General features: G+C 42.1%; 53 protein-coding genes, 1 tRNA gene and 2 pseudogenes (1 of these 56 running past the window's edge). 24 read left to right on the top strand and 32 right to left on the bottom strand.

All coding sequences use genetic code 11. From position 1 onward, the window contains the following. Positions 1-273, bottom strand: partial view of a dienelactone hydrolase family protein gene (locus tag F7734_RS18420; protein WP_155746042.1) — the start only. 489 nt of this gene lie to the left of the window's left edge; the window shows 273 of its 762 coding nt (coding positions 1-273); the start codon lies at positions 271-273; the stop codon falls past the left edge of the window. A 239-nt stretch (positions 274-512) separates the two neighbouring features. Between F7734_RS18420 and F7734_RS18415 the strand changes: the two genes are divergently transcribed. After that, positions 513-1,865, top strand: a complete 1,353-nt coding sequence (locus F7734_RS18415; protein ID WP_155746041.1) for a selenium-binding family protein — start codon at positions 513-515, stop codon at positions 1,863-1,865. Between the two features lie 49 nt (positions 1,866-1,914). After that, on the top strand, positions 1,915-2,325 hold the full coding sequence (locus F7734_RS18410; RefSeq protein WP_155746040.1) for a cupin domain-containing protein: 411 nt from the start codon (positions 1,915-1,917) through the stop codon (positions 2,323-2,325). Between the two features lie 95 nt (positions 2,326-2,420). On the opposite strand, the gene F7734_RS18405 is transcribed toward F7734_RS18410, so the two are convergent. From F7734_RS18405 to F7734_RS18395, 3 genes are read right to left on the bottom strand one after another with little or no spacing between them, the layout of a single operon-like run. Next, positions 2,421-3,776 (bottom strand): LLM class flavin-dependent oxidoreductase, encoded by a 1,356-nt coding sequence (locus F7734_RS18405; RefSeq protein ID WP_155746039.1) that lies wholly within the window; start codon positions 3,774-3,776, stop codon positions 2,421-2,423. A 42-nt stretch (positions 3,777-3,818) separates the two neighbouring features. Beyond that, a complete protein-coding gene (locus F7734_RS18400; protein ID WP_155746038.1) occupies positions 3,819-4,160 on the bottom strand; it encodes a 4Fe-4S binding protein in 342 nt (113 codons plus the stop codon). Then, positions 4,157-5,800: an FAD-binding protein gene (locus tag F7734_RS18395; protein WP_243146952.1), complete on the bottom strand. Its 1,644-nt coding sequence runs from the start codon at positions 5,798-5,800 to the stop codon at positions 4,157-4,159. Before F7734_RS18395 ends, F7734_RS18400 begins: the two co-directional genes overlap by 4 nt. 409 nt (positions 5,801-6,209) lie before the next feature. Here F7734_RS18395 and F7734_RS18390 point away from each other — a divergent pair. Beyond that, positions 6,210-6,407, top strand: a pseudogene (locus F7734_RS18390) (sulfatase-like hydrolase/transferase); the annotation flags it as partial. Positions 6,408-6,415: 8 nt separating this feature from the next. Further along, a complete protein-coding gene (locus F7734_RS18385) occupies positions 6,416-6,727 on the top strand; it encodes a hypothetical protein (protein WP_243146951.1) in 312 nt (103 codons plus the stop codon). 943 nt (positions 6,728-7,670) lie between these two features. Here F7734_RS18385 and F7734_RS65370 read toward each other — a convergent pair. The 3 genes from F7734_RS65370 to F7734_RS65365 form a co-directional block, all read right to left on the bottom strand. Then, positions 7,671-7,805, bottom strand: a complete 135-nt coding sequence (locus tag F7734_RS65370) for a hypothetical protein (RefSeq protein ID WP_279239734.1) — start codon at positions 7,803-7,805, stop codon at positions 7,671-7,673. A 102-nt stretch (positions 7,806-7,907) separates the two neighbouring features. Further along, positions 7,908-9,203, bottom strand: a complete 1,296-nt coding sequence (locus F7734_RS18375) for an MFS transporter (protein WP_155746035.1) — start codon at positions 9,201-9,203, stop codon at positions 7,908-7,910. A 137-nt stretch (positions 9,204-9,340) separates the two neighbouring features. Next, positions 9,341-9,469: a hypothetical protein gene (locus F7734_RS65365; RefSeq protein WP_279239733.1), complete on the bottom strand. Its 129-nt coding sequence runs from the start codon at positions 9,467-9,469 to the stop codon at positions 9,341-9,343. A gap of 233 nt (positions 9,470-9,702) precedes the next feature. Between F7734_RS65365 and F7734_RS18370 the strand changes: the two genes are divergently transcribed. From F7734_RS18370 to F7734_RS60770, 5 genes are all read left to right on the top strand, one after another. Then, positions 9,703-12,087 carry an arylsulfatase gene (locus F7734_RS18370; protein WP_155746034.1) on the top strand — a complete coding sequence of 795 codons (2,385 nt, stop codon included), beginning with the start codon at positions 9,703-9,705 and terminating at the stop codon, positions 12,085-12,087. Between the two features lie 239 nt (positions 12,088-12,326). Then, positions 12,327-13,202, top strand: coding sequence for a bile acid:sodium symporter (locus F7734_RS18365; protein ID WP_155746033.1), 876 nt, complete (start codon positions 12,327-12,329; stop codon positions 13,200-13,202). A gap of 202 nt (positions 13,203-13,404) precedes the next feature. Further along, complete coding sequence (locus F7734_RS18360) at positions 13,405-14,139, top strand: GNAT family N-acetyltransferase (RefSeq protein ID WP_155746032.1); 735 nt, start codon at positions 13,405-13,407, stop codon at positions 14,137-14,139. 243 nt (positions 14,140-14,382) lie between these two features. Next, the gene (locus tag F7734_RS18355) at positions 14,383-14,838 is read left to right on the top strand and encodes a hypothetical protein (protein ID WP_243146950.1); all 456 of its coding nucleotides are present in this window, start codon (positions 14,383-14,385) and stop codon (positions 14,836-14,838) included. 173 nt (positions 14,839-15,011) lie between these two features. Continuing rightward, complete coding sequence (locus tag F7734_RS60770) at positions 15,012-15,185, top strand: hypothetical protein (protein WP_166481984.1); 174 nt, start codon at positions 15,012-15,014, stop codon at positions 15,183-15,185. Between the two features lie 22 nt (positions 15,186-15,207). Here the strand turns inward: F7734_RS60770 and F7734_RS18350 are convergent, their stop codons facing one another. Then, positions 15,208-15,918: a class I SAM-dependent methyltransferase gene (locus F7734_RS18350; RefSeq protein WP_243146949.1), complete on the bottom strand. Its 711-nt coding sequence runs from the start codon at positions 15,916-15,918 to the stop codon at positions 15,208-15,210. A 247-nt stretch (positions 15,919-16,165) separates the two neighbouring features. Continuing rightward, positions 16,166-17,494 carry a tetratricopeptide repeat protein gene (locus F7734_RS18345; protein WP_155746030.1) on the bottom strand — a complete coding sequence of 443 codons (1,329 nt, stop codon included), beginning with the start codon at positions 17,492-17,494 and terminating at the stop codon, positions 16,166-16,168. Between the two features lie 254 nt (positions 17,495-17,748). Between F7734_RS18345 and F7734_RS18340 the strand changes: the two genes are divergently transcribed. Both F7734_RS18340 and F7734_RS18335 read left to right on the top strand, forming a co-directional pair. Further along, positions 17,749-19,224 carry an MFS transporter gene (locus F7734_RS18340; RefSeq protein WP_155746029.1) on the top strand — a complete coding sequence of 492 codons (1,476 nt, stop codon included), beginning with the start codon at positions 17,749-17,751 and terminating at the stop codon, positions 19,222-19,224. Positions 19,225-19,331: 107 nt separating this feature from the next. Further along, positions 19,332-19,724, top strand: coding sequence for a carboxymuconolactone decarboxylase family protein (locus F7734_RS18335; protein WP_155746028.1), 393 nt, complete (start codon positions 19,332-19,334; stop codon positions 19,722-19,724). 50 nt (positions 19,725-19,774) lie between these two features. Here F7734_RS18335 and F7734_RS18330 read toward each other — a convergent pair whose 3' ends face one another. From F7734_RS18330 to F7734_RS18300, 5 genes are all read right to left on the bottom strand, one after another. Next, positions 19,775-20,101, bottom strand: a complete 327-nt coding sequence (locus F7734_RS18330) for a hypothetical protein (protein ID WP_243146948.1) — start codon at positions 20,099-20,101, stop codon at positions 19,775-19,777. Positions 20,102-20,580: 479 nt separating this feature from the next. After that, the gene (locus F7734_RS18315) at positions 20,581-21,648 is read right to left on the bottom strand and encodes an NADH:flavin oxidoreductase/NADH oxidase (protein ID WP_155746027.1); all 1,068 of its coding nucleotides are present in this window, start codon (positions 21,646-21,648) and stop codon (positions 20,581-20,583) included. A gap of 678 nt (positions 21,649-22,326) precedes the next feature. Continuing rightward, positions 22,327-23,892 (bottom strand): flavin monoamine oxidase family protein, encoded by a 1,566-nt coding sequence (locus tag F7734_RS18310; RefSeq protein WP_155746026.1) that lies wholly within the window; start codon positions 23,890-23,892, stop codon positions 22,327-22,329. Positions 23,893-24,020: 128 nt separating this feature from the next. Next, a complete protein-coding gene (locus F7734_RS18305) occupies positions 24,021-24,587 on the bottom strand; it encodes a RidA family protein (protein WP_155746025.1) in 567 nt (188 codons plus the stop codon). 199 nt (positions 24,588-24,786) lie between these two features. Then, positions 24,787-25,830 carry a BMP family protein gene (locus F7734_RS18300; RefSeq protein ID WP_155746024.1) on the bottom strand — a complete coding sequence of 348 codons (1,044 nt, stop codon included), beginning with the start codon at positions 25,828-25,830 and terminating at the stop codon, positions 24,787-24,789. A 74-nt stretch (positions 25,831-25,904) separates the two neighbouring features. Here F7734_RS18300 and F7734_RS18295 point away from each other — a divergent pair, with 74 nt between their 5' ends. Both F7734_RS18295 and F7734_RS65360 read left to right on the top strand, forming a co-directional pair. Further along, positions 25,905-26,399 (top strand): ureidoglycolate lyase, encoded by a 495-nt coding sequence (locus F7734_RS18295; RefSeq protein WP_155746023.1) that lies wholly within the window; start codon positions 25,905-25,907, stop codon positions 26,397-26,399. A 98-nt stretch (positions 26,400-26,497) separates the two neighbouring features. Beyond that, positions 26,498-26,746 (top strand): PIN domain-containing protein, encoded by a 249-nt coding sequence (locus F7734_RS65360; protein WP_347566226.1) that lies wholly within the window; start codon positions 26,498-26,500, stop codon positions 26,744-26,746. Here the strand turns inward: F7734_RS65360 and F7734_RS18285 are convergent. Continuing rightward, the gene (locus F7734_RS18285) at positions 26,653-27,624 is read right to left on the bottom strand and encodes a CHAD domain-containing protein (protein WP_155746022.1); all 972 of its coding nucleotides are present in this window, start codon (positions 27,622-27,624) and stop codon (positions 26,653-26,655) included. The genes F7734_RS65360 and F7734_RS18285 overlap by 94 nt on opposite strands. A 525-nt stretch (positions 27,625-28,149) precedes the next feature. Between F7734_RS18285 and F7734_RS18280 the strand changes: the two genes are divergently transcribed. Further along, positions 28,150-29,229 (top strand): DUF3616 domain-containing protein, encoded by a 1,080-nt coding sequence (locus F7734_RS18280; protein ID WP_155746021.1) that lies wholly within the window; start codon positions 28,150-28,152, stop codon positions 29,227-29,229. On the opposite strand, the gene F7734_RS18275 is transcribed toward F7734_RS18280, so the two are convergent. Next, positions 29,219-29,623: an NIL domain-containing protein gene (locus tag F7734_RS18275; RefSeq protein ID WP_166481982.1), complete on the bottom strand. Its 405-nt coding sequence runs from the start codon at positions 29,621-29,623 to the stop codon at positions 29,219-29,221. The genes F7734_RS18280 and F7734_RS18275 overlap by 11 nt on opposite strands. Before the next feature lie 235 nt (positions 29,624-29,858). On the opposite strand from F7734_RS18275, the gene F7734_RS18270 reads away from it, so the two are divergent. Continuing rightward, the gene (locus F7734_RS18270; protein WP_155746020.1) at positions 29,859-30,449 is read left to right on the top strand and encodes a thioredoxin family protein; all 591 of its coding nucleotides are present in this window, start codon (positions 29,859-29,861) and stop codon (positions 30,447-30,449) included. 166 nt (positions 30,450-30,615) lie between these two features. After that, positions 30,616-31,248 carry a Uma2 family endonuclease gene (locus tag F7734_RS18265; protein WP_155746019.1) on the top strand — a complete coding sequence of 211 codons (633 nt, stop codon included), beginning with the start codon at positions 30,616-30,618 and terminating at the stop codon, positions 31,246-31,248. A 28-nt stretch (positions 31,249-31,276) separates the two neighbouring features. On the opposite strand, the gene F7734_RS18260 is transcribed toward F7734_RS18265, so the two are convergent. After that, positions 31,277-31,516 (bottom strand): DUF6737 family protein, encoded by a 240-nt coding sequence (locus tag F7734_RS18260; protein ID WP_155746018.1) that lies wholly within the window; start codon positions 31,514-31,516, stop codon positions 31,277-31,279. A gap of 216 nt (positions 31,517-31,732) precedes the next feature. Between F7734_RS18260 and F7734_RS18255 the strand changes: the two genes are divergently transcribed. Then, a complete protein-coding gene (locus F7734_RS18255; protein ID WP_347566225.1) occupies positions 31,733-32,074 on the top strand; it encodes a hypothetical protein in 342 nt (113 codons plus the stop codon). Between the two features lie 12 nt (positions 32,075-32,086). On the opposite strand, the gene murG is transcribed toward F7734_RS18255, so the two are convergent. Then, positions 32,087-33,163 (bottom strand): undecaprenyldiphospho-muramoylpentapeptide beta-N-acetylglucosaminyltransferase, encoded by a 1,077-nt coding sequence (gene murG / locus F7734_RS18250; protein ID WP_155746017.1) that lies wholly within the window; start codon positions 33,161-33,163, stop codon positions 32,087-32,089. Between the two features lie 91 nt (positions 33,164-33,254). Between murG and F7734_RS18245 the strand changes: the two genes are divergently transcribed. The 3 genes from F7734_RS18245 (at position 33,255) to F7734_RS18235 (ending at position 35,886) form a co-directional block, all read left to right on the top strand. Then, the gene (locus F7734_RS18245; protein WP_155746016.1) at positions 33,255-34,055 is read left to right on the top strand and encodes a nuclear transport factor 2 family protein; all 801 of its coding nucleotides are present in this window, start codon (positions 33,255-33,257) and stop codon (positions 34,053-34,055) included. A gap of 76 nt (positions 34,056-34,131) precedes the next feature. Then, a complete protein-coding gene (locus F7734_RS18240; RefSeq protein WP_155746015.1) occupies positions 34,132-34,905 on the top strand; it encodes an SDR family oxidoreductase in 774 nt (257 codons plus the stop codon). Positions 34,906-35,001: 96 nt separating this feature from the next. Further along, the gene (locus F7734_RS18235; protein WP_155746014.1) at positions 35,002-35,886 is read left to right on the top strand and encodes an alpha/beta fold hydrolase; all 885 of its coding nucleotides are present in this window, start codon (positions 35,002-35,004) and stop codon (positions 35,884-35,886) included. Positions 35,887-36,156: 270 nt separating this feature from the next. Here F7734_RS18235 and F7734_RS18230 read toward each other — a convergent pair. Further along, a tRNA-Val gene (locus tag F7734_RS18230) sits at positions 36,157-36,230 on the bottom strand. Positions 36,231-36,322: 92 nt separating this feature from the next. Further along, complete coding sequence (locus F7734_RS18225) at positions 36,323-37,642, bottom strand: hypothetical protein (protein ID WP_155746013.1); 1,320 nt, start codon at positions 37,640-37,642, stop codon at positions 36,323-36,325. A 261-nt stretch (positions 37,643-37,903) separates the two neighbouring features. Between F7734_RS18225 and F7734_RS18220 the strand changes: the two genes are divergently transcribed. Beyond that, complete coding sequence (locus F7734_RS18220) at positions 37,904-38,686, top strand: SDR family oxidoreductase (protein WP_155746012.1); 783 nt, start codon at positions 37,904-37,906, stop codon at positions 38,684-38,686. A 141-nt stretch (positions 38,687-38,827) separates the two neighbouring features. Here the strand turns inward: F7734_RS18220 and F7734_RS18215 are convergent, their stop codons facing one another. The 7 genes from F7734_RS18215 to F7734_RS18185 all read right to left on the bottom strand — a co-directional run bounded on the left by F7734_RS18215 (position 38,828) and on the right by F7734_RS18185 (position 45,980). Beyond that, on the bottom strand, positions 38,828-39,607 hold the full coding sequence (locus F7734_RS18215) for a photosystem II S4 domain protein (protein WP_155746011.1): 780 nt from the start codon (positions 39,605-39,607) through the stop codon (positions 38,828-38,830). 142 nt (positions 39,608-39,749) lie between these two features. Next, entirely contained in the window at positions 39,750-40,256 is a 507-nt protein-coding gene (locus F7734_RS18210; RefSeq protein WP_155746010.1) for a hypothetical protein, read from the bottom strand. Between the two features lie 83 nt (positions 40,257-40,339). Next, entirely contained in the window at positions 40,340-40,747 is a 408-nt protein-coding gene (locus F7734_RS18205) for a hypothetical protein (RefSeq protein WP_155746009.1), read from the bottom strand. Positions 40,748-41,021: 274 nt separating this feature from the next. Continuing rightward, entirely contained in the window at positions 41,022-43,232 is a 2,211-nt protein-coding gene (locus F7734_RS18200; protein WP_166481981.1) for a TolC family protein, read from the bottom strand. A gap of 106 nt (positions 43,233-43,338) precedes the next feature. Next, a complete protein-coding gene (kaiC, locus tag F7734_RS18195) occupies positions 43,339-44,901 on the bottom strand; it encodes a circadian clock protein KaiC (protein ID WP_155746008.1) in 1,563 nt (520 codons plus the stop codon). A gap of 247 nt (positions 44,902-45,148) precedes the next feature. Then, positions 45,149-45,466 (bottom strand): circadian clock protein KaiB, encoded by a 318-nt coding sequence (kaiB, locus tag F7734_RS18190; protein ID WP_155746007.1) that lies wholly within the window; start codon positions 45,464-45,466, stop codon positions 45,149-45,151. A gap of 109 nt (positions 45,467-45,575) precedes the next feature. Continuing rightward, complete coding sequence (locus F7734_RS18185) at positions 45,576-45,980, bottom strand: phosphatase RsbU N-terminal domain-containing protein (RefSeq protein ID WP_166481985.1); 405 nt, start codon at positions 45,978-45,980, stop codon at positions 45,576-45,578. Between the two features lie 715 nt (positions 45,981-46,695). Here F7734_RS18185 and F7734_RS18180 point away from each other — a divergent pair. Next, complete coding sequence (locus tag F7734_RS18180) at positions 46,696-50,100, top strand: ATP-binding protein (protein ID WP_155746005.1); 3,405 nt, start codon at positions 46,696-46,698, stop codon at positions 50,098-50,100. A 61-nt stretch (positions 50,101-50,161) separates the two neighbouring features. Here F7734_RS18180 and F7734_RS63580 read toward each other — a convergent pair. Then, positions 50,162-52,025 (bottom strand): annotated as a pseudogene (locus F7734_RS63580) (glycosyltransferase family 39 protein). A 255-nt stretch (positions 52,026-52,280) separates the two neighbouring features. After that, positions 52,281-52,883: a hypothetical protein gene (locus F7734_RS18160; protein ID WP_155746003.1), complete on the bottom strand. Its 603-nt coding sequence runs from the start codon at positions 52,881-52,883 to the stop codon at positions 52,281-52,283. Positions 52,884-53,164: 281 nt separating this feature from the next. Here F7734_RS18160 and F7734_RS18155 point away from each other — a divergent pair, with 281 nt between their 5' ends. Continuing rightward, the gene (locus F7734_RS18155; protein ID WP_155746002.1) at positions 53,165-53,497 is read left to right on the top strand and encodes a DUF565 domain-containing protein; all 333 of its coding nucleotides are present in this window, start codon (positions 53,165-53,167) and stop codon (positions 53,495-53,497) included. Between the two features lie 86 nt (positions 53,498-53,583). Here F7734_RS18155 and F7734_RS18150 read toward each other — a convergent pair whose 3' ends face one another. The 3 genes from F7734_RS18150 to F7734_RS18140 all read right to left on the bottom strand — a co-directional run bounded on the left by F7734_RS18150 (position 53,584) and on the right by F7734_RS18140 (position 56,245). Next, entirely contained in the window at positions 53,584-55,041 is a 1,458-nt protein-coding gene (locus F7734_RS18150; RefSeq protein WP_155746001.1) for a YdiU family protein, read from the bottom strand. 163 nt (positions 55,042-55,204) lie between these two features. Further along, positions 55,205-55,639 carry a hypothetical protein gene (locus F7734_RS18145; protein WP_155746000.1) on the bottom strand — a complete coding sequence of 145 codons (435 nt, stop codon included), beginning with the start codon at positions 55,637-55,639 and terminating at the stop codon, positions 55,205-55,207. A gap of 39 nt (positions 55,640-55,678) precedes the next feature. Continuing rightward, positions 55,679-56,245: a GNAT family N-acetyltransferase gene (locus F7734_RS18140; protein ID WP_155745999.1), complete on the bottom strand. Its 567-nt coding sequence runs from the start codon at positions 56,243-56,245 to the stop codon at positions 55,679-55,681. A 257-nt stretch (positions 56,246-56,502) separates the two neighbouring features. Between F7734_RS18140 and bioB the strand changes: the two genes are divergently transcribed. Continuing rightward, the gene (gene bioB, locus F7734_RS18135; RefSeq protein ID WP_155745998.1) at positions 56,503-57,498 is read left to right on the top strand and encodes a biotin synthase BioB; all 996 of its coding nucleotides are present in this window, start codon (positions 56,503-56,505) and stop codon (positions 57,496-57,498) included. Positions 57,499-57,671: the final 173 nt, after the last annotated feature.

The following is a 57,671-nucleotide window of genomic DNA, read 5'->3' as shown; positions in this document are numbered from 1 at the left end:
AAGCTGGATGTCTTCGGGAGTGTAACCAGTTTCAAAGCCAGGAGCAGTCCGTTGAAAGATTGCAGGTGCGATCGCTACATATCCCTCCTTAGCCAACCTTTCTGTCACTTCTCGGATGTGAATGTTTACGCCAAAAATTTCTTGAACTACGATTATTGCTGGGAAGCGTCCTTCACCTGAAGGTTCCGCCAAGTAAGCATCTATTTGCAAACCGCCGTTAGGAATTTTAACATAAGAAGTGCGAATTGCTGCGTCTGTTGCTGTGTTTGTCATCTTTGTGGTGGTTTGGGATTTTTTTACATTTTCCTTACATAATACTGTAAATCTATCTAATTACAGTACTTTTAATTAACTAGGCTTATTTAAAGATTTAGTTACTTGCTGTATTTGTCATCTTTAGTGGTGGTTTGGAATTTTTGACATTTTCTCTTGTATAATACTTTATATCTATCATATTACCGTGCTTTTAATTAAGTAGGCTTGTTTACTAACGTACTTCGAGATCTAAAGATATGGCTCATGCTTGTTGTGGTCCGGGTTACGCTTCTCCAGAAGCAGCGATAAAAGCAGATCGCGAACAAATACTCTATACAATTGCACTTTATACAGGTACAAATATTCAAGAGCCAGATTATTTAGCAACTATAGACGTTGACCCTAATTCCCCAACTTACTCCCAAATTATCCATCGCCTACCAATGCCTTACATTGGTGATGAACTGCACCATTTTGGGTGGAATGCATGTAGCTCTTGTCACGACGACACTAGTAAATCCCGACGATTTTTAGTGATTCCTGGTTTACGCTCTAGCAGAATTTACATTGTTGATACAGCAGATGCCAAAGCGCCCAAACTTCATAAAGTCATTGAACCCGAACAAATCAAAGAAAAAACTAACCTCACCGCCCCCCATACCGTACACTGTCTGGCTGATAGTCACGTCATGATTTCAATGTTGGGTAACAGCGAGGGGAATGGTCCTGGTGGTTTTCTGTTGTTGGATGAAAATTTTGACATTGCTGGACGCTGGGAACACAAAGCTGATGGTATGCGCTTCAATTATGACTTTTGGTATCAGCCCCGTCATAATGTTATGGTGAGCAGTGAGTGGGGCGCACCCAAAACGTTTTATCCCGGCTTCGATCTTAACGATGTGACGGCTGGAAATTACGGTCAGCAGTTGCATTTTTGGGATTGGTCTAAACACGAAATTATTCAAAGTGTTAACTTGGGCGAGGAGGGATTAATTCCTTTAGAAGTCCGGTTTCACCATAACCCTGATAGCACTCACGGATTTGTTGGTGCAGCACTGAGTAGCAACGTTTGGCACTGGCACAAGTCTAACGGTCATTGGGATGTGAAAAAAGTCATTGACATTCCATCACAAGAAGTGGAAGGGTGGCCTATTCCCGTACCATCGTTAATTACCGATATCTTACTTTCGATGGACGATCGCTATGTCTACTTCTCCAACTGGCTACATGGAGACATTCGTCAATATGACATCACCGATCCTTTCGCACCCAAACTCACAGGTCAAGTTTGGTGCGGTGGCTTAGTCGGTAAAAGTAGTGAGGTTCGGGGCAAAAAGCTAGCTGGTGGACCGCAGATGCTCCAACTCAGTCTTGATGGCAAACGGCTGTATGTCACCAACTCCCTATTTAGTACCTGGGACAATCAGTTTTATCCTGACTTATCCAAAGATGGTTCATACTTATTGCAGGTTGACTGTGACACCGAAAACGGAGGATTAAAAATCAACGAGAACTTTTACGTTGACTTTAGCAAAGAACCGCAAGGTCCATCCCGCGCTCATGAGATGCGTTATCCTGGTGGCGATTGTACTTCCGATATTTGGGTTTGAAAAAGAGTTTCATAAGTCTACAAATACTTAAAGCGATAAAAGAGGAAATATGACATCTGAAAATCAGGCTGTAACCACAACAAAAACGTCAGCAAAAACAAATAAGAGATTAAACCAAGGACATATCAAAACACTTGAAGAAGTCATTCAATTTAATCCCGAAGCATATGTGAAACGACCAATTTTCAACACAGAAACGCTGCAATTTGGTATGTATTGTCTTGAGCCAGGACAAATCAATCCTTTACACCAGCATCCTCAAACTAGTGAGATTTGCTACTTCGTTCAAGGTACAGGAGAAGTTGTTATCGGAGATGAAGTAGCCTCCGTACAACCTGGAGTCTCGGTTCACGTTCCTGAAGCCGTGCGTCACGAAATCAGAAATACAGGAACCGAGCAAATGCTTGTAGTAGTGGTTCAATCCCCGCTTCCGTGCAAAACCGAACGGATTACCCCTTAAATGCTTCAATTTGAGTCATCATTGTTCCCTCAGAAATTGTTGGAATCTAGCGGTTCTCTATCTGCGTTCGTCAGCGTTCATCTGCGGTTCCTGAATTATTTGATATAACTTACAGACTCAGTTGAAATCTCGAAAAAGCGGTTAGCAGGACGGGTAAGTCCCAAATTTTCCCGTAACGTCTTACCCTCATATTCCTGACGAAAGATCCCACGTCGTTGCAGTTCTGGCACAACCTTGTCCACAAAATCATCCAACCCTTCAGGAAGAAAAGGAAACATGACGTTGAAGCCATCAGATCCTTCCTCAATCAGCCATTGCTCCATTTCATCAGCAATAGTTTGGGGAGTACCAACAAACGCCAGCCCACCATAACTGCCGATGCGTTGAGCTAGCTGTCGAATAGTCAGATTCTCGCGTTGCGCTAGTGCGATCGTTCGTTCTCGCCCGCTATGACTGCCGTTAGTGTGCGGGATTTCAGGCAAAGGTCCGTCTGGATCGAAGCCAGAAACGTCATAGCCAAGTGCGATATTCAGGCTAGCTATTCCACTGTCATAGTGTATTAAGCTGTCCAAATGTGTACGCTTGGCACGCGCCTCTGCAACGGTTTCACCCACGACGACTAAGACACCTGGAAGAATTTTAATGCCATCAGGGTCGCGTCCGATCGCCCGCGCTCGCCCCTTAATATCTGCAAATAAAGCTTTACCAGCCTCCAGATTACCAGCAGGTGCAAATACAGCCTCAGCGGTTTCGGCAGCTAATTGCCGTCCTGCTTCCGATGCCCCTGCTTGAACGATTACTGGCCAACCTTGGACAGGTCTAGCGATGTTCAACGGTCCCCGCACCGACAGATATTTTCCTTTATGATTTAGAACATGAAGTTTTGCGGGATCGAAATAAATCCCAGATTCCACGTCCCGGATAAAAGCATCGTCAGCGAAGGAATCCCAAAGACCCGTTACAACATCATAGAATTCCCTCGCCCTGAGATAGCGTTCGTCATGCTCGACTTCCTCTGTCAAGCCGAAGTTAAGCGCGGCATCTGGATTGGATGTAGTGACAATGTTCCAACCAGCGCGACCGCCACTGATATGGTCTAGAGAGGCGAAGCGACGAGCAATGTGGAAAGGTTGGTCATAGGTCGTGGAAGCAGTAGCGACTAACCCAATATGTTCGGTAACGCTTGCGAGGGCAGAAAGTAAGGTGAAAGGCTCGAAGGAAGTGACGGTGTGACTGCGCTTGAGCGCATTAATCGGCATATTGAGAACCGCCAAATGATCGGCCATAAAGAATGCGTCGAACTTGCCCTGCTCTAGTTTTTGGATAAATCGTTTCAATGCTGGAAAGTTAAAATTAGCATCAGGCAAAGCTCCAGGATAGCGCCAAGCGCCTGTATGTATGCTGACAGGACGCATGAAAGCGCCCAGTTTCAATTGCTTCTTACCGCTCATTAGCCCTCCGTAGGCATGGTCTTAAACAATTCAACACTCAAATCAACTTTGATAGGGGCGTGGCAAATGGCGAAGTTTATGAGCTGTATCCAATTCACTATTATTTTTTCTGCCATATCCCCAGCCTAATATGCGACGATATTCTCCCATTATGCCACTTTCAATTAAATCATCCTCATTGACCGTAACATCGGTATGAGATTCAGGGGCAACATAGAGTGCATCAGCAGGACAATATGCCTCACATACGAAACAAGTTTGGCAATCTTCTTTTCGAGCGATCGCAGGTGGTTGATTGGGTACAGAATCAAAAACATTGGTAGGACAAACTTGGACGCACAGATTGCAATTGATACAGAGTTTATGGCTGACAAGCTCAATCATGATATTGCTCCTGCTACAACTTTGACATTTTGCGGCTTGTCGCCTGACATCGCATCCTTTATCCAATCGCGTCTTACCCAAAGCTTATCTAAACCACCAGTCGCTTGATAATAAAGTTGATTTGGATCGGTTTTGGGATAGTCCACCCGAATATGTTCGCTGCGAGTTTCCGTGCGATGTAAAGCGCTAAAATATGCCCATCGCGCTACAGCCGTGAGTGCAGCTGCTCGACGAGAAAATTCCACATCGCGTACAGTATCTTGTTTCGGATTTGCTTGTACCTGCTGCCACAGCGTTTCCAAGGAGGCGAGGGAATCCAAAAGCCCTTGCTCGCAACGCCAATAATTCTTTTCCAACGGGAACATTTGGGCTTGTACGCCGCGCACAATTTCTTCGCTATCGAATGTTTCAAAAGTACTTGACTGAGAACGCAATCCAGCTTGACCAACAGGATGCACAACCCGTTCGTGGGCATGAGCACCCAGGCTTTTCGCAAAAGCAGCTGCTCCAACTCCTGCCCATTGTCCTGTGGAAATTGCCCAAGCAGCATTGGGACCACCACCTCCAGAAGCTAAACCGGATAAAAACTCCCGCGATGCAGCATCACCTGCGGCGTAAAGTCCAGGAACTTTTGTGGCACAACTATCATTCACAATCCGAATTCCACCCGTACCACGAACTGTACCCTCTAAAACCAATGTTACAGGCACTCGTTCCGTGTAAGGATCGATCCCAGCTTTTTTATACGGTAGAAAAGCAATGAAATGAGACCTTTCAATGACTGCTTTAACTTCAGGTGTCGCTCGATCCAAACGAGCATAAACGGAGCCTTTTAGAAGGGCATTGGGCAGGAAAGAGGGATCGCGACGACCATTGATATAACCACCAAGATCGTTGCCTGCTTCATCAGTGTAACTAGCCCAGCCAAAAGGAACTCCCCTTGTCACCGTGGCATTGAAAGCAGTCGAGATGGCATAGTGATTGGAAGCTTCCATACTAGAAAGTTCGCCACCAGCTTCCACTGCCATCAGCAGCCCATCACCTGTGTTGGTATTGCACCCTAATGCTTTACTTAAGAATGCACAGCCACCATTCGCCATCACTACTGCACCAGCGCGAACGGTATAGGTACAATGTTTTTGCCGTTGCACGCCTCTTGCTCCAGCCACTGAGCCGTCGTCAGCCAATAAAAGCTCCAGAGCGGGGCTTTGGTCGAGAATCTGAACGCCCATTCGCAACAGGGTTTTGCGAAGTACCCGCATATATTCGAGACCGTAATAACTCTGGCGCACGGATTCTCCATTTTCTTTGGGGAAACGATAGCCCCAATCTTCCACAAGTGGCAAACTGAGCCAAGTTTTTTCGATAACGCGCTCGATCCAACGTAAGTTAGCTAGGTTTTTGCCTAAGCGATAGCGTTCTGATAAAACTTTGTCCCAATTCTCAGGAGTTGGAGCCATGATACCATTGCCACTAGCAGCAGCAGCACCGCTCGTACCTAGAAAACCTTTATCAACAATAATAACTTTGGCTCCTTGGGATGCTGCTGCCCATGCCGCCCAGGCTGCAGCAGGACCACCACCAATGACTAGCACGTCAGCATTTAGTTGTAGTTCATTTTCGCTATAGACTCTTAGCAATTCCTTGTCCTCCTTATTTGGCAGTCAACACTGGCGTGTTTAGCTCCAAAAGCTTTTTTGTCTATCAAATTGCGAATCGCTGGTTTGTTTGTGATTGTTAGCTGTAACAGATATGATACTCTAATTATTAGCTTTTCAAACAATTAAAGCTCTGTTTCCCCGTTCCTGTTCCCTTGTAGAAAAGCACCAAGCGCAAAACTTTAAGTAATAGGTTATTGAATGTTATGTTGCGTTTAATCTGGCGGGCGTTCGCGAAGCGGCTGCTTTGCACTATCGCCCTTGGCGCAAGCCGTACCCGGCTTATCGCTTTGCTCGCGACAAGTATCGCCGTATCTGTTGTCATCAGCTTAGCCACCCTTATTAGCCCTGCTCCAGCAGATACAGCCGGGATTCCTTATCCAAGGATGAACAAAGAATTTATGCCCATGAAATGGAGGTATTTGCAGGCTTTTTAGCACAGACTGACTATGAAGTTGGCAGATTAATTAATGCGCTCGACCAAATTGGTGAATTGGATAACACGATTATTTTCTATATCGTTGGCGATAATGGTGCTACTGCAGAAGGCGGTTTAGCAGGTAGCATTAATGAATTAAGAGTTTTCTGATTAACGGAGTGAAGCAACAGAAACTTGAAGGGGCTAGCTTAGCCTACACGATTCAAACAATCGCCTTCAAAATATCTAATTTTTGCTTGATTCTAGGTTTAGTCGTGAGGCTGATAGTACACTTCAACGAGATTATTTTTTTATTAAAAACTGGTGTCATCTTTGGTTGTGTCATTTTTATTGTAATCTCCTTTACTGTGGGCTATCTTCTAGGCGGTTCTAGTATTGATACCCAGAGATTGCTAGGAGTAGTAACCGCTCAACGCAATTTTGCCGCCGCATTGTTGATAGGTACGAGTACGACGCTCCAAATGTGGTAAGCAGTTTCAACCATGGTTTTCACGCATATAAAAGCACGGCCCCCAATTGCAATGACAACTGCGTGCGATCACACAATCCATTAAGTTAATTACGCTAATTCGGTAAATTTACTGTATCTTTAGGATGAATTAGACTTTATCATGGTTTAATCAAAAAATCAAGGACAGCTTTTTTGAGTCGAAATCACTAGAAGAATAATGTGCTGCAGTAGGATAACCATCCTAAAATTTTACAGATTGAATTAACAAAAGTTATATAAAAATGTAATCAAAAACACTTTATTCTCTGCAATTTTTGTGAAATGCTTCTATGCATTGCACGCTCCTATAGATTACAAATTGCGTGATATTGGTAACTAGGTACTCAATCAAGAGTTACATCTAGTAATGCAATACTCTTAGATTGATAGATTTAAGCAACGCCATACTTCCCACAGCTATATAAGATGGGCGATCGCTCATCTTACTTCTTAAATTTTAACCACTGAATTTTAAACAATTAAATGAAGCCACAAAACCGATTCATTACTCGTCGTCACTTATTGTTGTTTTAGTGGAGAAACGTCACCATTTCTCCAACCAGTAACAAACCAATTAATAGCCCAAGGATACCGAGTAGAAATTAAACAAGTACCCTATGAATTCCAACGCAATGGGAACCAACTCCTGCGAGTGTTCTCAAATCGTTAGACTGCGCCACCATAGAAGGATAAGCTTGACATTTGTGACTAACTAAAACTTCCGTCTGCGGTGTTAGCTAATGCATCTACTTTGACTTTAACTGCATTTAAATATTCTTCATCACTCAAAGCTTGTGATGGTACTTTTCTGGCATTAACAGCGCTTTGAACAATATCTTCAGCACTAATTTCTTTTTCTCGAATAGCCAGAAGAAAATCACTATAACCAGGAATTCCTTGTTTACTAAAGTAACCTTGATAAGCTAAATTAAACCGAACGGCTCACCTTCAACCGCTTGCGATCGCAAACCATCGACCCCGATTGAAATATCACCTTTGATAGTGGTGCGATAGAGAACGCGCTTCACTTCCAGATGATCCAAATCTTGAATCGACACCACTAATTTCAGCACTGATGAAACCAGCTACCTGTTTGACTTCTATGTGCTTGTTGCTCATAAGAATTTTTCAGAGTTTATTTTTATTTTAATATAAGTTTATCAATTTACCGTATTATTTTGAAAATTGTGGCTAGTTCGATTAACAATCCAACTTGTGAGAAGGGGTAAGTGCCCTTGCAACCAAACCGATTCTAAAAGGCAAACAATACCACTCCCGATCGTTGTATTAGGAGCACCAATGTACTGTGCTAGACTACCTGCTATTAAGTTACCTAAAGGTAACGTGCCAATCATAGCAAGAGAATAAAGACTCATCACCCTGCCGCGCTTATCGTCTTCTACCAGGGTTTGGACAATCGTGTTACTACAAGAAACCTGAAGCATTCCACCGCCGCCGACCACCACTAGCATCAACAACGAAAGCCAGACCTCTCTAGATAGTGCAAAGGCAATTAGTCCAATCCCGATCGCAATAGGACACAATGCCATCAGCCGTTCTAAACCTAACACTTTTCGACGCAAACTGAGATAGAGACACCCTATGAGAGAACCTACTGAACCAGCTCCACTCAAAAAGCCCAGTGTCTCCCCACCGCCTTTGAGAATGTCAACCGCAAAGATGGGAAGTAGCGTCGTATAGGAGATGCCAAATAAACCATGCAATGCCAATAACAACAAGATGACGCGAATTGGCAATGTATTGTAGACATAGCTGAACCCTTCTTTTAATTTCTGCCAAGTGTCATTGGTTGACGATGTGACTGCTTTTGGAGTTGGTTGTAATCTCATTGCCGCTAGGGTTAACAAGGCTACAACGTAGCTAAGGCTGTCGTAAAGGAAGCAATATTTGGCTCCTAGCGTGGCAAGTAAAATACCACCAAGTGCAGGTCCAATCAATAAAGAACTGCTGAGTATGGCGGAATAAAGCGCGATCGCGTTGCTCAAATCAGCGCGATCGTCTACTGTTTCAATCACGATCGCATACCTAACAGGCATATCCAAACCTTTCAACAATCCACCAAGGATACTGACAATCATTAGTAACCAGAAATTGACTAACTCTAAAAAACTGAGTATAGTCAAACTCAGCGAGACGATAATTCCCAGTACCTGCACCAGCATAAGTAAATCTCGCCGACTCCAGCGATCGGATAAAACCCCTGAAAACGGTGCCAGAATTAAAGTGGGTAGAAATTGGAGAAATCCGGTTAAGCCTAACAACCAAGCGGAATTTGTCAGTTCATAAATCAGCCAGGAAATTGTGACCTGAGTCATGAAGGTGCCTGATAGAGACAGGGTTTGTCCGCTAAAGAAGAGTCGAAAGTTACGCGATTTGAATGCGGGTAAATATAAATAAATGTTCTTCACCCAGCCGTTTGATTGCCGATTCCCCATTCTCTCTCCCTAATTAGCGCTATTGGCAGTTCACAAAAAATCTAGTTAAACCCACTCGTACTTATTCAATAATAAAGAACGAGCGAGGACGCCCGTCCCACAAGATGGATAATTTATTTCTTGGATATCCCTAAAAATTAGAAATGAGTAAGGTATCCACCATCAATAGCCAAAACTTGACCTGTAACGTAGGACGCGCCCAGACCCGGAACTCCTCCAGTCACTAGAGCAATTTTTCCATTTAATGAGAATCCAGTTGGTGTCACAGTAACTCCTTTCTAGGTTCAAGGACAAATGACCAATAACCAATGACACTTTAATTTATGCTCTTTTTTGTCTATCAAATTGCGAATCGCTGATTTGTTTGTGATTATTAGCTGTAACAGATATGATACTCTAATTATTAGCTTTTCAAACAATTGAAGATCTGTTTCCCTGTTCCTGTTCTCTTATTGAAAAGCACCAAGTGCAAAACCTTAAGTAATAGGTTATTGAATGTATGTTACGTTTAATTTTACGGGCGTTCGCGAAGCGGCTGCTTTGCAGCATCGCTTTGCTCTCTACAGGTATCGCCGTATCTGTTGTTATCAGCTTAGCCACGGTTATTAGCCCTGCTCTAGCAGATACAGCAAAAGTATTGCCTATTCCCCAACCGTTCTTTCAGGGTAAAATCGGCACCACTTACCAAGAGTCTACAGCAGACTTTCCCGCGCCAATCGCCGCCCCAGAAAAAGCCCCGAATGTGCTATTAGTACTGCTAGATGATGTGGGTTTTGCACAAGCAAGTACTTTTGGTGGACTAGTAGAAACCCCAAATCTGACTCGGTTAGCAGAAAAAGGATTGCGTTACAACCAATTCCATACCACAGCCCTTTGTTCCCCTACACGAGCAGCTTTGTTGACTGGACGCAATCATCACTCAGTGAATACAGGAGTTGTTGAGGAATTAGCAACAGGCTTTCCCGGTTATACAACTATCTTACCTAAGAGTGCTGCCACTGTAGCAGAAATATTACGGCAAAATGGTTATAACACTGCTGCTTTCGGTAAATGGCACAACACGCCAGACTATGAAACTAGCGCAGCTGGTCCTTTCGATCGCTGGCCAACAAGGTTGGGATTCGAGTATTTTTACGGTTTTTTAGGTGGTGATACTAATCAATGGAGTCCGGCTTTAGTAGAAAATACTAAGCGGGTTGTACCGCCAGTTAATAACCCTGATTACCATTTGACTCCAGATTTAGTAGATCGTGCGATCGCCTGGATTCGCTCTCAACAATCCATAGCTCCTGACAAGCCTTTCTTTACGTATTTAGCAACTGGTGCTACCCATGCGCCCCACCATGCCCCCAAAGCCTGGATAGACAAATATAAAGGTAAGTTTGATGAAGGCTGGGATCGCTTGCGAGAACAAACCTTTGTGCGTCAAAAACAACTGGGTGTCATTCCCGCCAATGCACAGCTGACACTCCGTCCTAAAGAACTGCCTGCTTGGGATTCCTTATCCAAAGATGAACAAAGAATTTATGCCCATGAAATGGAAGTATTTGCAGGGTTTTTAGCACAGACTGACTATGAAGTTGGCAGATTAATTAATGCGATCGACCAAATTGGTGAATTAAATAACACCATTATTTTCTATATCATCGGCGATAATGGTGCTAGTGCAGAAGGCGGTTTAGCAGGTAGTATCAATGAATTAAGAGTTTTCAATAAAATACCCGAAAGTCGAGAGCAACTGCTAGCTTCATTGAATGATTTGGGCAGTTCCAAAACCTTTAATCACTATCATGCAGCCTGGGCATGGGCAGGCGCTACCCCTTTTCAATGGACAAAACAAATCGCCTCTCACTTCGGCGGTACTCGTAATCCCTTGATTGTAGCTTGGGGCGATGGAATTAAAGATCGTGGTGGAATCCGAAGTCAATTCCATCATGTAATTGATATTACCCCTACTATATTAGAGGTTGCGGGAATTACTGTACCGACTGAAGTCAACGGAGTGAAGCAACAAAAACTAGAAGGAACTAGCTTAGCCTACACCTTCGATAATCCTGATGCACCTTCCCATCGTAAAACTCAGTATTTTGAGATGTTTGGCAACCGTGCTATTTATGATGAGGGGTGGATAGCCGCCGCTCGTCATCCTCGATTACCTTGGCAAGGTACAATCAATGCTGACTTCCAACAAGACCCTTGGGAACTTTACAACATTGAGTCAGATTTTAGTGAAGCCAATAACCTAGCGGCTGAAAATCCCAAGAAACTGGAAAAACTTCAAGAATTGTTTTTATCACAAGCTCGTCAATATCAAGTTTTTCCATTAGATGATCGCCTTTCTGAACGGTTTGATGTCACTAGCCGTCCTTCTCCAGCAGCCGGACGGAAAACTTTTACTTACTATCCTGGCGTAGCACCCATTCCAGAAGGGAGCGCACCAAGTTTGAAAAATAGATCCTTCAGCATCACGGCTGATGTAGAAATTCCACAAAGAGGTGCAGAAGGAGTGCTATTAACCCAAGGGGGACGTTTTGCAGGTTGGAGCTTTTTTCTAGAAAATAGCAAACCAACGTATGTCTACAACTTCGTTAATGCAGAACGTTATGTAATTCAATCTCCTGAAAAATTACCTTCAGGTAAATCAACAATCAGATTTGATTTTGATTACGATAGCGGTGAAGTTGGTGCAGGAGGAACTGGGAAATTATTTATCTGCGATCGACAAGTAGCTGAAGGTCGAATTCAAAAAACCGTACCCTATCGATTGGCATTAGATGAAACCTTTGATGTTGGTCGAGATACAGGGACTCCTGCAAGTGAAACTTATCAAGTTCCGTTTGCATTCACAGGTAACTTACAGAAAGTCACCCTGAATTTGAATTAAATAATATGGAGGTAATACCAATTTAATATGAAGCTGCATATTATTTTTACCCCTCCTAACCTCCCCTTGTAAAGGGGAGGAAAATAAATTTCCTGTTTGGGGGAGGAAAATAAATTTCCTGTTTCCCCCCTTTATAAGGGGGGATTAAGGGGGGTAAGGAGAGATGCCACAGAAAATACGTAGGTTGGGTTGAGGAACGAAACCTAACATATACAGACTTAGCATAAAATCAGAAATTTATGAACGAAATTATCCCAATACTTGACAAAATAGCCTTTTTAGCATTCGTCGTAGCCACGATGTTTGTCACAGGTTTAAAGTTAACTGTACAGCAGATTTGGCAACCTCTTTGTAATGTCCGCTTAGTAATTTTCTCGTTGCTAACAAACTTTATCTTAGTGCCACTTTTTGTATATTTACTGCTACAAGTTATACCTCTCACCGAACCAGTGAAAGACGGTTTAATTGTCATGGCATTAGCATCTGGTCCTCCAGCTTTACCTAAACTTGCTCAAATAGTCAAGGGAAATTTAGCTTTTTCTACAGGACTAATGATGTTGTTAATGTTCGGTACAGTCTTTTATATGCCGCTCGTACTACCATTAGTTTTACAAGGCGTACAAGTCAACTCTTGGGATATTGCCAAACCCTTAATAGTTCTAATGTTAATACCCTTGGGAATTGGGTTATTAATTAAGGCAAAATATGAAGCGATCGCTGTCAACATTCAACCAATCGCTTTCAAAATATCTAATTTTGGCTTGATTCTAGGTTTAGCTGTGAGACTGATAGTACACTTCAACGAGATTATTATTTTATTAAAAACTGGTGTCATCTTTGTTTGTGCCATTTTTATTATATTCTCTTTTAGTGTGGGTTATCTTTTAGGCGGTCCTGGTATTGATACCCAAAGAGTACTAGGAGTAGGAACCGCTCAACGCAACTTTGCCGCCGCATTGTTAATAGGTACGAGTAATTTCGACGATCCAAATGTAGTGAGCATCATTATGGTAACGAGTTTATTAATGATGGTAATAGTGATGATTTTGGGGCAAAAGTTACCAGAACTCGACCAAGTACAGACCAAAGAGGTCGAACAAGTAGAAGTTTCGTGAAGAAAATCAAAAAAGCATTCTTGCACCAATATATAATACGGAAATTCTCAAAACTCTATCCGAGTATTACATGGTATGCAGAACAGCAGGGGAGACTAAAAAAAATATTGATAAATTAACATAGTATACTGAGTCAAAGTATTACAGAAATTACGTAAGCAAAGCCAGTCATTTTTAGAAGTTTGATTCCATTGATATCTGGATGAATAGAGTAGTTGAAGAAATATCACTTAAAGCATGGCCTGCTTTTGAAAGTATTAACTATCATGGTTGGCTAATGCGTTTTGCAGATGGTTACACCAAGCGAGCGAATTCAGTGACAGTTCTTAGTCACGTTGATTCGGACGTTGAAGCAAAGGTAACTTACTGCGAGTCCCAATATCAAGTACGCAAACAAAAGCCCATTTTCCGCTTGCTTTCATTCACCGAACCAAAACTATTAGATTGTAAGTTAGCTGCTAAAGGTTATCAACTCATCGATCCATCTCTAGTTATGGGTCTTGCAATATCAGGTCGCGTGTTTAATGATGTACCTGCTCTCAACCAAGAAAACTTGAATTATTGGTTGGTTGCTTATCATGATTTGATAGCTCTAGGAGAGCAGCCATCAGCTATCCATCGCAAGATATTAACAACAATCCAATCAGAGACTCTATTTGTGTCGTTGAAGCAGAATGATAAAATTGTTGCTTGTGGGCTAGGAGTTCTGGAAAGGGGTTATTTAGGTATATTTGACCTTGTTACGAGTCCAACGCAAAGACGGCGCGGCTACGCAACAGCGATTATTCAAGGTTTGCTCCAATGGGCGATCGATAAAGGAGCCTTTTTTTCTTACATACAAGTTGTCAAGGCGAATACTCCTGCACGCAACTTATATGAAAAACTTGGTTACGAGCCGATGTATGAGTACTGGTATAGAGTAAGCTATCTTCGTTAATCGATTAGTTTGTAATACTTAATGTTTGATTTGCTAAATATTAGCATATGATTATTTTGTGATTAACAGTACAGTTTTTTTGTATCTATATTAAGCAGTATCTACTGAGTAAAATTACTAAATAAATTTGTGGTAACTCGATCAACAAGTAGCTGAAGGTCGAATTAAAAAAACTGTACCCTATTGATTGGCATTAGATGAAACCTTTGATGTTGGTCGAGATACAGGTACTCCTGCAAGTGAATGTTAATACCCTTGGGAATTGGGTTATTAATTAAGGCAAAATATGAAGCGATCGCTGTCAACATTCAACCAATCACTTTCAAAATATCTAATTTTGGCTTAATTCTGGGTTTAGCGGTGAGGCTGATAGTACACTTCAATGAGATTATTATTTTATTAAAAACTGGTGTCATCTTTGTTTATGCCATTTTTATTGTATTCTCTTTTACTGTGGGTTATCTTTTAGGTGGTCCTGGCATTGATACCCAGAAAGTACTAGGAGTAGGAACCGCTCAACGCAACTTTGCCGCCGCATTGTTAATAGGTACGAGTAATTTCGACGATCCAAATGTGGTGAGCATCATTATGGTAACGAGTTTATTAATGATGGTAATAGTGATGATTTTGGAGCAAAAGTTACCAGAACTCGACCAAGTACAACAGACACAAGAAGTCAAACAGGTGGAAATTTCGTAAAGGAAATCAAAAATGTTCTTGCGATCGTATCCTGCCACAGAGCACAGTTGCGATCGCCTAGTTGATCGAGATCCTCGCAATAACGGTAATGGATTAGATATTCTTAAACAAGCAGGCAAAACAGAGTGCTAACGCGCTATGATGAGGAAGTCAGCCCGTCAAAATGAGTGAACATGAAGTACCCACTTGGTACCGTATCTAAGCCTTTCTCAGGCAAAGAAGCTAGAAAGCTGGCTCGCGCAGTCAAATCTGATGGCTATGTTGCTAATGAAGCTGCGATTGCTGTAGCAAAACGAATCGCTGAACGCCGTTATCTGAGAGAAGCTACTCATGTCAGCCAGCAATAAGTATCACTTCACCTCCTAAAAACTAAGAATCCTGCCTCTTAGGTTTACGTGCAAACAGTTGAAATGCCTTAGCACGATTATTATTCATTGTCACAACATTAAATTCCTCGAACTTTATCTGTTCAAATCCTGATGTCAGGAATTTTATCCATGTTAGATCGTGATGTCTGAGGACAACATTTTCTGGTAATTCAAAGATGCCATAAATTCCGTACTTATCTTTGAATTTATCATAGCGTTTCAAGTTTCGTTCATCTGTTTGTAAACAGAGATCGCTGATATAAAGCAAGCCTCCGCTTTTCAAGATGCGATTTAGCTCTTGGATTAATGCAATCTGAGCTTGATTATGAGGGATACAGGTTAAAACTGTGAATAGCAATACCGCATCAAATTCCCCATCAACATAAGGTAGTCGTGGCGATAATACTACTTTGAGATTGAGATGAGGATATAAACAACGACCCTTTTCAATCATGCGTTCTGAGAAATCCACACCCTCAACATATTGATAACCATGCTCTACAAGAGTATTAGTGATGCGACCGTAGCCGCAACCGTAGTCTAAAATTCTTGCATCCTGGTTGACAAGTTGCTTCAAACCCTCAAAATTAACAGGATGGGAAAAGGTTTTTGTTAGACCAAGGCTATTCCAGTACTTTAGTTGATAATCAAACGCCATTTTATAAAAATTTGCCTCTATTGATTCGTTATCATCAAGCTTATAAATTGTCAATATAACTCCATTGAAAAGTGATGACTTGTAATACTCAAACAATGTACTATCTAGGTGTAATGCGCTGACAATCCACGCGGCACCAACCCCCCACACTAACAATCTCAGCAATTTGACCCTGTGTGATGTGGCTGGTGAGGACATACAATAAGCGACCGACTTCCGGGAGTGAGGATTGGGTAAACTCAAGTTGTGCTACTAAGGATTCAGCCTGTTGCAGTTATGATAGACTTGTCAGTCTATTAACCTACTTTTTTGTCTGACTCATTTTGTAGACATGAGCCAAGTCTTTCTGAACGATCAGTATATTACTCCGCTTTGCATAGCGCTTTTCCAAAATATTTAGTGCTTCTTGATACTTGCTTGTCCCAATCAGAGCATCAAGATAAACTTGCTCAAATAAATCCCTTTGAGCATGGCTACCGCCTGCTTCTTGCAACCTTGGTAGCACCGATCCCAGTTCAGCAATGACTGTCTGTAAGTCACCTTGAGCATGAGCAATCATCCCACGGGCAGCAGGTAAAACCACTTCTAACCAAATGAGTTGAATATAGGGAAGTGCTTTACTGGTGTATACTTGCATACTCTCTAACATCTGGGCTGCCCAATCATCTTTACCACCACGTACTAATGCATAGAGATAATGCAAATCCATAAAACCAAGGATGTGTTCGTGTAATCTTGGTTGGAGGTAAGCGGCAACGTCTGAAAAGCGCGAACCTACATCTACACCTCTCAATTCCAAACGTAGTAGTAGTGAGATAGCGTTAATCTGTTCGCGTCCGTTGTCTTTCCTTGCACGTCCCCAAATATGAGTATCATAAATGGACAATACCTTGGGGATATCCTCAGCATCAAGGTGGTAAAGAGCGGTGTGCCACCAAAGATGGCTGTAAAAAGCTGGGTTGCTATTTTCCCAGGTGTCAGAGACACTTCCCATCCAAGCAATTCCGTCTGATAACCGCCCTTGGGTTTCCAAGACGTGAGCTACCGCATGGTGCGCCCAACGGTTATCGCGTTTCATTTCGGTTGCGCGTCGCCCTGCTTCTTCTGCTGCTGATAGATGATGACATTCTTCTAACCCAAAAGCCAGCATACCGTACATATATGGACTATCGCGGTTAGCTTGAAAAACTTTTTCTGCAATCCGTAGCATTCCCTCACTGTTACCAGAATTTCTGTAGTGGTATTGGCAGGTATGAACTGAGATTAAATCGCGGGGAAATGCTTCGGCGATCGCTTCGTGATGGGCGATTGCACTCTTAAGATCGCGCTTTGTCCAAGCTTCAATGGCAGCTATATAAAGTTGTTCTCGTTCGTTGGCGCTGGATAACTGGGCTTTGGCAGCGTTGAGAAAGTCAGTTGCACGGGCAATAGTATCACTAGTACCGGAAAACCGGTAAAAAGCTGCTGCATGGGCATTGGCGATCGCACAGGCTGGATCTGCCTCAACTGCCTTCAGGATAACTTGGGAATTGTTTCCAACACTGAGCAACTGCTCAAAAAAGCCATTGATGGCATTCACCGCCTCTAATGAGTCAGTGGTGATTTCTAGTTCTTGAGAATCTGTTAACATCGTTTTTTCTGAACGATTTCACGATTATTACTACTGGGTTCTCGATCCCTCAGTTTAAATTTACTTATACTTTTTCAGTTTACCGTAGTTTACATTAATCTAGATATTAATTTCGCATAGCCAGCTGTGAAAAGCAAGCAATTGTACATAAGTATACATAGAATTCTTGACTTTCCTAAAGTTAATATTATGCTAATCTAATATTACGCAGACAAATTATTTATAATTGTAAATTATACAGGGGAGGCTAGACATTGTCACAATTGCAAGCACAACCTCTGACTTTGTCAAAGTCTCAAAAAGTTTGGGTGTTAGTTAGTGTCGGACTTGGGGTGTTCATGTCAACTCTTGATGTGGGCATCATCAATGTCGCTCTGCCTTCATTAGTTCAAACCTTTCACACTGACTTCCCTACAACCCAGTGGGCTGTGTTGAGTTACCAATTAGTTAGTTCTGGTTTAGTCTTGGGGGCGACTCGATTAGGAGATATGTGGGGTAAAAAGTATCTTTACCTGGGGGGACTCATTATCTTTACCTTGAGTTCTTTGTTATGTGGTATGGCACCTGGGATTGAATGGCTGATCGGCTTTCGAGCATTACAAGGGTTAGGTGGTGTCTTCATTTCAGGGCTAGGTTTGGCGATCGTCACAGAAATCTTTCCTTCTTCAGAACGAGGTCGGGCTGTTGGTATCATCGGTAGTGTAGTATCATTAGGAATTGCTTTAGGTCCTTCTGCTGGAGGATTGATACTAGATTGGTTCGGCTGGCGGACTATATTCTTAATCAATATACCTTTAGGGATTGTCACTAGTTTTCTCATAGCCCGAGTGGTCCCACCTTCTGGACGCATCGCAGGTAAACAAAAATTTGACTATTTTGGAGCTATGTTGGCTGTGTTGACTTTGGGCAATTTTGGGCTAGGCATGACCTTTGGACAAAGTCAAGGTTTCAGCAGCGTCAACGCACTGGTGTTACTGTCAGTTGCCGTCCTAAGTTTTCTGAGTTTTTTAGTAGTTGAATCTATTTTAGAACAGCCATTGTTAGAACTGAACTTGTTTCGTAATCTCCATATGAGTATGGGTTTGCTCAGTGGTTGGTTAACATTCACTGTCATTGGTGGCGCACTACTCATTACTCCATTCTTTTTAGAGCGGGTTAAGGAATATCCAACGGCAAAAGTCGGACTATTACTAGCGGTGTCCCCTGTACTGAGTGGGTTAATTGCCCCACTGGCTGGTCTACTTTCAGATCGGTTTGGCTCTCGGTTAATTAGCTCGATTGGGTTAGCGTTGATGATTGGTGGCTGTCTGGGGATCAGCACCTTTGATGCTCAACTGACTGAGTTGGGTTATGTACAGCGTTATTTCATTTACGGCATTGGACTGGGTTTATTCCAATCACCGAATAATAGTGCTGTCATGGGAGCAGCGTCTCAAGAGCGTCTCGGTATTGCTTCTGGGCTATTATCTTTATCGCGAACCTCAGGGAATACCGTAGGAGTTGCTCTGATTGGGGCAGTCTTTGGAGGGTTAATCGCCAGTGTAGCCGCAGGTGCAGATGTATCGGTTGCCCCTCTGCCCGCGATCGTTACTGGGTTTCAAGGAACCTTTCGCTTCGCAGCCCTGATACTATGTATCGCAGCTATTGCATCTGTTTTGAGGTTTGAGAAGCGGAAACGTGAACATCTTAAAGATAAGGCTGTAAACATTTTCAAGCAAGGGAAACACTGATGGTACAAGTTTCAACCTATACAAAATTGTGTTGTAAAAATCCTTGGTTAAACAACGTTGTAAAATGTCTCTGAATTCCTTTTCAGACAAATCATTGAAATCAAAACATGACCAATCTGATAGAATACGAAAACAGTAGCGATGAAGTGCGTGTAATTTATGATGATATCCGTGCCACGCGCTCCTCTGACTATATCAACAACTTTTGGAAAGCCTTAGCCAATCATCCCCCCACCCTACGGCGAACTTGGGAAACTCTGAAGGAAGTCATGGCAGGCGCTGGAGAAATAGATCCATTGGTGCGGGAGTTAATTTATATTGCGGTGAGCGTCACGAATGGTTGTGAATACTGCATTGCCTCACACACGGCTGCGGCACGTGCTAAAGGAATGAGTGATGATGTGTTCGCTGAATTGATGGTGATCGTCGCTACCGCAAACATGACCAATCGTCTCGCTAACGGCTATCAAATTCCAGTTGACGACAAATTCAAGACATAGCAGTTTTTCTGTCCGATCAAACTTCGATATGGTTTCGGTTCTCAACAAAATTAGAAGAACCCTCGTTGTGGCAATGGTGTACCGTTAATTTCGTAGTCGCCGAGCGCACGAGCCTTAAAGTGATTTGGATTGTGTGAGGACAAGGTGCGGGCGTTGCGCCAGTGACGATCCAAGTTGGCGCTTTTCTTAGTTGTGGAAGCCCCACCAACTTCAAACAACAAGGTAGCCGAACGTAATGCCAAATCATCAACAATCAATTTAGCCTTGGCTGCACTCAGAGAAGTTGCCAGTGCTGCTGCTGTTTCTGCCTCCTCTCCCTGGGCTTTGGCAGCAGGAAGGCGATCGAGACCATCACTCGAAACTATGTTTTTTGCCATAGTCTTTCATAAAAGGGATGTGTTGAAAATAGTTAGCATCAATTACCCCATCTTTCAAAGCAGTCAGGACTTACGCAACTGGCACAAGCGATCGCCTACGACAAAGAGTGCCGAGTCCCCAAAAACTAAACGATAAACATGGGAACATCTGGACGTTTTAGTTGTTGAATTAAATAATTTGACAACAATCTATGCTTAATTTGATAAATTGTTTGACCAGTATATCGCGCTAATTCTTTAAGCCTAACCCAGACTAAAATAGCGCAGGCAATATGATTATCCAAATGTGGTGAGCATCATTATGGTAACGAGTTTATTAATGATGGTAATAGTAATTATTTTGGAGCAAAAGTTACCAGAACTCGACCAAGTACAGACACAAGAAGTCGAACAGGTAGAGCTTTCGTAAAGGAATCAAAAAAGCATTCTTTTAATGCAATTTTGCAGCAAGTGAGAAACGCTATACTAATGTTCGCGGCTTATAACCAGGCGCGATCGTATTGCACGGGCCAAACTTTATCCTGTCCTAACTTTTTAGCAGCGTCAGATGCCCAATAAGGATTGCGTAAAAACTCTCGCCCTATCAAAACAATATCGGCTTGACACGTTCGGATAATATGGTCGGCTTGTTCTGCTGTTGTAATCAAACCTACAGCCCCAGTTAAGATATTTGCTTCATTGCGGATTCTCGAAGCAAATTGAGTTTGATAACCAGGTTCAAAGGGGATTTTTACGTTTGGTAAAGTACCGCCACTCGAACAATCAATTAAGTCTACGCCTAGTGACTTGAGTTTGTCTGCAAGGGCGATACTTTGCTCGATATCCCAACCATTCTCAGCCCAATCAGTTGCCGATATTCGTACCCACAAGGGGTAACCTTCCGGTATAACTGCTCTTATCGATCGCACAACTTCTCTCAAAAGACGAGTACGGTTTTCAAAACTCCCTCCATAGTCATCCTCGCGGTGGTTGCTTAGAGGCGAGAGGAATTGGTGTAAGAGATAGCCATGAGCAGCGTGAATTTCAATCACCTTGAACCCTGCTTCAATAGAACGTTTAGCAGCTTGTACGAAAGCTGTGGTAATTTCTTGAATGCCAAGAATGTCTAAGGCTTCAGGAACGGGATAATTTTCACTAAAAGCGTTCGCACTACTAGAAACGACAGGACGCCAACCACCATTTGATTCATCTAAAATTCTTCGCTCAAACCAAGGTGGTGCTGTGCTCGCTTTTCTCCCTGCATGAGCCAGTTGAATGCCCGCGAGCGCACCCAAGTTGTGAATTACTGTCACAATTTTAGTAAGCTCTTCGATATGTCCGTCCGACCAAATCCCTAAATCTTGTGGACTAATACGTCCGCGTGGTTCCACTGCCGCTGCTTCTGTCAAGACTATACCCGCACCGCCAACTGCACGACTTGCCAGATGAACCAAATGCCAATCATTGGCATAACCATCTGTACTGGAATATTGACACATTGGCGAGACAGCAATGCGATTGCGAAAAGTCACTGTACCAATAGTGAGTGGTTCAAATATATGTGCCATCTTTATCTTTTCCTATGCATTTGCCTACATCGTTAATTTCTTTGAGGATGATTTCTACCACACATTGTGCCTAATCTAACGAGAAACTCAATTGTCAGTAAATTGATAGGTTTATGGTACTTTTTTCTTAAGGAGAGATTTATCATAGATTTCCTTTAAAATCAAGCTATAGCTCGATACGGTTCAGTTAAGGATAATTGTAGGTTGGGTAACGCGATCGCGTTACCCAAGGGAGCCGCAAGAATGTTGGGTTGAGGAACGAAACCCAACCTACATAAAATAAGAGCTATATATTTAGTATATCTAACAATTAGTTTACATAATTTTAGATTTACATAGATTTTATTTACAAAGCGGTTGCATTTCTTTGAGTGTTATGCAAAAATTGTAAAATAATAAACTAATAATCGGTCAGAAAACAGTATTTTAAATCGGAAAATTTTTTGACAGGTTTCAAATTGCCAGAGGAACCTATGCATAATTGGTAAAGGTGGTTTTGCGAAAAGATATGTGCATCAGACGCCACTGAACGTGAACTGAAAGACTAAGATCCCCGATTTTGCATGAATTATCGGGGATCTGATAGCTCACTCAAGGCGATCGCATTCGGCGTTGGTCACAAATTAAGATTTATGAACGACGATTGCGTAAAGTTGAGATTATATGCAGTCCAAAAGGTTAATTTACATGAGCCAGAGTATTAATTTTCGAGGCTACCAAACGTGCGGATTCTAGAGCGCCTGCCATCCACCCTGTCAGGTAGCTCAAATGCTCTCCACACAAATATATACTGCCGTCAGGTTCATTGAGTCTAGCATAATACTTCTGTCGTAAGTCGGTGGTGTAACCTGCCCAGCCGCCTAAGCTATATGGGATTGTTGGCCAATAAATTGTGAGGCCGTTCTCAAAATCTTGTCTATACTGCGGGTGAATGTTGCTACCCTGTTCCAGTGCTAAGGCAAGGCGTTCAGATGGAGGTAGAGACCCTATTTTTACGTTATTTCCCTGATAGTAACCAAGGATAATTCCTTTTTGAGACAAGTAACCTTCTGACGGATACCAAATTTGAGTAATATCTTGATCGGTCCAAGTAATGCCGCCGAAGATACCCTCATCTTCTTCCCAGAAACGTCGTCGGAACTGCAAGCCACCTTTTCCAGCTGGTGTGTAGTTATCACCTACGTTACTAATTGCCTCCTGCATCTCGGGAGAAAAGTCCGACGGGATGCTCTTGAGTACTGGTAGCGGAATAGTGCAGATACAGTAGTCGCCATTGAGTTGTTGTTTTGTACCAGAGCTATCTGTGTAAACGATGCTAACACCGTTAGATGTTTTGCGAATCTCCTTGACCTCTGATTGGAAAGCAATTTTCTGAGCGACTCTACTTTCAAAGGCTTTGGCTATTTGATCCATTCCACCAACTGGCTTCAACATCGTCGTCTGTTGCTGCCAATCCCACTCAAAAGCTTCGTAGTTGGCAAATCCTAATTGAATTAACGCACTCAGATCGTAGGGATCGGATGGCGTACCCGATTGCTCCCCACCACCCGGATAATCAGTAAAGCCACGACGGCTCGAACCTTTATAGAACAAGTCTGGAGATAAATTTCCATAGGTTCGAAGAAACTCAACGAGTCTTTCTTTGTCTTGAGTCGTCAACGGCGCATTAATTGCATTCTGGTTAATGGCTTTAGCCAGCAGTTCTGATATGTAACCACGTATATCAGTTATGGCTTCGCGGGCGCGGACATTCCGACCCGATAAGGAACCTGCGTTCTGAGTGTTGTGGTAATATTGTCGTCGGTTAGCGTTGACGTGTACCTCAACAGCAACACCCAATTCCCTACAGTAGTCTAAAGTGATGTGTTCTTGAGGAATACGAGCAGGACCTGGATTGAAGTACAAACCGGGATCGAATTGAACTGTCTGTGTTTGTCCCAAAGTATCCGTAAACCGATCTCCACCTCGAAGTGTCCAACATCGACCACCAGAACGTTCGCGTGCTTCAAGGATGATGCAGTCGTAACCAACTTTGCCCAACTCATAAGCACAAGCCATTCCCGCCAAGCCTGCACCAAGGATTATGACGCGTCCGCCTTTACTGCTTAGCTGTAGCTGAAATGGACCTTTTTGTGATGGACTCTGTGCAGTTGCTGGTTTTTCTAACAAACCCAAAGCCTTCATAGCTGCGTAAGCTGAACCTCCAGATACAGCAACAGTTGTGATGAAATCTCTTCTCTTCATAGTTAGTCCTTTGTTTGTCACAAGTTAAAGTGGTCAGCCATTGGTCAATGTCTGTCAGTTAGACAGGGGTCAAATCACGTCACAACTGACTGTTTCTGGTGTAAGCAGTTCATCATGGCTACTGACTGCTATCTATCGCCTCTTTTTGGATAAACAGCGACAGCCTCAATCTCAATTAGCCAACCTGGATCGACAAGACCTGCGACAGCAACGGTTGAGCGAGCAACCTTTGTTGGGTTTGTTTGTGTATTGAAAAATTGACCGTAAGCGTCAAACCAACCTTGGTAGTCTACTTGATTGTTCAAATCTGGGTCAGCTACAAGGTAGACACGCAGATAAATGACGTCAGCCAAGCTCAGACCTGCATTCTGCAACACAGTTTGAATTTGCTTCAAAGTACCAATAGCCTGGGTTTTTGTATCACCATAGCGATCGCGAGTCCGTGCTGGCGCGTCTGGATTAATCGCTGGCGGTACTGTACCACTTGTCCAGAAATACGCCTGACCTGTCGGTACTGCAACAGCCGATGAAATTGGTGATGTATCGGAACCGTAAAAGGTAACTTTACTTGGCGCTGCTGTTTTCTCAGCTGCTTTGATACCTACACCAACTGATTGCATGACAAGTAAGCTGACACAGATTGTCAATAGTAGCCAAAGACTCACTCTAAACCATTGGCTGATGTATTTTTTCATTTTTTGAGCTAATATTTAATTCACTGTAGTTTCACATAATTTTGGTATGATAATCAACTAGTGGAAGTTAAACAAAGATTAAGCGCAAATTAGCTATATCTACAGTAAATACGTTATAATGGTGGTTTAAGCATATGTGCAAAGCCCGCGTGAAAATCCTTTTTCCCTAGCCCCCTTGCCCTATTTTCAAATCTTGTTATTATGCCCCTACTTTGTTAACACAACGTGTATTTTTGCCGCCTTCTTGACATTTATCAAAAGTAGTTTTTTTAGAAACAATTTCTTGTATTGTATTCAATGCTTTCTCTTGAATTGGTTTGGGAACCATCGTTCCAAATTTTCCCAAGTTTAATATCTCTGGTTTTTCTAAACCGATTGTATAAATTTGCCCTTTAATTTGGTTTTGTTTTGCTAGTTCTGCTAAAAATGCTATTGCTAAGTCAAGTCGTTTGACGGCACTTGTTAAAACTGCTTTCGGTGCAATTTCTAGCTGATCCAGAGTGTTTCCAAAAGCATAAATTCCTTTTTCACTGGCTGTTTGCAATACAGCAGGCGAGGCATTGTCCAACCACTGATAGATCACATCAGCACCGGAAGAAATGATGGCAACAGTTGCTTCTTTAGCTTTAGCAACATCATTCCAATCCCCCGTGAATGTAGAGCTAATTTTTATATTGGGCTTGATGGATTTTGCCCCCAATTCAAAACCCCGCAATTCTTGTTGAGTTGCTTCAAATTCTTGTCCTGCAATGTATGCTAACTGACTGGATTTCGTCATTGATGCACCAATAATTCCACATAGGTAGCTTGCTTGCAGGTGATCTATTCTCAAAGAAGCTATGTTGGTACCACTGACTGCTCCATTGACACCAACAAAAAAGGTTTTGGGAAACTTGGGTGCAATTTGTTGAATAGCTGCATCAAATTGCCCCCCATGAGCAATCATCAGGTTATACCCCCGACGTGCAAAATCTGAAAGTGCTTCTGTTTGATCTGCTTGTGGAACTTGTTCAACATAAGCAGTTTCAGCACCAAGTCGTTGTTTTGCTAGCTGTACGCCTTCGTAACCAGATTGATTCCAAGCTTTATCTGTGATAATTCCAGGAAGTGCGATCGCTATCTTAAATCCTCCGCTATCTCCTGTAGTTTGTGAATTATTACTGCAAGCTTTCAATAGTAAACTAGTACTCAAGGTAGCTGAACTATATAAAAGAAACTGACGCCTGCTGAAGTTGGCTGCCATATATAAACCTTAAAAGGTATAAAGTATAAAGAATAAAGGATAAAGTAAGAATTTTCCAGATAATGTAACGATTTATGACGACATCAAAGACAGTACAGCAGTTACAGGCGCAATGGATAACCCCTGAGAACTTTCGCCGATACGGACAGGTGATTTTTCCCAGCCAAGACGGTAAACACTTTGATGAAGAAGATGCTCAATTGCTATTAGATAAAGGCATTCCACGCTTTTATATCATGAGACTGCAAAGTAGAGGGCGGAAATTTCACAAAATTACCCGCCATGTTCAATGCACTCAGTGCTTGGGTTCTTTGGAAGGAAAAGATTGGTTAATGGCAGTTTGTCCTCCTAATAATGGTGTAAATGAACCAGTATTAGAGGATATTGCAGCTTTTCGTATCCCAGGAAATTGCTTTATAAAGTTAGAAGTGGGAACATGGCATGCTGGACCTTATTTTGAACACGAAGTTGTGGATTTTTACAATTTAGAATTGAGCGATACTAATGTTGTAGACCATTTCACTCACGATTTTCTTAAAAGTCATAATTTGGAGTTTGAGATGGTGTAACCTTTAATACGTAGTAAAATACTGCTTTACTCCGGTTGTGAGAATCATTTCATTCAACTACTTAATGATTATCATATAGGAATACATCGGGAAACAAGATATGTCAAAGTTTTTCTACGCTTCCAGTCGATTCAGATATTGCTGAAATCGCTGCACAATTAAGGACAGATTACACCTTGAGAACCCCCGATGCTATTCAAATGGCTACCGCTATTAGTGCAGGTGCTTCAGAGCAATTCACCCAACCACAGCATCAAATAAGTTGTAACACCATGGAATGCAATCTTTGCCTTGTCTCAGCTTTCAGATATTGCTCTTGTAAAGGTTGCCATTGCTGCCATAACTGATAGCGATTCTCTGCTAGCAAAGCTGCAAGCGTAGGTACCTGAGTTTGAACATCTGATTTCAAAGCATGAGCCAACCATTCCGCCAAAACAACACTATCTTGCATTCCCCCCAAAATTTCTTGGATGTGTTTGATTTCTTCCACATACGTCATGTAAGGCTCATCATATATGTCAGTAAATAGCTCCATCTGGTAGCGCAGGCGTTTGGCTTGTTTCCGCAAGCTATGAAGGGTTTCCCCATTTTCTGCCAATTGTTGCTCTACTTTTGCGGCTTTCAAGTTTCTGGAAATAACAATTTCCGTTTCCTGTAACTCAGTTCCAATCAGCCATCCCGGATGCAACAAAAATTCACTAATCTCAGGCAAAAGTAAATCTGGTAACACTTGCTCAATTGCCATAGCTCCAAGTGGTTGATAGGTTGGTTCTTCTAACCACTCTTGCAATTTCTCTTTAAGAGACTTGTAACGTTCATCCTTTAAGGTTACTTTTACATTTGAGAGAGCATCTTCACGTTGTTTGCCCAAAACATCCAAAGCAGTGTCCAATTGTTCTTGTTCTTTACGGGGTAAACGTGGTTGGTAAAGATTTTCTAAAGTGTCTTTAAGCACATCTAAATCTCTAAGATTACCCAAACAACGTGCTATTTTTCCAATATTTTTATCGCCAGCTGCTTTTGGCAAATCTAAAGCCGGAGCAAAGCTAGTTACAGTGGTACGCAAGCGCCGCATTCCCACTCTCATCTGATGCAGTGCTTCGGGATCTTTATCTTTTTTGACTGCGGCTTCCCACTTTACGGTTTTCTTCAAATGTTTTTGAAGAGCTGAATGAGCACAATTTCCTAGAGTTTTTTTTTGTTTAGGTTTTGAAGCTAATGTCATAAGTAAGTCAGTGCGATTAAAGTTAACTAGTCACTCTTTGTCATTGGTTATTAGTCATAGGTAAGGGTTTTAGGTATATTTACATTTTGTAATATAGTTTTCTTTCTTCCCACTTACCTACTAAATCGTTGATACACTTACAATACCAATGTCTGATTATACGAAATTATTGAATAATATCATTTATCATTTAGTTAAAAATGTATATAGTGCTTTGAGATTTTTTGTATTATTTCAACTGGTCATATTAGCTTAGTCTGCTTGTCTGTAAGTTGTACTCAACCATATGAAAGATTTTTAAGATTATTTACACATTTACTTAATAACCCTCTTAGAGGGAATTTATAAAGTAAAAATTGAAACGTTGTATGTTGAGTATAACGTAGGGAAACCAAACATTTGATCAAATTGTTGGGTTTCGTTCCTCAACCCAACCTACATAATGAACTTATTACGGTAAATACTGATGCTATAGTTATATAATCAACAAACAAACACATTGGAATTTTGACTAAGTTAATAAAAATGCAAAACACATCTTCTTTGATAAATCAGGTTTTACTCAAATTTGCCGATAACTTTACAAAACATAGAGACGATCTTTCAGCAGTGCTATTCACGAAAGAAAAACATCTATGGCTGGGTTCTGATGAAACCTCAACTATTGAGCGTCTCTCTTTGCTCGAAAATAATCAATTCGGCGAACACAAGCAATATCATGTAGCAAATTTTATAAATTTACCAGCGCCAGAAGAAGAAGAGATCGATATAGAAGGGCTTGCTCTTAACGAAAATTATTTATGGCTTGTTGGTTCTCACAGCTATAAACGGAAGAAACCCAAGCTTGATAAATCAGATGAAAAAAATATTAAAAGACTGGCAAAAGTTGAATCAGAACCCAATCGGTATTTCATAGGGCGTATTCCCTTTGTAGATGGGGAATTATTTCCATCCTGTCCTCACCCTACAAATCCCAATAAAGTGTTGTCTGCAGCCAAGTTGGAAGTTACTGACAACGGGAACTTGCTCATGGAGGCATTAGCAAATGACCCCCATTTGAGCTTTTTTGTGCAAGCGGCAATTCCAGGAAAGGACAACGGCTTTGATGTTGAGGGAATTACTATTCATGAAAACAGAATTTTTCTGGGTTTGCGCGGTCCTGTACTGCGGGGTTGGGCGATTGTCCTAGAAATAGAATTAGAAGACTCCAGTCCTGAATTGATGAATTTAAGAAAAATCGGGGCAGAAGAACAGAGGTATAAAAAGTATTTTCTTTCTTTAAATGGTTTGGGAATAAGAGATATATTTTTCAACGGTCAAGAGTTCATTATCTTAGCAGGACCTACTATGGATTTAGATGGTCCCGTACAGGTGTATAGTTTGAAAAATGATGGGAATTTGCAAGACAATGTTTTGCATTATCCAAAACTTGTACTTGATATTCCTTATGGTAATAAAGACGACCATGCAGAAGGAATAACTCCGTACCAAGATATAACTGGAGTCCCTTCATTATTAGTAGTTTATGACTCTCCTAGTAAGAAGAGACTGGTGGGCGATACTGGTGTGATGGCAGATGTATTTAAGTTAGAAACTACAAGTTAGTAGATATTGCTTGTACAGGACAAGTGGGAATACACTGTTCGCAAACAATACAGCGCGATCGCATAAATGTCAGCTTGTAACTTTGAGGATCTAGGTTCAGGGCTTCTGTCGGACAGACGCCCGTACACAAACCGCAATGAACGCACAAGTCTTCATCAATAATGATTTCTCCTAGCGCCTGAGAAACATTGATATTTTGCGATCGCATCCACTCTATTGCTGCATCCAATTCATCAATATCCCCCGACAGTTCTACCACCAATTTACCAATCTGATTTGGAGCCACTTGAGCGCGAATGATATTTGCCGCTACATTAAAGTCCCGCGCCAATCGGTAAGTGACTGGCATTTGAACAACACGTCTGGGAAAAGACAGAGTAACTCGTTTTTTCACGTTTATACCATTTTGGATTTTAGATTTTGGATTTTGGATTGAGAAAGCTTTGCTTAGAGTAAATTTCACCCTACTATTTGTCGCATTATTTTTTCAACTTGGTATTATTTCTAGTAATTATTTCAAATATAATCGCACTGACTCTATTCTAGAAGTACTATTTTACTAACTAAACGTCCCGAACAACAAGCTAAACTGAAGAGACCAGCACTTATTAAGTTTTAATAATTCTGTTATGAGTACGGAACCAGCTGCTAACTCAAAAGAAAAATCCGAATCCCCTGTCGTACCGCGCTTGCGAAACTTCCTAATTGCGATTGTCGCGATCGCTCTTAGCGTTGCTCTAGTGTTAGGGCTGAGGACAGAGACAACCTCTGCTTCCCTAACTCAGTTAGATGAGCAGTCTACACCTTTAGAAGTCGCTTTAACCAACGACAAACCCTCATTCGTAGAGTTTTATGCGAACTGGTGTACTGTCTGTCAAAAAATGGCACCAGACATTGCACAGCTAGAACAACAGTATGCGGACAAAGTTAATTTTGTCATGCTTAACGTAGATAATACCAAATGGCTGCCAGAAATGTTGAAATATCGTGTGGATGGAATACCCCACTTCGTGTACCTTAGTAAAGATGGGGAACCTATTACACAAGCAATTGGCGACCAACCTCGTACCGTCATGGCAAGTAATCTAGAAGCTCTAGTTGCTGGTTCTCCTCTGCCATATGCTCAGACCAATGGCAAAATTTCCCAATTTTCCACACCAGTTGCACCAACAAATACTCAAGACGATCCCCGCAGTCACGGCAGCCAAGTCGTTAATTAATCCGATCCACTAGAGCACCAGACCATTAATCCGAAAAACCCGGTCTCTTCAAGTCGAGTATACGAGATATTAAGCTTGCCAACTCAGATAAACCGGGTTTTTTGTCCCCGTTTTAACTACTGTATCGGTGCTCTAGAATTTAAACATCCTATGTTTGAAACGTCCTATGGTTAAGACTTCACTAGCTCCTCCAATCGAAGCGATTCACCTTTCAGGCATTAGCTGGCAGACATATGAAACGTTGCTCAAAGAACTCAGCGATCGCCGTCTCCGGCTTACCTACAATCGTGGCAATTTAGAAATCATGGCTCCCTCTCCAGAACACGAACTGAGTAAAGAAGTCCTTGGTCGTTTTGTCGAAACGCTGGCTGAAGAGTTGGAAGTTCAAATCTATCCCCTTGGCTCAACCACATTCAAACGCTTTGAACTGAGCGGTGCTGAACCTGACAAATGTTTCTATATTCGCAACATTAGTGCTGTTCGAGGTAAGCGGCGACTGAATCTTACTGAAGATCCTGCACCCGATCTAGCGATCGAGATTGATGTCACTAGCAGTTCCGAAAATCGACTCCAAGTCTACGCCGATCTTGGTGTAACGGAAGTCTGGATTTACAACGAGGAAGCTTTAGTCGTTAAACAACTGCAAAACGGCGGATACGTCGCCTCCCAAACCAGTCAGTTTTTTCCAAATGTGCCAATTTCTGAAATTGTTGGATTTCTACAACAAGCTGAAACGATGGATTATCTAGAGTTGGTAAAAGCGTTTCGTAAGTGGGTGAGAAGTCAGATTGGGCAATGAGGAGAGCCGAGGCAGTCCAAGATAGCTTTTATGATTCTATCTCCGGTTGTGACTCCAAAATTCCGCTACGAATCATTAGTTGAGGCCAAATCAACAAAAAAAATCCCATCCATAAAAAGATGGGTACACTGACAAAAATAGTGAACCAAATAGTTTTAAATAATACCCAACTACCACCAATCAAAGTAACACCTGTCAGAAGAATAGACCATGGTTGACACCACCAAGGTTTGTATTTCCAAGGATTGATAGAGTTTTTCTGAGACATCGTAAAAATCTAATTAAGACCAAGGCTTTTAATTTTATAATAATACTCCCTTCTGAGTCTTAGATAAGAAATCGTACTACAAAAAGAACAGTTCGCAAACCATAATTGTGCATCAATTTGAGAACCTTTCTTGTATTTAAGTTTGGATAAGGCGATCGGGTGGCTAGCAAGTGTTGGTGAAACAAGGAAGTTTGAAACTGTGGCGGCGTAGAGAAGTTGAGTAAGGGTAGTGCGATCGCTCTCATTGCACCTGACAACAGTGCTATTGTGAATAGTCTGAGCGAGTTGCCACAAAACCCCATTGACACCAACACCCTCATCGCCAATAGTTGCATCGCCCGAACTCGTAGACAAGAAGGCTCATTTACCATTACAGGTTCCGGCGGTTTGCCTTACCGTCCTGGGGATGCATCCATTTCTCTTTATTCTACAGGAGATGTAAGGGGTATATTACCTAGCACCTCAACTTCTTGGAAAAAAGGCGATCCCATTGTCGAACCAACAGGAGTGTATCGATTGAGTAACGGGCAACTAGTTATGAGTCGAGAGTGTCTTTGATTTCGGCTTTTTTCACTTTTTCTCAACAACATCACGAACTAACTGAGCTAACCTGTCCGCACTATCGGGAACAGCGATTGCTTTTGCAGCTCTCCCCATATCGTGCAACTCTTCTGGATTTTGCAACAACTCCAAAACTTTGGAACGCAAACCCTCATCGGTTAAATCCGACTGTTTGAACATAATTGCTGCACCAACTGAAGTAAAAACTTTCGCATTATAAGTTTGATGGTCTTCTGCTGCAAAAGGATAAGGAATCAAAATCGCAGGTGTACCGCAAACTGCCATTTCTGTGAGACTTCCAGCACCAGAGCGCGTGATTGCTAAACTTGCCCTTTGCAACAACGCCGCCATATTACTATAAAATGGTAAACAAATATACTGCGGATGCTTCAGACTTTCTGCCTCTGGATCTTTGTCACCAGTTAAATGGACAACCCAAGCACCTGCATCAAACCAAGCATGAGCAGACTGGCGTACCAGTTTGTTGATGGCGACAGCACCCTGGCTACCGCCAAAGACAACAATCAAAGGGACTCCTTTTGGTATTGATAAATCCAGAGATGCCGCAGTGGTTTCATCCAAAAATTCCGCTCGCACTGGAGTCCCCGTGTAAACAGTTTTGCTGCGAGACAAGTACTGACTCGTCACTTCAAACCCCACTGCTACTACACTACACCAAGGACCAAAAAAGCGAGTCACTTTACCAGGTAAGGCGTTAGACTCGTGAAAAATAACAGGCAAACCTAAAGAACGTGCTGCGATCGCAGCAGGTCCTGCAATGTAACCCCCTGTCGTAAAAACTCCCTGAAAGTTCCCCTTTTGTAAGATTTTCCTAACTTGCAAAACTGAACCGATAAGTCTTCCCAATACTTTGATGGAAGCAAGCCCAAAACCTTGCTGAAATCCTTCTACTGAAATAGTATTCAAAGGATACTGTTTGGGAACTAGCTGTGTTTCTAACCGATTTGGAACACCAAGCCATTCTATTTGATAATCGCTCAAGTGTTCGGCAAGGGCAATTGCGGGAAACAAGTGTCCGCCAGTTCCACTAGCAGCTATTAATAAACGTATAGGAGTATGTGCCATCTAACCATTTTCACCCCAAAAGCACTCTCGATTAACTTAAGATTAAACAATTTCCTTGCCTACCGTAGATAAATTGTTCACCCCCACACCAATGCGTAACCTAATTCCCTTTCTACTGCAACGCAAACCAAGCCGCTTGCTAGCCATTTCCCTACTGGCATGTGGTTTACTCACTAGTTTGAAATGCGCTCAAGCCAGTACAGTGCAAAATGCACCCGCCGAACTCCAAAGCTTACTGTCACAAGTTGATACTGCAGCTAGCCGGGGTGATATTAAAGGAGTTGTTCAGTTCTACAGCCCTAATTTTACTCACAGTGATGGCTTAACCCGTCCAAGCATGGAAAAAGCTCTCACAAGTCTTTGGCAGCGATACCCAAAATTGAAATATACCACTCAGTTACAATCTTGGAAATCAGAGGGCAATGCGATCGTTGCTGAAACAGTGACCAATATTACTGGACTTCCCTCTGCTACCAGTGACAACATGGCTCTCAAAGCCACAATTAGATCGCGCCAGCGCATTGCAGGTGGTAAAATTTTGCGTCAGGACATCATATCTGAGCGCACTTTGCTCACCTCTGGTGCCAAACCACCTCAAATTGAGTTGAAGCTACCCCAACAAGTCAAAGTTGGTCAGCAGTATAACCTAGATGCGATTGTTCAAGAACCCCTTGGGGATGATTATCTTTTAGGTGCGGCGCTAGAAGAAACCGTTAAACCAGAGAAGTACCTAACTCCTACACCAGTGGACTTAGAATTACTGTCTTCTGGGGGAATTTTTAAAATTGGACGCGCACCAACAGTTCCCGGAAGCCAATGGATTTCTGCTGTTGTTATGCGGGGAGGCGGAACGACAATGATCACTCAACGGCTTCAAGTCGTGAATAGATAATCATAAATTATGAATGATGAATGATGAATGATGAAATAATTTATTCATAATTCATAATTCATAATTCATAATTCATATGCTTTCTCTTGAAAATCAGATCGTCCTAATTACTGGTGCAAGCAGTGGCATAGGGGCTGCTTGCGCCAAATTATTTGCAGGTGCAGGTGCAAAACTTATTTTAGCTGCACGAAGGTTCGATCGCTTGCAGCAGTTAGCAGAAGAACTCAACAAAAACTTTTCTACTGAGATACATTCATTACAATTAAATGTACGAGATATCGCGGCAGTAGAGTCTGCTATTTCCAAATTACCTCCACCGTGGTCTGATATCGATATATTAATCAATAATGCGGGTTTGAGCCGTGGATTGGATAAATTCCATGAAGCCAGCATTCAAGATTGGGAGGAAATGATTGATACCAATATTAAAGGACTGCTCTACTTAACTCGTTTTGTTGTCCCCGGAATGGTGAGTCGCGATCGCGGTCATGTTGTTAACATTGGTTCCATCGCCGGACATCAAACCTATCCCAACGGAAATGTCTACTGTGGAACTAAAGCTGCTGTTAAAGCAATTACTGAAGGTTTAAAACAAGATCTGTTGGGTACATCCATCCGCGTTACATCCGTCGATCCAGGGATGGTAGAAACAGAATTTAGCGAAGTGCGATTTCACGGCGACGCCGAACGCGCCAAAAAGGTTTACCAAGGAGTAACTCCCCTAACTCCAGATGATGTTGCTGATGTCATACTTTTCTGCGTGACTCGACCAGCTCATGTCAATATTAATGAAGTTATCTTGATGCCCGTTGACCAAGCTACCGCAACGTTGGTCAATCGAAGACAGTGACCACCTGACCAGTGACAGAATAATTCGTAGTTGTATTTCCTCAATTACGAATTACGCATTACGAATTACGAGTAGGGAGATAGCGACTTGACCTTTATGTTTCCAAATTTTCTACCGACAAGTGTTAGTCAACTGACAGAACCCGCGTCAATTGCTCTGGCTAAAAGCATAAAGCAGACTGCGATCGCAACTCCTTTAACCACACAACCAATAGCCACTACCTACACACAGCAAGGTAGTGGAGGTATACCTTTACTATTGATTCACGGCTTTGATGGTTCCGTATTTGAATTTCGCCGTCTCATCCCTCCACTAGCGGTGCAAAATGAGACATGGGCAGTGGATTTATTGGGATTTGGGTTTACGGACAGACCCGCAGGAATAAAGTTTAGTCCCAATGCCATTAAAACCCATCTCTATTATTTCTGGAAAACCCTCATTAACAAACCTGTTATTTTAGTAGGTGCTTCCATGGGGGGCGCAGCTGCCATTGATTTCACCCTCAACTACCCAGAAGTCGTTCACAAGCTCGTGTTAATTGACAGTACGGGTTTGGTAGGTGGTCCGCCGATAAGCAAATTTATGTTCCCACCGTTAGATTATTTAGCAACGGAGTTTTTACGCAATCCAAAAGTCAGGCAAAGTATAACTCGTACCGCCTACAAAAATAAACAGTTAGCAACATTAGATTCCCAACTATGTGCATCACTTCATCTTGAATGCTCTGATTGGAACAAAGCTTTGATTGCTTTTACTAAAAGTGGTGGATACACTGCATTTAGATTCACAACCCTATCACAGATCGCGCATCCCACTCTTATTTTGTGGGGAGATTCTGACAAAATTGTAGGTATTAGAGATGCTAAAAGATTTAAGCTAGCAATTCCCAACAGTCAACTGATCTGGATTAAAGATTGCGGTCATGTTCCTCATGTAGAACAACCGCAAATCACTGCTCAACACATTTTAGAATTTCGCTAGCTCTGCCTCACCTCGAGCGCTTCGTTCCAATACTACTCGGTTAAACTAAAAACACAAATTCAAGGTAGGTTGGGTTGAGGAACGAAACCCAACATTTATCGGCATTTGTTGGGTAACGCTATTGCTCTACCCAACCTACAATTTCTCTCAGCCCCCCTTAATCCCCCCCTATTTACTGTTTTAGGGATAAATTGGATTAAGGTGAGAGAAAACAAGTTTGTTGGGGCGCTACGTTGACATAGTAGCAAGCAGTAGTAAGGACTTCTTAAATGGACGTAACTGGACTCGAACCAGTGACCTCTACGATGTCAACGTAGCGCTCTAACCAACTGAGCTATACGTCCTTAAGCACTCTAACGAATATAACACGAGGTTTCCTCGCTTGGCAAGCCCATTTTTTTGAAGTTATGTAAATTACTTGAATTGTAAGTTTTACCTACAGTTGTTTGAGTTTATTGTTTGCCGATCGCAGCAGGTTTTGAGCTTCTCCATAAGCTGTTGTCCCAGGTTTAACAGTTTTTAACTGGTTGATAACCCCTTGGATCTCGGCTTTTAGCTGATTGGGTGCTGAGGGAGGGGAAGCAATTAAGCTCTGAATTTGTTCGTTAGCTTGCTTGAGAATTTCTTTTGACTCACTTTCTGTTTCGCGTCGGAGTTGGACAATTCCCAAGTTTGTTTGATACTGTGCCAGTAGCTTCTGGGCTTCTAGATAATTAGATTCATTGACTTTAATATCTTCAATTCGGTTAATTGCTTCTGTCCACAAGCGTTCTATTTGCTGCCACTTCTGTGCTGGATGTGGAGGATTTTGTGACGCTTGTGCGGCTTGTAAGGCAAATACTTTTGCTGCCTCTATTAATGTACCCGTTTGACCGTTATCGGCATCGGCAACGGTAAACTCTCCAAAATCCCGCTTGTAAGCAACTAGTTTTGTTTGTGCCTGTTCTCCTGCTAATGTTTGTCTGGGAATTTGCTCTAAATTGTCAATTGCTTTTTGAATAGAGGAGCGCGATCGCATTTTGTCTTGTACAGTCTTTGCTTGTTCGTACTTTTGCTTGGCAACCTGAAGCGCCTGTTCTGCTTGTTCCAAAGATTTAAAAGCATTTTCTTCTTGAAAAACCACAGCTTCCATACGTGCTACATTACGTCGGGCTTGTTCAAACTCATCTAGGGTAAAATGCCAGGTGCAACTGAACAAACTACAATAAGCTTGTGGATAATATCCTAAAAACCATACTGGTAAGTTATCGAGGTGATATTGTCCCTGTTTAACTTTTCCTGCACCCCGCTTAATATCATCTAGGCTGGTAGCTTTATTAACCAATTGGTCTGCTTGCTCAACGGAGTTAATTGCTCCTTTATAGTGATAATCCATACTTATAAAACTAGGTAACAGCAGAATTGGTGCAGTTCTAGCGACTGGCCAGCGAATCATGGGATAGGGCAAATTGACTACCCACAGCACTCCGGCTGCGCCTGTCATCAGGATGGCTACCCATTTGACTTTACCGAATAACCCCGGTGGTTGATTGACTCTTGCAGCTTGCTTTAAAGCCTTTTCGCTAAATTGCGGGTAGATATCTATCACCGCATCTCGGAGTTCTTCATAATCTGCGGGTTCGCCTTTTTCCTGACGCAGTTTTTCCAAGCGCTTCATGCAAATTTGTCGCTCGATTTTGCTCACTTCATCTTTGCCACTGCATCTTTCAGCTTCATCACGCAAGATTCTAAAGGCTTGATTGTTAAGACGGTACATATAGGTATTTGGTATATATTAAGCTTAGTATTCCCACTTTTGAAAGAAAAAATACGTGTTGGGTGGGTAATAGGCATCGGGCATAGTTTAGAGCTATTCAATTGCCCCTTGCCCATTGCCCATTGCCCATTGCCCATTGCCCAATTCCCAATCCCCAATCCCCAATCGCAATCTTTTACGGTATATAACTTCAGACGGTTAAAACGTGTTTTTAATATTGTTACTATCTATAAATGGTTAAAAAATATCCTAATATCTAAAATGTCTACTGCTTTAATTACTGGTGCCTCTGGCGGTATTGGTAAAGCCTTTGCAGAGGAATTAGCTGCACGCAATACACATCTTGTTTTAGTTGCTCGTTCGGAAGAAAAGCTGAACCAATTAGCTAAATACCTACAAGAAAAACACAATATTCAAGTAGATAGTATTGTTGCCGATCTTACAGAGGCTGGCTCAACTGATACTGTTTTTAACACAGTAACTGAAAAGGGATTAACAGTTGATATGTTAATCAATAATGCAGGTTTTGGGGACTATGGTGACTTTGCTAAGCGAGACAGAGAACGACACCTCAAAATACTACAGCTAAATGTTCTAGCATTAGTTGATTTAACTCATAGATTTTTACAAGGAATGCGGCAACAGGGTTCTGGAAGCATTATTAATATCTCTTCTCTTTCCGCATTTCAACCAATACCTTATGTTTCTGTTTATTCAGCTAGCAAAGCGTTTATTCTCAATTTTAGTCAGTCACTTTGGGCAGAAAATAAATCTTATGGCGTGCGCGTATTAGTGGTTTGTCCGGGACCAGTTGAGACCAACTTTTTTGTGGAGGCTAAGTTCCCTCAAGCCCTAGCAGCTAAAACAAGTGGAATGTCAACTTCAGAAGAAGTTGTGCGCGAAGCTTTAAAAGCTTTAGAAAGGGGCGATTCTACTGTCGTTACTGGTGGTTTTACCACTCACTTTATTAGCAAATTTGCCCGCTTTGTTCCTCGGCAAACTTTGCTTTTTTTCTTGGAAAAACAGTTTAAGAATGATGAATGATGAATGATGAATGATGAATGATGAATGATGAATGATGAATGATGAATGCTGAATGATGAATGATGAATGATGAATGCTGAATGATGAATGATGCATGATGAATGCTGAAATTTTCATAATTCATAATTCATCATTCATAATTTACATGAACCTCGTCAATTGCACTCGATAGCGGTCTTTTTTAGTAACAGCAATTTCTCCAACTTCCAGTCTTCCTTTGCTGCGTATGGCAATTAAGTCTCCTGTTTTGACTTGAGAACTGGGTTGAGTTACTTCTCTCCAGTTGACGCGGACATCTCCACTGTCAATTAACTCTACCATCTTGCTGCGGGACATCCCAAAACCAGCAGAGGCGATCGCATCAAGTCGCAAGGAAGCTTCAACTGTCGTTAATTCCTTCTTCTTCGGTTCCCTGACTTTCAACTCGCCGATATCAACAGGCTGAACTTTTACAGGAACCGATCGCACTTGCTTGAGGTTCATCTCTAAAAATTCTACCAACTCCGGCACAACAATGACTTGTGCTCCGCGTTCACCCAGCACTATAATATCTCCCGTTTTTTCACGGACGATTCCAGTGCCCAGCATTGCGCCGAGGAAATCGCGATGAGTGGCTGTATCAAAGAGAAAATTTCCTGCTATATCTAAAGCAGTGACGGCGACTTGCGATCGCTCTAGAGGCATTTCCGAACGAGCAATAGCGACTCTTTGGCGTTCGGCTTGTGGATATCCACCCCAAGCCACTAGCTGCACTTCTGTTAATCGGCTAAAACTCTGCTGAACTTCAGCCAATTCTGGTGGCGAGAGAAAATCACTACAGATCACTTCCCAAGTCTTAATCGCTTGTTCGGCTAGATCGATAACACGAGCTACGCTATCTCGATTTTCTATTCCTTTTAATATTTCTTCTCTTGGTAACATTATGAAAAGTTAGTTGTTAGTTGTTGGTTGTTAGTTGTTGGTTGTTAGTTGTTGTTGGTTGTTGGTTGTTAGATGTTAGTTGTTGGTTGTTGGCTACTAACCACTAACCACTAACCACTAACCACTAACTACTAACCACTAACTAACGAATTGTTGAATCTGTATAGTCTTGAATGTTTTCTGGTTCAAAAGGACGCAAGACACGATTTGCTTTACGAATCAGATTTTCTGGACCTTGAACGACTATTAGGTATTTGCCAGCATTTAAACGGTTGCGGTAAGGTAAAGCATCACCGCTACCAAAGACTAAACCGGTTCCTCCACCCACAAATACACTACCCATACCACCCGCAACAGCACCTAATAGCCCGCCAATGATGTGATTGCCAATCGCACCCGCCCAAGCAAAAGTGTCTAAACCAGTGAGAACACTAAAACCAGTACCAGCAAAAAAACCAAACGGTACCAGCCAATATGCCATAAACGTTGCCTGCTTTTGGGCTTGCTCGTTGGGGTCGATTAAGCCAAACTCATCAGCACTTTTGTAACCTTTCCCTAAAATTGTAGCTTTTATATCCTCTTTTTCTAAAGCGACAGACGCAGCTTCTGCCTGGATGCGGTCTGGTAAAACAGCAACAAGGTAATTCATGCTCTTAAATTAGATTTAATAATGTTTTGACTTTTAATAAACAGCTTACCAGTACGCGACGTTGTCAGCAGAAAGCCCTCTTGTTAGTTTTTCTCTACGTTTTTGTGGGGATTTTCTGTGACTGAGTCAAGGGGTTCGCAAAAATTGTTTACGCCTTGTTTTAAAACGTACATTAGAACTGGTGTTGCTAGCATTCCAGGAAACGTTGACATTGTTTTTAAATGCTCTAGCATAGTTGAAATAGAGCCATTGAGTAAGTCATCTCGAAACTCTTGTTGACAAATCACAGAACGCCATCTCTTGGCTAAATCTTCCAACCACTCGGAATTAGCGATTTCTGGTTCTTGACCGGAGCGAATTGCTAAGGTCATCGCCGCATCTTCTAAATCGCCCTCACAGTCCTCAATTAAGTCCAGTGATTCCATTGCTATGGGGTCTTCTGCCAATTGTGAGCGAAATTGTGCAATTTCTTTTGCTGTAACTTTTGTCATCAGAGTTGTTTTGAACGGGCTAAAAATGACAGTATCTTATTATGATATTGTAACCTAGATTAACAATATTAACCATTTTAAAAATAGGGCACTGGGCACGGGGCATAGTAGGAAATAATTTGTTGCCCATTGCCCATTTTTCTAACAATATTTTCAGATAAGTAAAGACTAGCCATGCTAGTCTCTACAAAAGAAATCGATCGGTTATTTAAATCCCCTACTTTTCAGCATGAGATTTATCTATCGCTGGTCACTGCTCACTGCTCACTGTTATTTATCTGGCTGCTCTTGCGGTAATTGCTCGCTGTAGGCGAGCTAGAGAACGGTTGTAATCCAATATAGCTGAAGCTCGCTGACCTTGCGCTGTGGTTAAGTCTTCTTCAGCGTCAATGACTTCAGTTTGAGTCCCTACACCTGCTTGGAAGCGCAAGCGTGCTAGACGAAGAGCTTCTCGTGATTGATCGACAGCAACTGTTGCTGTTTGAACGTTCTCTAGGTTAGCCTGCAAATCTGAGTATGCTTGTTCGACTTCAAAGCGGATTTGATCGCGTCGATCGGCAAATTGATTTTCAGCACGACGGATGTTAACCCTTTCCTGATTTGCCCTGGCTCTTGCTGCTCCTCCATCGTACAAGTTTAAGTTAGCTCTGACGGCTAAGGAGTAGTTATCCTGAATGCTTTGACTGTCGTCAAACTCGTCTGCGGTGTTGTATTGAGCTACTAAACTTAACTGAGGACCAAGAGATGCGATCGCCTGTCGTCGCCTTTGCTCAGCTGCATTGCGATCTGCTAAGCTCTGTTGTAGTTCCGGGCGGTTTTGAAAAGCTTGCACAATAGTTTCCTCTAGTGAAATATTCCACAAGCCTGCTAATTTTACAGGATCTGCTGCAGTAATATCCACTGATTGCGCTAAACTTAAGGTTTGTGCTAACTGACGGCGGGTAATCCTCTGCTGCGAGAGAGCATTTGTGAGACGTTGTTGGGCGTTTGCCAGGTTAACCTGCGATCGCAAAACATCAAAGCGAGTACTAACACCAGCCCGTTCTAAAGCTTGAGCATCTCGCAAACTCGCTTGAGCGTTTGCTACGGCAGACTGGGCAATACGCACGTTTTCATCCGCCTGTTGCAGGTCGTAGTATTGAGTGGTGACATTGAGACGGATAGTCTCAGACTGAGCTTCCACCTGGAATTCTGCCGAACGTAATTGTTCCTCTGCTGCTCTGATGCTAGCTCGTCGGCTTCCTGATGTGTAGATGTCGTATTCTATTTGTGCGCCTGCACCAACACTTGTACTTGAGCTTTGGTCTTGAAGCAGCGGATTTTCTGGTCGATCTGCAAAGCCCGGTCCACTGCGTGTGATGTTAGCGCTAACAGCAGCAGTGGGAAGCAAAGCAGCTTGCTGTTGTCTGACAGCAAATTGGTTGGCTTCCAAAGTGAGTAAAGCCTCTTGTAAGTCGCGATTGTTACGCCGCGCCAGTTCTATGGCTTGATTAAGTGTGATGGGCTGAGTTCCTCGAATCCTCACTTCCTCTGGTTTTGTAGGAAACCGCAAAGGATTTGGGTTGGGATTGAGATAATCGGGAACTTGTATGAAGCCTTGTAAAATTGAGGTCGCTGGTGTACTGGGTGTAGTAGAGTTATTATCTTGCGTTACATTAACTGCTTCGCTAGGGACGCTTGTTGTAGAAGCATCTTGCTTGACATTAACTGGCTTACTGGGGGTAGTGGCAGTCGCATTAGCTTGAGCCACCCGATTTACAACCGCAGTATTTGGCGAACAGGTAGAAGGTTTAAGAAGTAAAGAAGCAGAACGCCCAACCGAAGCTTTTCCTGGTTGCGGGCAAAATTCTACTTGCTCCAGCATTTGTGCAACTTCTACAACTTTCCCAGTCTTCGCCGTTTCTGTCAGTTTTGATAATAACTGAGAACTCGAATTTTTCTTTTCTGTAGTGGGCTGTTTGGCAGGATCTGGTGATTTTTCCGAGAGCGAGGAAGCAGGGTTTGAGCTAATAACAGCAGGCATAACTCCCCTCTGTTGTGGTTCTCGCTCTGGAATAATAACTGGGTTACTTTGTTTTTGTTTACCAGAAGCAGAGCGAATCTTTTTAATCAAAGCGCTCTGCTTTAAGGTAGGTTTAAATTCTAAAAGTATACCTTGAACCTTTCCTGCTATTCGTCGTACTGGTACACCTGTTTTTCCAGTTAATACGACTCCAGCATTATTATTTACAGACTTTATAATACCTGCTGCGCTTTGAGTGGAAGGCATCAGAGGAGATGCCACACTGTTGTTAACAGCAGTTGCTAATCGAGAATTGATGTTAATTGCAGCCGAAGTGTCTTCGTAAAGCGAAGAGAAGACACTCGGTGAGGCAACGTGCCTTACTCCAGTGGCTTCTGCAGTATCAGCTAAGACAGATTGAGTGGATAACACTGCTACTGTCACACTAGGTAAGAAACTATAAAAAATTTTCTGTCCTTTCACCGCATCCCCTCACACAAAAATATAGCGGCAGAAACCCTTTCTCACCACAAAACAACAATATATCACGATGCTAAGTTTGAGAATCGTAATACGACGAAACCGAATGTTAGGAATCAGAACTCCGCTCGTCTTGAAAACTCTTGACAATGCGAGAAAGTTCTGCTTTCTCATCGATAGTAACGCGTGTAGGAGCACCACTGACAATCCGTTCGTAATTCCGGAAGGAATCCTTAATTTCGGGACCGTCGGCTGTAATATTGTATTCACGAATCCCTTTATCGTGCCACGAGCCTCGCATTTTAAATACGTTAATTGCCCGCGACATTTCTCCACGAATTTCTACATACTGCAACATCAAAATTGTGTCAGTAATCGTAGAAATATGAGAGTCTGTAATTGAGTGCGAACCCATAAATTGGTCAGTCGTATTGGTAAAGAAGCCTGTAATTTCTTCTTGCTTTGCGTAACCTGTAACACCAATGACAAACTGACGAAATGCATTATTGCTAACCCCTCTTGCTAAGGCAGAAAGAGAGTCAATCGCAATACGCGATGGTTTAAATTCAGCAATTTCTGACTTGATAATTTGCAAATGATCTTCTAAACCGGTTGATTCGGGATATGTACAAATTATTTTTAGTAAACCTTGGCGTTCTAACTCTTCAAAATCAATACCCCATGAAGAGGCATTGCGGGATAACTGAGCACGGGATTCTTCATAGGCGAACAAAATAGCTCGCTCGTTATTGATACAGCCGTTTTGCAAAAATTTGCTCACCAGCAGGGTTTTCCCAGTACCAGTTGCTCCTGTCGCCAAAATAATTGAATCCTTAAAGAAACCACCTCCACACATTGCATCTAAAGTTGTAACTCCTGAAGACACTCTCACATTAGAAGAACGTTGAGTCAGACGCATTGCTCCTAATGGGAATATATTGACTCCTTCATTGGTAATTGTAAAAGGATATTCGCCTTTCATATGTGTTGTACCGCGCAATTTGAGAATTTCAATTGTGCGCCGTCGGCGTTCTCCTTCTAAAACATTCCGCACAATCACCACATTATCAGAAACAAATTCTTCCACACCAAAACAAGCAACCGGTCCGTATTCCTCAGTTCGCTCTGTCGTGATGATCGTAGTGACACTTAGTTGCTTGAGACGTGCTACAAGACGAAATATTTCCCGCCGCACGACTCCTACAGCTTCATACTGCTGAAACACTGCTGTTATTGAATCAATAGATACCCGTTTGGCTTTGTACTTACGAATAGCATATTGCAAGCGCTCAATCAGAGCGGACAAATCGAAGTTGCCAACCACATCTTGTCCTTCTGGATCGGGAGAAGCGTCAAGTATAAATAACTTCCCATCATGAATCAAGCGTTGCAAATTCCAACCAAAAATACAAGCATTTTTAATAATATCGCTTGGCGATTCTTCAAAAGTAACAAAAACTCCCGGTTCATCAAAATAACTAATACCGTTATAGAGAAATTGAAGAGAAAATAAAGTTTTACCTGTTCCAGAGGTACCGCTAACCAAAGTAGTTCTACCTACTGGCAAACCACCATGGCTCACGTCATCGAAGCCCTCTATCATAGTACGAATTTTTTCTACACCTCCAAGTGACGGTGTCTTGCTTGGCTCTGTATACCCTTTTTCACTCATTGTTAACAATTACAAATAGGGATTTACCCCTGCCTTTTATTGATAAAGTACTTTGTTGATATTTTCTTGTTATAAGCTATCATACTTCTACTCGTACACAGTTTAAAGCTAAACTGACTTGCACAAGGGAGTGGGGAGTAGGAAGTAGGAAGTCGGGAGAATAAAAATTTTCATTGGTTTTGGTGTAAGCAGTTCATAATGATTAGTTGTACAGTCTTGAGATTTATTGAGATTTTCCATCTTGAATTTATTCTTCAATGTTTTCTTCCTCTGTTAATTCTTCATACAGTAAATCCAATCCAATGAGCACTCTTTCTCTATCTGATAAATCTCCAATAATTTTCCGAACAGGTGGAGGTAGTATTTTGGATAGTGTGGGAGTCGCTAATATTTTATCTTCTTCTGCCAATTGCGGATTTTTTAACACGTCTATCACTTTTAAAGCATAAACACCTTGAAATTCCTGTTCTAGAATGTTTTTAAGTACTTTCAATGCCCTTACTGAGTTAGGTGTGTTCCCCGCTACATAAAGCTTGAGGACGTATGTTTTTCTGAGATTTTTCATATGTTAAATACAGGCTCTAGGTAAACATGGAACAGGAAAATGCAACGCATTCCTAAAGATTCTGAGGGTTGCTTACCGCCTGCTATTACTACTTTGGGCTTTTTTGAACCTATTTTTGAATAGAACAACGATAGAGTTCGCACAAGTGAGCCAATATATCGATTAGTGTCAGGCGGTAATCCAGCAAGGCGTCATCGTTCCTTCCTTCTAATTTTAACTGTTTGGAAAATTCATCAATAAGTTCCATATGAATTTCTATGATTTGTGGCACAGGAATATTAGCATAAAATACTGCTTTGATAAATTTATCAATTTTTTCGTTTAACCTTTTGTCTGAGATGGTAAAGTATTCTATAAGAATTTGACGGTAATCTGATTTGAGTTGTTGCAATAATGCCTGCTGTTCGGCTCCTGTCATTTGCTGAAAAACCTGGTGGAGGTCTGACTTGGGGCATTTAACTACATAAAAATTTGAGGTTAGTCTTTGATTGGGAGGTTGTAGTAGCCCCCTGATTCATATTGTTGAGACTTATCTCTAAAGCTGCTACAACAGGCATCTTGGTAGATTCAAGCAACACTGACGTGAGTCAGGGTGTTTGAGTGCCTTATCGAACCTAAGTATAGACCGACCGTGATATAGTATGATTTTACACGTGTAGGTGTTGACTGAGAAGCCGAACACAGCAACGTCAAAAGAAAACACACCAAGCTAGCGGGGATCTAGGCTATCGATGAGTAGCATCTATCTAAATATAGATTTTTTTGTTTGACTCCACAATAAGATACTTAAACGAAAATAAACGAATATCGCAATCTAAATCATTATAATTCCTAAAGGTTCTAAAACGAATCTTTGGAGCAATAATTGTTCTAGCTGTCGCTATCAATTCTTAAAATCTCTGGTGGTGTTGAACCAAACTCCAAATTTGGGGGAAGTGTAAAGGATGAAGGGTACAGTCAATCTTATTAGTCACCGTTCTGGCGATCGCACCTAAAAACTTCATACTTTATTCCTTGTGTTGACCGTTTTTAACTCCTACAAAAAGATTTGTTAGGAAGAGCAAAGCTTTTGCCAATTAGGCGTTAACTTATGGAAAGAATCGATCTGCTCGTGTCTTTCTAGAGGATACTGCTTCAAGTGCAAACACACAGGCTGAATTGGCAGTTAGCTAGTGATTGATGATAACAGTCGTATCCCCCTAGAAGAATGACCCACACGCTATATGTCAATGCTAAAGTACCCCCTTTATGATTTTATCGCAACCGTACCCACCTGCCTAGAAACAGCAACTCTAGCAGATGTACTGGATGTTTTTGAGAAAGAACAGTGTCAAGCTATTGCTGTGTTAGATGAGCAGCAATACCTACTGGGATTGCTTTACTCTACGCGCTTGCTACCACAATTACTGCTAGCAGGTTCTGAAGGGGAAGGCGAGAAGTCTTCTTACTTACAGCAACCAATATCAATGCTAGACAGAGAACTACTTCAACCAGTGCAAACAATCCCAGCCTCATTTCAAGTGGAGCAATTGGGTAGGTTTGTGCGTTCTCAAAGAATTCCAGCGAATACAAATTTAGATTGGGCGCTCATTGACTCAGATAGCAAATTTGTGGGGCTTGTAGATAACTCACGACTGTTAAAGTGGTTGGTTGTACACCAATTTGAGACACGGAAGGAAAAGAGCGATCGCGATGCAAGCGTTAAAGGGACTCGCACTTTTTATCAAAAGCGCATACAGTACCATCCACAAATCGATAAGCCTTTTGTACAACTGTTGGAGCGATTGCCCTGGCCTTTGATGTTGCAAACGGGGAGCGGTGAAGTTGTCACCCAAAATCCTGCGTGGTGGCAGCAATTGGGGGTTTTGAAAGATCCGGAAGGGGTTAGGCGACAAGTGGAGGCAATTCTGGCAACAACTCCATCAAAATATTCAACCCAAACAGCGGTTAAAGCTCATTCCTTTGACAACAGTATCCAAGAAATCGAAGAAAAACTTTCGTCTGTTGTTACCCAATCTATTTCTACCAGCCAAGGAGCGTACCGCCAAAAATTAGCGTCTCCACCTACCACCCTTCCAGAACAACCATTACCGGAAACTTCTGCATCACGATGTTTCTTAAACAGACAACTGGGTACATGTACCTGTGTTGTGGAAGTGCAAAACGGTCAGGAACGAGTTTGGCAATTTGCCAAAATCCCTCTAGATAGCCCTGAATTAAAAGTCTTGGGTGTTGAATCAACAACATCACTTAACACTCAGGGAGCGGAGATCGGAAACGATTTGTGGCTGGTTCTAGCAACTGATGTTACAGAACAACAGCAACTCTGTAAAGAACTTGCAGCAAAAAACGCCGATCTCATTCAACTGAATCGTTTAAAGGATGAATTTTTGGCTTGTATCAGTCACGAACTCAAGACGCCCCTAACAGCTGTTTTAGGGCTGTCACGTTTGCTGGTAGATCGGCAATTGGGAGAACTTAACGAACGTCAAGCCCGTTATGCAGGATTGATTCATCAAAGCGGACGCCATCTGATGAGTGTGGTCAATGATATTCTAGATTTGACCCGCATGGAAACAGGACAGATGGAACTGGCTCTGTCTAACGTGACGATTCGCTCGGTTTGCGATCGCGCTGTTTCCGAAGCAAAAGTTATCCATGCCCAAAGTACAAAAACCCCCGTCAACACCCAATCTCAAACAACATCTGTAAGAGAACACCAATTTAGCCTTTCCATCGAACCGGGCTTAAATGAGATGGTGGCAGATGAGTTGCGCTTGCGGCAAATGTTGGTGCATCTGCTTTCCAACGCCTTTAAATTTACAGAAACAGGTGGTGAAATCGGATTGTGGGTAAGTCGTTGGGAGGGTTGGATTGCCTTCACAGTATGGGATACAGGCATTGGCATTCCCGAACACCAACAGCATCTCATCTTTCAAAAATTCCAACAACTCGAAAATCCCCTTACCCGTCAATATGAAGGAACGGGATTGGGGCTAGTCTTAACCAGAGCGCTAGCACGGCTTCATGGCGGTGATGTCAGCTTCTTGTCCCGCGAAGGCAAAGGTAGCCAATTTACACTCCTCCTCCCTCCCAGCCCCCCACAAAAAGGGCTAGGAGAGTGGGAATTGGGGACTGTAAAACAGAAAGGGCTGAAAACTGAAAACTGGGAACATGACACTGTTTCCCCAGTTCCACCAGTCCGCGCAACAAAAGAAACCTCCGCCCCAGGCAGAATTCGCCATCGCCAATCCCGAATCGCCAATTCCCACGCTCACCACAACAACAGCTTAGTGTTAGTTGTTGAGGCTGTAGCCCACTACATAGAAGATTTAACCGAACAACTTACCGGTTTGGGTTATCGAGTTGTGATTGCTCGTTCGGGATGCGAAGCAGTAGAAAAAGCCCGTCGCCTGCAGCCTAAAGCTATCTTCCTCAACCCTTTAATTCCATTACTGTCGGGATGGGATGTACTCACCTTGCTTAAATCAGATGAAGTCAGCCGTCATATCCCTGTCGTTGTCACCGCAACAGGAGCAGAAAAAGAGCAAGCATTCGCCAACAGAGCTGATGGTTTTTTAAGCTTACCAGTACAGCATCAGGTTTTAGCACCACTGATCGAAAGCTTGTGTGTTGCACCAGAAGAAAAGAAGCAAAAACCAGATGAAGTCCAAATCCTTAAAGATAAAACACCATTGCGAATTTTAAGGTTAGTCAATCCTGAGTGCCAACCTCTCAACGCGCACCCATTCTTACAAGAACACCGAGTTCTAGAAGTAGACAACATAGATCAGGCAGAACTTCTTTCTCGGGTTTGGCAATTTGACGTTATTTTACTAGATGTAGATATGCCAGAGGCGGAGAATTTTCTGCAACAACTCAATCTCCATCCCCAGTTAGCAGCTCTACCCCTTGTCACTTGCAATGTAGCAACAACGCAAACCGCTTCTCAAATAGCTGGGCTTTCCGTATACCCATGCCTAACACCCTTAGGAGCAGAAAAGAAAAATGGAAGCAAAAAAACAGACGCTTTATTATCTGTCCTGCAAATTGCGTCTGGAGTGTGCTGTCCGCCCAGCATTTTAGTACTGGATTTAGCAATACTTCCAGATTTACCAGAAACAAGACCTCAAAAGAGAAACCACCAGGTAGAAAAGACAACTGCCTTAAGTAGTATGTTTGGAGATAATAACTCTTGCCCAATACAAGGGTTACAACCTTTAACGATTTGTCGTGGTTCTGAGTGGTTCCAAGCGCTGATTCAGTACTTACAAACAGCTGGCTTTAAAGCATCAATGAGCCGTTCTTGGGCAGAATTGCTACAGCAAATTCGTCACCAAAGTGTTGATTTGCTCCTGATTTGCCTGGGAGAGTCTACTCTTACAAAAGAGGTTCACTCAGCACTAAAAGCTTTAGGACAGTTACCTTTCGATTTGCCACCAGTGTTGGTACTCGATCAACGATTAAATTCTATGGACTTGGAAAACGAGCAATCTACCATTGTTAAACAGAGAATCAGTAACCAGCCAGACTCGGTAGAGACTGTTTTAGGTTCAGTGGCTTGCCAAATCTTACCCCGCTCTATATCAATGGAAGAATTATTAAATAAGATTAATCAAACTTTAAATTGCTAATGGCTAATGGCTAATGGCTAATGGTGCAATTAACAATTAGCAATTAGCAATTAGCAATTAACTATTTTATAAAAACCCGAACAAGTTGATAAGCACCACGAGTCCCTAAATTTTCATAATCTGTGGGCTTGAATCCCATTTCGGGAAACTTTTTCGGTTGAGCAAGAACCAGTATTGAGGAAGGTGATGGCTTCTTTGCTGCTTTGTCTTGAAGGTATTGTGCTGCAGCCGCAGTTATCTTTTTGTAAGTTACGGTACGACGGGTATAAAAAACTACGGTAGGTTTTTTAAAGCCAACCATAACCAATTCTTCACCAGGTTTTTGTGTTTTAACTACGATTTCAGATAATTCTCTTAAAGGTAGCTGACGTTCCCGATCCATTAAAAATAAGGCGGGTGTAAGAACAATCGTCAGGAATGCTGCAAATCCTACAATATTGATAATTAGGACAGTCTTGTAACGACGGCGCATCAGTGAAACAGCTATTGCTACGGAACTTAAAATCCAGATCGCTCCTCCCAAAACAGTTAAACCCGATCGCTCCAGCAAGTTACGAAAGTCAGGTGCAGCAGGATCGCTACCTATGATTTGGGGTAAGTAAAACATCGTTACTGCTATTGCTGATAAAAAAACGACATTCACCCAACCACTCCACAGGAAGAGACGAGGGGACAAGGAGACAAGGAAGAAGGGGTAGACAAGGAAGAATTGCTACCTTGTCTCCCATGTCCCCATGTCCCCCATGTCCCCCATGTCCCCATGTCTCCCCTGTCCCCCATGTCTCCTTGTCTCCCTTGTCTAATAAATCACCCCACAGTAACGCTATTAAAATAGCTGCGGCTGGCATTAGGGGTAACACATAACTGGGAAGTTTTGTTACAGCAATAGTGAAAAAACCAAAGATTCCAACAAACCAACAAAAAGCAAATAAACCCAGTTGTTTGGAGCGTTCTTGCGATCGCCAGTATTTTCGCTGCCAAAACTTCAACCGCCCCATTGCCAGAGGTAAATAGACCGAATATGGTGCAAAGCCAAGCAGCACAACTACAAAATAAAAATACCAGGGAGCTGAGTGACGATTGACTACATTTGTAAAGCGTTCGACGTTGTGATATCCAAAAAAGGAGTTAATATAATCCCAACCATTGCGCCAAATAACTAGCACATACCAAGGTAATGATAAACAAATAATAATAAGCAAACCTGTTAAAGGACGCATTTCCTGCAACACTTGCGTAATATTACCCAAGTACATCAAAAATATGCCAACAATCAAACCGGGCAAAACAATTCCCACAGGTCCTTTTGTTAAAATTGCTGCAGCAATTAGTACGTAAAAAGCTATATACCAACGTGCTTGTACGTTAGATTTTGAGGGATGGGCATATCCTAAAAAAAAGCACAGTAATGCTGATGCCATACAACCTGTCAGCAGCATATCTGAAACACCTGTTCTACCCCAAACAATCATTTCTGGATTGAGCGCCATAACAGCACATCCAAACCCTGCTGTTATCCATCGCAAGGCAGGACGGTACCTTTGCTCTAACTCATCTTTCCTTGCAAAATGCCACTGTATGGTGTAAAATGACAAACCGATCGATCCAATGGCAGCAAGTGCTGAAGGTAAACGCACCGCCCATTCATTCACACCCAAAATTGAAAAACCGATCGCCTGACACCAGTAAATTAGAGCAGGCTTATCAAATCGAGTTTCAGCATTAAAAAACGGTGTAATCCAATCACCTGTGACAAACATTTGACGAGACGCTTCAGCAAACAGAGGCTCTGTCTCATCAATTAAGCCGATACTGCCTAAATGCCAAAGAAAGGCAATCCCACCTGTTAAAATTACCCATAAAACTGATAAAGTCACAGCAAGGGCTGGACGCTTCTCTACACTACTCCACCACTGATTAGTCATTTGTCAATAGTCATTGGTCATTGGTCATTGGTCATTTGTCAATAGTCATTTGTCATTGGTTGAAAGTCATTTGTCATTGGTTATTGGTTATTGGTCATTTATTAAGAAGACTTCAGCGCAACTTCTTGGTTCCTGAACTGACGTCCAATAACCAATTGTCAAAACTTGTTGGTGAAGGAATAAATTTTGGGGACAAGGGAGAATCACAAATGACCAATGACCAATGACAAATGACAAATGACTATTGACAAATGACTATTGTCTCAAAATCAGTTGCCATTCTTTAGTTTGAGCATTCCAACTAGGAGCAAAAGTTTCTCCAACAACATAGGGTCCCCAATAGTGACGAGAACCGTCTTGTGCAAAAGCAACTAATATATCACCTTTTTCCAGTTTGAGATCCCCGTTAGGTAAGGCTAGAATTAGCCCTTTTTCACTACCTTCTTGAGGAGCAAAATCCCAATGTGCTGGAACAGCATCAATAGCTGTCTTTGAGGAAGCTGCTTTTCCTTTGATGATAGAATTACGTGACAGTAAGGCTAGGCGCACTGGTTGATTGGTTTGATTGCTCATCCGCAAGCTTCCAAAACCTAATGCTCCATTGTTACCAGTATCTGTTGTGATATCGGTAGGACTAACTTCTTTACTTTTTAAATTGGTTGAGTTTGGTACTGAACTGGAGGTGGTAGAAACAGGCATAGTACTTTGTAAGTCTAATGCTCGCTCTGTTGAGGTTGAGGAACTTTCTAGCCCTACGCGCTCAAAAGATACACCCAACTGTTGACACCCTAATGGTAGCAAGAGCAATCCCAATGAAGATGCCACCAGAACAGCGTGAAAATACACTGACGGTTTCATAGTAATATATTTTACTAATAAGTGCTTTGTGTCGGCTGAAATAGCAACAAGTGCGATCGCAGGAGCTTCTGTTGGAATTCAGGTATGAAAAGTATCATATGAACCATTATGAGAGCAACTAATAATTTTGTTACTTCTCATAATGAAGAAATGTATAGATATTTGTGTTCGCCGAAAACCAACTAGAAGCCCATAATACTATTTAAGCAACCCCATGCTATGCTGCATACCTTTATATATAACAATATATTATGATTTTTAGAGAATGATAAGCTTCAGTAATGCAAAACACGCGTCTTAACAACCTGTTGGGTACTATTGGCGATCGCTTGAGGGTTTGGCTTATCAACCCTTGGCGACGTTGGTCGATATTGATAATCAGTTGGTTGTTCGGTTTTTTCCTAGGGAGTGCAATTTCTACAACAGCAGGACAAACAGCCGAATGGGATATCGTCATTGCTGCATTTTTAGTGATGTTGACAGAAGTAGGTAGCAGGATCTTCTATGGTCGTACTGTCCAACAGCGAAGAGCTATTTGGGTAGAAGCGCTTAACATTCTTAAAGTTGGTCTGATATACAGCCTATTTCTGGAAGCCTTCAAGCTGGGCTCGTAAGGGATGGTTAATAGTTCATAGTATTTAATAATACTAAAAATATGTACGGGCGCAAGGCCGCCGCGCCCCTACCAACCACTAACCACTCACTCCCCAGACTGTATTCGAGCAAGAAGCTCGTAAAAAGGTTGCCAATTATCTTCTTGAACAATGGGTTCCCAAATTGATTCAATGACTGGGCGCAATATCACAGTTTTGGGATTGTAACGAATCAAAGTTTGAGCGATCGCATTGATTTGCTCTGTATCAAAACTATTCAATATTTTATGGTATATAATACACCAATCATCGAAAAGTTGTGATGAACCTGATACTGGTACAATCTCGGAATTTACCATAATCAAACTGGGGTCGTCGCGCCATTTAAAAGAAAACGTGCGAGTCATCTCATAAAAAAACTTATGATATTCAACTTTGCTTTCCTGCAAAAATTGAATTGTCAGATTTAAAAGCTCCAACGCTTCTGGATGATTTATTGTTTCAAAACCCAGTTTTTTCCACATTAACGAGCGGTATTCATGATGATAATGTTCGTCAAAACTTGCTAAACCCGCTTCCATATCGGATGGTTCGATAATAGCTTTTAATGACTCTTGGAGTGTTTCTAAATTCCATTTACAAATACTAGGTTGATGACTGTAGCAGTAGCGTCCATAGTAGTCGAAATAAGCAGCTGTAAAATTGGGTTGATAACTAGGGATGAAAGCATAGGGACCGTAATCAAAACTTTCGCCCGTAATTGACATATTGTCAGTATTTAACACTGCATGACAAAAACCAGAAGCCATCCACTGTCCTACAAGTTCTGCTGTTCTTTTGACTAACTCTCTATAAAACAAGGCATATTTTTCTTGTTCATCTACTAAATATCGATAATACTGCTCAATAACATGATCTAAGAGCTTCCTGGCTAAATCGGGACGCCGAATATAATGCAATCGTTCAAACGTACCGAATCGGATATGGGAGCGATTCATCCTGACTATAACTGAGGAACGGGTTGGAGAGGGTTCGTCACCCCGCCACAGGGACAACCCTGTTTCAATCATGCTCAAACATCGCGAGGTACGTACACCCATGTGATGTAAAGCTTCTGCGGCTAGAACTTCTCGTACTCCCCCTTTGAGAGTCAGCATTCCATCCCCACCACGGGAGTATGGAGTTTTACCAGAGCCTTTTGTCCCAAAATCGTATAATACACCATCAGTCCCACGGACTTGTCCGTAGAGAAACCCTCTACCATCACCTAAAAAAGGGTTGTATTCACCAAATTGATAGCCGTGGTAACGAAGGGCTAACAATGGTTTTCGTCCTTCAAATTTGCCAAAAGCTGTGATAAAATGCTCGTCTGTTACATCTTCGGGATTTAGCCCCAAGCGGCTCAAAAGTGAATTGTTACGCCAACGTAATGTATGTTGGGGGAATTCTGCGGCGGTGACTTCGTCGTAATAATCATTACCTAAAGCTTCGAGAGCTCTTTCGTAGTTGAGGTTGAGGAACGGATTGCCAGAAATCTTGTTGTTTGCTGTTTCAGCTAGAGTCATTAGACTTGTGTGCGATTTGGTGTAAAATGTAGCCAGTCCGGGGCGATAGTTTAAAGAAATTGAACTGAAAAACTTCTTCTTTAATACTAACTTCTAGTCAGCCTTCAGCAAAACTTAGATCCCCGACTTCTTAAAGAAGTCGGGGATCTGAATGCGGTGGATATTAATTTCTGGAATTTCGGTTCACGGATGATGAATCCTCAGAGAGGATAGCATTGATTTTTCGTCGAGAAGCTTGAACTATTGCTTGTATACGCGCTCTTTGTGTAGGTGTTAGTTTCACAGATTGCATCACTTGAGTGATATTCTGGCGCGATCGCAAGCCTTGAACCATTTTACTTTGTTGAACTTGGGTAAATACAGCTTCCACCTCTTGGTATGCTTCTGCTTTGAGGGCTTGTATTTTTTGACGCTGTTGCGGCGTTAGTCTTTTTTCAATACGTGGTAAGGCGTATCCTAAAGCGTGCATCGTGAGTGGAATGAGTATATATGAAGGAAGAGGTCTAGCAAGTGCTACGGACGGTATTCCCGATAAAATGGTAATTAGGACAAACGATGTGAAAAATACAGATATGCGCTTTGTATATTTGTAACTCATTGAGAAAGATTCCTGTAGGATTTCGTAGAGATTCAAAGACTAATTCTTTAACCGCCAATTATAGTTGGTAATGCTCGTAAGAATGTGATCTTCCCATTTTCCATCAATGAGTAAATAATCCCTGGCATAACCTTCTATAACAAATCCCAGCTTTTTCAAGACATGACCGCTACGGCGATTGTGAGGCATATAATTAGCCATAATCCGGTGCATATTTAATTCTTGAAATACATATTGAATTGCTGCTTGCAGTGCTTCTGTCATATAGCCCTTTCCTTGTTCGGTTTCTGCAAGTCCGTATCCAATATTACAATACTGAGCGGCTCGTCTTGTAAAGTTACTAAAATTGATAAGTCCAATAACTGTCTTTGGGTCATTTTGTAGAAAAATAAATAGTCTTAAGGATATATCATTTATAAATTCTTTGCGATCGCTATCTATCCTCCAATACCAATAATCCTCAGTAAAGAACCCATCAGCCCAAGCAGGAGAATAAGGAGTTAAAAAAGTTTTGTTTTCTGTATAAAATTTTAGAATTTCTGGAATATCTTCTTCAGTGGCTAATCTTAGCAAAAGACGCTCAGTGTTAATCAGTGGCAGTTCCATTTAGCTCGCGTTCAATGACTAGAATGACAACATTTTCTAATTTTTCTGTAGTATTGACAACTAAATTTAAGTTTTTTATCTTTCAAAAAACTTAGTTAGGTAGGGCATAGCCGTACCTACGTGTAGCTCAAAAAATTCCAGTACAACTGAATAAAATCTTAAGATTTTACGTAGCCAACTATTAGTAGAACCTGTACAATCAGGGGAATGCGTTAAACACAAAACTCTGATAATTTTTAACAACAAAAAGGTCAGTGATGTCAGTAGCAATAAGATACGATTGGCAAGAATCAGAGATACGTACAATATATAATACTCCGTTGCTAGAGCTTATCTATCAAGCAGCTAGTACACATCGTCAATACCACAATCCCAAAAAGATACAAGTTTGTAAACTGATATCAATCAAAACAGGGGGTTGTCCGGAAGATTGTGGTTACTGTGCTCAGTCCTCGCACTACAAAACAGAAGTCAAGCCACAAGCGCTCTTAAAAAAGGAAACAGTGGTAGGTATTGCACGACAAGCACTCGTAAACGGTGCGAGTCGGGTATGTATGGGCGCTGCTTGGCGAGAGGTGCGCGACAATTCTCAATTCGAGCAAGTGCTGGATATGGTTAAAGAAGTCACGGCATTAGGCATGGAAGTCTGCTGCACTTTGGGTATGCTGACAGAAGCACAAGCCAAGCGCTTGGAAGAAGCAGGGCTTTACGCCTACAACCATAACTTAGATACTTCTCGCGATTACTACAGCACTATTATTACCACCAGAACATACGACGATCGCCTCAACACAATTAACAATGTTCGTCAAACAAACGTCACCGTCTGTTCTGGAGGTATACTCGGTTTGGGTGAAACTGCAGATGATCGAATATCCATGCTACACACACTAGCAACCCTACATCCTCACCCAGAATCCGTACCAGTGAATATTCTTTCTAAGGTTGAAGGGACACCTTTAGAAAACCAATCAGATATTCCCTTTTGGGACATTCTGCGGATGATTGCTACAGCTCGAATTGTCATGCCTGCTTCTGACGTTCGGTTAAGTGCAGGTAGAGCAAAGCTGTCGCAGGTAGAACAAGCGATGTGCTTCCTTGCAGGGGCAAATTCCATCTTTTCCAGCGACGACGGACATATGCTAACAGTGACAACTCCCTGTCCGGATTACGGGTGCGATCGGGAAATGTTAGATTTGCTTGGTTTGGAAATGCGCCCTCCTTTCACTCGTCAAGAAAAGGTGGTAGCATAATTTACCCCCCTTAATCCCCCCTTGTAAAGGGGGGAAACTGAAGATTGAGTTCCCTCCCCTTACTAAGGGGAGGGTTAGGGTGGGGTAAAACACAAGGGCAAGATACCCATCCCACAAGAGTGGGGAAACTGAAGATTGAGTTCCCTCCCCTTACTAAGGGGAGGGTTAGGGTG

The sequence above is a fragment of the Scytonema sp. UIC 10036 genome, assembly GCF_009725235.1.
This window is presented reverse-complemented; position numbering and strand designations above follow the sequence as displayed.

Excerpts from the sequence above, each read along its gene's own strand:
- F7734_RS18415 (WP_155746041.1), top strand. The coding sequence starts at position 513 with ATGGCTCATGCTTGTTGTGGTCCGGGTTACGCTTCTCCAGAAGCAGCG.
- F7734_RS18410 (WP_155746040.1), top strand. The coding sequence starts at position 1,915 with ATGACATCTGAAAATCAGGCTGTAACCACAACAAAAACGTCAGCAAAA.
- F7734_RS18405 (WP_155746039.1), bottom strand. The coding sequence starts at position 3,776 with ATGAGCGGTAAGAAGCAATTGAAACTGGGCGCTTTCATGCGTCCTGTC.
- F7734_RS18400 (WP_155746038.1), bottom strand. The coding sequence starts at position 4,160 with ATGATTGAGCTTGTCAGCCATAAACTCTGTATCAATTGCAATCTGTGC.
- F7734_RS18375 (WP_155746035.1), bottom strand. The coding sequence starts at position 9,203 with ATGGGGAATCGGCAATCAAACGGCTGGGTGAAGAACATTTATTTATAT.
- F7734_RS18370 (WP_155746034.1), top strand. The coding sequence starts at position 9,703 with ATGTTACGTTTAATTTTACGGGCGTTCGCGAAGCGGCTGCTTTGCAGC.
- F7734_RS18365 (WP_155746033.1), top strand. The coding sequence starts at position 12,327 with ATGAACGAAATTATCCCAATACTTGACAAAATAGCCTTTTTAGCATTC.
- F7734_RS18360 (WP_155746032.1), top strand. The coding sequence starts at position 13,405 with ATGAATAGAGTAGTTGAAGAAATATCACTTAAAGCATGGCCTGCTTTT.
- F7734_RS18355 (WP_243146950.1), top strand. The coding sequence starts at position 14,383 with ATGTTAATACCCTTGGGAATTGGGTTATTAATTAAGGCAAAATATGAA.
- F7734_RS60770 (WP_166481984.1), top strand. The coding sequence starts at position 15,012 with ATGAAGTACCCACTTGGTACCGTATCTAAGCCTTTCTCAGGCAAAGAA.
- F7734_RS18345 (WP_155746030.1), bottom strand. The coding sequence starts at position 17,494 with ATGTTAACAGATTCTCAAGAACTAGAAATCACCACTGACTCATTAGAG.
- F7734_RS18335 (WP_155746028.1), top strand. The coding sequence starts at position 19,332 with ATGACCAATCTGATAGAATACGAAAACAGTAGCGATGAAGTGCGTGTA.
- F7734_RS18330 (WP_243146948.1), bottom strand. The coding sequence starts at position 20,101 with ATGGCAAAAAACATAGTTTCGAGTGATGGTCTCGATCGCCTTCCTGCT.
- F7734_RS18315 (WP_155746027.1), bottom strand. The coding sequence starts at position 21,648 with ATGGCACATATATTTGAACCACTCACTATTGGTACAGTGACTTTTCGC.
- F7734_RS18310 (WP_155746026.1), bottom strand. The coding sequence starts at position 23,892 with ATGAAGAGAAGAGATTTCATCACAACTGTTGCTGTATCTGGAGGTTCA.
- F7734_RS18305 (WP_155746025.1), bottom strand. The coding sequence starts at position 24,587 with ATGAAAAAATACATCAGCCAATGGTTTAGAGTGAGTCTTTGGCTACTA.
- F7734_RS18300 (WP_155746024.1), bottom strand. The coding sequence starts at position 25,830 with ATGGCAGCCAACTTCAGCAGGCGTCAGTTTCTTTTATATAGTTCAGCT.
- F7734_RS18295 (WP_155746023.1), top strand. The coding sequence starts at position 25,905 with ATGACGACATCAAAGACAGTACAGCAGTTACAGGCGCAATGGATAACC.
- F7734_RS18285 (WP_155746022.1), bottom strand. The coding sequence starts at position 27,624 with ATGACATTAGCTTCAAAACCTAAACAAAAAAAAACTCTAGGAAATTGT.
- F7734_RS18280 (WP_155746021.1), top strand. The coding sequence starts at position 28,150 with ATGCAAAACACATCTTCTTTGATAAATCAGGTTTTACTCAAATTTGCC.
- F7734_RS18270 (WP_155746020.1), top strand. The coding sequence starts at position 29,859 with ATGAGTACGGAACCAGCTGCTAACTCAAAAGAAAAATCCGAATCCCCT.
- F7734_RS18265 (WP_155746019.1), top strand. The coding sequence starts at position 30,616 with ATGGTTAAGACTTCACTAGCTCCTCCAATCGAAGCGATTCACCTTTCA.
- F7734_RS18260 (WP_155746018.1), bottom strand. The coding sequence starts at position 31,516 with ATGTCTCAGAAAAACTCTATCAATCCTTGGAAATACAAACCTTGGTGG.
- murG (WP_155746017.1), bottom strand. The coding sequence starts at position 33,163 with ATGGCACATACTCCTATACGTTTATTAATAGCTGCTAGTGGAACTGGC.
- F7734_RS18245 (WP_155746016.1), top strand. The coding sequence starts at position 33,255 with ATGCGTAACCTAATTCCCTTTCTACTGCAACGCAAACCAAGCCGCTTG.
- F7734_RS18240 (WP_155746015.1), top strand. The coding sequence starts at position 34,132 with ATGCTTTCTCTTGAAAATCAGATCGTCCTAATTACTGGTGCAAGCAGT.
- F7734_RS18235 (WP_155746014.1), top strand. The coding sequence starts at position 35,002 with ATGTTTCCAAATTTTCTACCGACAAGTGTTAGTCAACTGACAGAACCC.
- F7734_RS18225 (WP_155746013.1), bottom strand. The coding sequence starts at position 37,642 with ATGTACCGTCTTAACAATCAAGCCTTTAGAATCTTGCGTGATGAAGCT.
- F7734_RS18220 (WP_155746012.1), top strand. The coding sequence starts at position 37,904 with ATGTCTACTGCTTTAATTACTGGTGCCTCTGGCGGTATTGGTAAAGCC.
- F7734_RS18215 (WP_155746011.1), bottom strand. The coding sequence starts at position 39,607 with ATGTTACCAAGAGAAGAAATATTAAAAGGAATAGAAAATCGAGATAGC.
- F7734_RS18210 (WP_155746010.1), bottom strand. The coding sequence starts at position 40,256 with ATGAATTACCTTGTTGCTGTTTTACCAGACCGCATCCAGGCAGAAGCT.
- F7734_RS18205 (WP_155746009.1), bottom strand. The coding sequence starts at position 40,747 with ATGACAAAAGTTACAGCAAAAGAAATTGCACAATTTCGCTCACAATTG.
- kaiC (WP_155746008.1), bottom strand. The coding sequence starts at position 44,901 with ATGAGTGAAAAAGGGTATACAGAGCCAAGCAAGACACCGTCACTTGGA.
- kaiB (WP_155746007.1), bottom strand. The coding sequence starts at position 45,466 with ATGAAAAATCTCAGAAAAACATACGTCCTCAAGCTTTATGTAGCGGGG.
- F7734_RS18180 (WP_155746005.1), top strand. The coding sequence starts at position 46,696 with ATGCTAAAGTACCCCCTTTATGATTTTATCGCAACCGTACCCACCTGC.
- F7734_RS18160 (WP_155746003.1), bottom strand. The coding sequence starts at position 52,883 with ATGAAACCGTCAGTGTATTTTCACGCTGTTCTGGTGGCATCTTCATTG.
- F7734_RS18155 (WP_155746002.1), top strand. The coding sequence starts at position 53,165 with ATGCAAAACACGCGTCTTAACAACCTGTTGGGTACTATTGGCGATCGC.
- F7734_RS18150 (WP_155746001.1), bottom strand. The coding sequence starts at position 55,041 with ATGACTCTAGCTGAAACAGCAAACAACAAGATTTCTGGCAATCCGTTC.
- F7734_RS18145 (WP_155746000.1), bottom strand. The coding sequence starts at position 55,639 with ATGAGTTACAAATATACAAAGCGCATATCTGTATTTTTCACATCGTTT.
- F7734_RS18140 (WP_155745999.1), bottom strand. The coding sequence starts at position 56,245 with ATGGAACTGCCACTGATTAACACTGAGCGTCTTTTGCTAAGATTAGCC.
- bioB (WP_155745998.1), top strand. The coding sequence starts at position 56,503 with ATGTCAGTAGCAATAAGATACGATTGGCAAGAATCAGAGATACGTACA.